The following is a 57,090-nucleotide window of genomic DNA, read 5'->3' as shown; positions in this document are numbered from 1 at the left end:
TACGGTACGTAGAAGCGAATTCGACCATGGCGGGACACGCAATATGGCTGCTGAGGCAGCGGAGGGTAATATTCTACTCTTCATGACGCAGGATGCTGAGCCGCTTGATGAGCATATGATCGAAAAGCTAGTTAGTCCGCTTTTAGCGAAGGATAAGGTTGTTTACGCTTATGCCAGGCAATGCGCAAGACCAGGCGCGGATGTGCTTGAGAAGCTGGCAAGACAATATAATTATCCGGAGCAGTCGCAAGTAAAATCGTTTGAGCATGTGAATCAAATGGGAATAAAGACGTTTTTCTGCTCCAACGTGTGCGCGGCGATTCGTAAAGATACGTTCGAGGCGATGGGGAAATTCCAAGCTCCTGTTATTTTCAATGAAGATTTATTTATGTCGGCTCGGTGTATCCTATCCGGCTTCAAGGTTGCTTATTGCGCGGAAGCGCTCGTCTATCACTCGCATCGCTATACGATCGTGCAGCAGTTGCGCCGCTATTTCGATAACGGAGTATCGATGAGCTGCAATTCATGGATGCTTCCGTACAGCGGCGTGGGCAAAGCTGGATCGGGTCTTGTGAAGCAGCAGCTTAAGGCCTTGCTTAACTCACGCCGATGGCTGCACATTCCACGGCTTATTATTGAATCTGGAGCTAAGCTGATCGGCTACAAGCTCGGTATTCATTTCAGGCGGTTGCCGTCCTTTATAAGAAGAAAGCTAAGCATGCATTCACGAATTCTGGATCGATATATCGAACAAAACGGAGTTTGAACGGAAAAGGGCTTTGCGGTTATTTATGACCGCAAGGCTCTTTTTTTAGAACAAGTCGTATACTGCCTATAGCTCACGCCCAAACTACATAAACAGAAATAAAAAGTATATGGAGGGTTAAGATGGCCGCTTGGCTCGCTTGGCTAGTTGCGGCATTGTTGCTGTATATCCTATTTTTGGCCGTTATTATGCTGATGGAGCATAGGAGGCCTGCGCAGATGACGGCTTGGCTGCTTATTGCTTTAGTATTCCCATACCTTGGTTTTCTAGCGTTCATCATGCTTGGTCAAGACTTTAGAAGTCGTAAAATGAGGAGAAGATTCAAGAGTTATCACGAGTATGCTTCACCTATACCGCAAACGCGATCCTCATCGCACAACAAGGTGCATCTCATAGAGGAAGTGCATAACGAGGAACTGGCCAACCAGAGAAACCTGTTCGAATTATTGTCAACGATGACTCCTTTTGCAATAAAAGCAGGCAATCAATCAGAAATATTAACGAATGGGGAAGCGACGTTTGAAGCAATATTGAATGCATTGAGCGAGGCTCGGCATCATATTCATATGGATTATTATACGATTCGCGATGATGGGATTGGAAGGCGATTTCTTCACATGCTTATCCGCAAAGCACGAGAGGGTGTAGAGGTAAGAATCGTGTATGACGGGATCGGCAGTCTGCATATAAGCGAAGATTTCTTGAAGGAGCTCCGTGCAGCTGGCGTTCAGACGAGCTGTTTCTTGCCGCCGAGGGTTGCTTTCTATGAGCGTCGGCTTAATTATCGGAATCATCGCAAAATCGTGGTCGTTGACGGTCTTGTTGGTTTCCTGGGCGGAATTAATATCGGTGATGAGTACTTGGGCAAAGATGAGCGTCTTGGCTTTTGGCGGGATACGCATCTTAAGCTGGAGGGCAACGCAGTACATGATTTGCAGCAGTTGTTTCTTAATGATTGGGCCTTTGCCTCCATGGAGCAGTTGGACGTGCAGCGCTATATGCCAGCACAGGATACGCACTCGGGCAAGGAGAATGTGCTTATCGTTCCAAGCGAGCCGGGTCGCAACGATCAGAAAATATTAGACGTTACTTTTGCTGCCATTAACGCGGCGAGGTCGCGTATTTGCATATCTACACCCTATTTCATCCCAGATCCAAGCCTTATCATGGCATTACGAACAGCCGCACAAAGCGGAGTAGACGTCACAATCATCATTCCGGGAATCGCAGATACGAAGATTGTGCTGCTAACGACGTTATCGTATATCCAAGATATGCTGGATGCCGGCGTAAAGGTTTATCGGTATCAGAAAGGCTTTATTCATGCCAAGGTGATGATTATCGATCAAATGCTCGCTTCAGTAGGTACGGCCAATATGGATATGCGAAGCTTTTATAGTAACTTCGAGCTTAATGCACTGCTGTTCGATACGTATGCGATAAAGCGGTTATCAATCGATTTCAACGAAGACCTGAAACAGAGCCGTCAGGTGCTTGCCCAGCAATTCACTAAACGTCCTTGGAAGCAGAAGGCGGCTGAATCGCTGCTCCATATGCTGTCGCCGCTCCTGTAACGGATGAATGGAATGCGGGCTAAACGGGCATATTTTGCGAGTAACACTTTATATCCTTCTAAGGAGGCGAGCCGAATGGGCGATACGGACAATGAGGCGCAGCAAGCGGCAGCCGAGCCGCAAAACGAGGGCAGAGACGATTATTTTATGGACATTGACCGTATGGTGAATGAGGGCCTGGGCGGCGGCAACGTAACGATTCAAGGCGGTCTAATTGATGAGACGACAATTGATACGATGGAACCGGAGCAGAGAGGGGATTAAGCTTGGACACAACACGCGCTAAGCAAATTTATGATTCCGACCAGACATTCTCCGTCATGCTGGACGGCGACTCCGTCTGGATTGAGAATGTCGACGAGGCTAACGGTATGGCTACCGTTCAAGTCGGTGGTAACCCTGTCAACACGAAGACGGTGTCTTGCGACCGGCTAGAGGAACAGGGGCACTAACTCGAAACGGGAAGTGCGGCATATGATTAAAAAGCCGAACCAATCACGCATCTTGCATGTTTGGTTCGGTTATTTGTTTTGCATAATTGAACACTGCATCAGCCCCCGTAAGACTCCCGAAACGCGGCACACAACACATCGCGATCTACTTCCCATAGGGCGGCAATGTCCGCGCTCACGTTCTCGTCCCACCAATCGGACTGAAGCTTGCGATTGCTCCGATGCTCAACAATCCAGATCAGGTTAAGTAGAACTTTTCTCGTATAAAGACGTTCGGCTTCCTCCATCTTTTCTTTGGAGACCCACAGCTTCATTCGTTTCACTGTGCGGTAGAGTTCATTGCTGCAGGCTCTGCGGATTTTGCGCGCTGTCGGCAAGCCGTTAGAATGCTTCTGGGCGTTAGGCTTCATATAAAAGAACCGACTCCTCTCTATATCCCATACATATGCGGACGAAGAAGAGAAGGTCACTGCCTATAGAGTGCGTATTGATTGCCTATTGCACCGTAATATAGCCTACCATAGGCCCGTCATGACGCATGTCGCTATGGGTCAAACATACAATAGGGTATGTACCAGGTTTGTCAGCCGTGAACGATACGACGGTCGTTTTGCCTTGTGTTACGGTCCCTCGGACTCCCAGGCCTTCTATTACAAAGGGATGGCTTTTGCCGCTGACGCCGGTAATATGCAGTTCAATGGGCTCGCCTTTGTTTACGATAATGGAGCCCGGATCCCAACGGTACACTTCGATTTCTTGGCCGTCTTGCGTTGTCGACTTGATTTCGGTCGTTACGAGCTGGAATACGCGAGCTTGCGTAGGCTGTCCGTTGACGGAACGAGACCCATTCCAGTTCAAGAAAACGGCGACTACGACAACGAGAGCTGTAAAAGCGATTAACAGTTGAATCTGTTTTTTGCGAACGATAAAAACTTTGGACATGAAACGCTCACCTCATCTATTCGTATCATTATAGGCTAGTCTATGCGAAGGCTTGTCAGACCATGACAAAAGTGGATGCTGCCATTGCCTTGTGTTAGAATAACCTCAGTGCTAGTGAAAGCGGACAAAAGTAGATTATTAAGATGGAAGGCGGATTGAGAACAAGAATGGAATGGATTAAGGATATTTTGCATGAGGTGCTGTTGTGGGTTGAAAGCTTAGGGTATTTCGGTATTCTAATCGGACTGCTAATTGAAGTTATTCCAAGTGAAATTGTTCTAGGCTTCGGAGGTTACTTAGTATGGAAGGGCGATATCTCTTTCTGGGGAGCCGTTATTTTCGGAACGATAGGTGCTGTCGGACAGAACTGGATTTTGTACGCAATCGGTAGGTACGGCGGTCGTCCTATCGTTGAGAAATACGGCAAGTACATTAAGATCAAGCCCAAGCATGTCGATACAGCGGAAAGCTGGTTCAAAAAATACGGAGCGGGCATCGTGTTCACCGCTCGTTTCGTGCCTGTCATGCGTCAAGTGATCTCGATCCCGGCGGGCATGGCAAGAATGAACTTTTGGCTGTTTACGCTGCTTACGACGCTTGCTTCGCTGCCATGGTCGATTTTATTCGTTTATTTGGGCAAAACGCTCGGCGACCAATGGGAAAATGTCGGTGAAGAGGCGGCGCCTTACGTACAGCCTGCGATCCTGATCGCCCTCGCGTTGCTGATCGTTTATGTGCTTATTAAGTTTGTACGTTCCCGTGGCAAATCGGTATAATAGATACGTATAACACTTTAGACGGAAGTCATTCAATAATGACAACGAAAGAGGGATTCAGATGAGTAAAAGCGTAGCAGACAAGCTGGGCAAAGGTATCACTCCACAGCAATTTATTGATGGCATGACCAAAAATAAAGAAGCGTTCATTGGTTGGTATGACAAGTTTGAGTGGACGGACGAATCGGATCGTGAGCTGTTCGAGTCGATGAACAATCGTGACGATCTGCGGGTGCTTATCCTGATGGCAGATTGGTGCGGCGACGTTGTACGCAACATTCCGGTTGTGTTCCAGGCGTTGTCCATTAGCGGCATTCCAACAGAAGTTCTTATTATGGAAGAGCATTTAGAAACAATGGATCAGTTCTTGACGATGGGCGGACGCTCCGTACCTGTCGTTATTATCGCTGATACCGGTGGTGCGGTGCTCGGCACATGGGGGCCAAGGCCAAAATATATTCAAGAACCGATGGTTGCGTTCAAGCAAGAGAACCCGGACCGCGATGCAGCGGATTATCAAGAAAAGCTGGCGGCAACAAGGCAAGAAATCGGACGTCGCTACGGAGAAGGTACGGAATATCAGTCCCTTATTATCAAAGAGCTCCGCGCGTTGCTGGAATCGTTCTAAGGCTTAAGAGTTAGGGGAGCAATTATGAAGATTGAGATGTTTACGTTAGGACCATTGCAGACGAACTGTTATTTGCTCACGACTGAGGAGCAAGAGACGGGCGAACGAGGCATCATTATTGACCCGGGAATGAATCCGAAGAAGCTGCTGGATCGGATTCAAGGTGTACATATTGAAGCAATTCTACTGACACATGCCCATTTCGACCATATGGGCGGGGTAGATGAAGTTCGCAAGGCGGCGAATTGCCCCGTCTATATTCATGATCTAGAAGCGGATTGGCTAACCGATCCACGCAAGAACGGCTCGATGCGCTGGCAGGATGTTACGCCGCCGTTGTCGACTGATCCTGCTGAATACGCACTGGCCGAAGGGCAGACGCTGAATCTGATCGGACAGACGTTCAAGGTTATGCATACGCCGGGACATTCTCCAGGCAGCGTAAGCTTCCTGAACGGTGAGCACTTATTCTCAGGCGATGTGCTGTTCAAGCTGAGTGTCGGTCGTACCGATCTCCCTGGAGGCCGTGAGCGGGATTTGTACGACACGATTAAGAACAAGTTGTATAAGCTAAGCTCGGATACTATTGTATATCCGGGGCATGGCGGTCGTACGAAGATCGGCTTCGAAATGGCAAATAACCCGCATACGAGTTAAATTTCAGCTGCGCAGTCCACGGACGGCGCAGCATTTTAAGCTTGCAGAGGATGGTGTAGAGGATTGGCGGATACAAGTGTACGTAGTGTAGAGGATAGCTCGGAAGAAACAACTGGAAAGTCTAAGTTAACAACAGAGCAGAAGGCGGCTGAGAGCGATCGCATTATCAAAGGCATTGCTGCTCAGCTTACGATTCCTTTATCGAAGGTAAAGTCGGCTGTCAGCCTGCTTGATGAAGGCAATACGATTCCGTTCATTGCCAGGTATCGGAAGGAAATGACCGGCGAGCTTGATGAAAACGATTTGCGTGCTATTGAAGAGAAGCTGCAATATATGCGTAATCTTGAAGAGCGCAAGCGTGAAGTTATCCGTTTAATTGATGAACAAGGAAAGCTGACGGATGTGCTCCGTGCGGACATCGAGAAATCGGTCAAGCTGCAGGAAGTGGAGGATCTGTACCGGCCTTATCGGCAGAAACGCAAGACGCGCGCGAGCGTGGCGAAAGAACGGGGGCTTGAACCTCTTGCCTTGTGGATATGGTCGCAGCCTCGTCATGGCGATCCGGCGGCTGAAGCAGTTAAGTATATTAACGTAGATAAAGGCGTAGCGACCGCACAGGACGCGCTGCAAGGCGCAATGGACATATTAGCCGAAAATATCGCTGACGACGCTGCAGTACGTGCCTGGGTCCGCAAATATACCTTCGATCAGGCAATCATCCGCACGGAAGCAAAGGATGCGTCCGCTGAAACCGTATATGAGATGTATTACAGCTACCAAGAGCCGATTCGCAAGCTGCCGCCGCATCGCGTGTTAGCTATCAACCGGGGCGAACGCGAAGAGGTGCTTCGCGTCAACTTCGATCTTGCCGCTGAGCGCATTCACGATTATATTCAGCGCAGGCTGCTTCGTGGCGGAACGGCTGCATCCGTACGGGACGTATTTATTGCCATTATTGAGGATACGTACAAACGGCTGCTTGCGCCATCCATTGAACGCGAGGTGCGAGGCGAGCTGACAGAGAAGGCGGAAGAGCATGCGATATCCATCTTCAGCGAAAATCTTCGCAACCTGCTGCTGCAGCCTCCCGTTCGCGGCAACGTCGTATTAGGCGTCGATCCCGCCTTCCGCACAGGCTGTAAGCTTGCGGTTATCGACGATACCGGCAAGCTGCTTGAAGTGGCGGTCTCTTATCCGACGCCTCCTAACAATAAGGTTGCCGAAGCCGAGCGTTTAATAAACGGCCTGATCGATCAATACAAGGTCGAGCTGATTGTTATCGGCAACGGTACGGCTTCCCGGGAGACAGAGCAGTTCATTGCGAATCTCATTAGCAAGCGTAAAGCAGCAGGTTCTGCCGGCGCTGAGCTAAAATATATTATCGTGAATGAAGCTGGCGCAAGCGTATACTCCGCATCGAAGCTTGCGGCCGAGGAGTTTCCGAAGCTAGACGTAGCGGAGCGCAGTGCCGTATCGATTGCGAGACGGCTGCAGGACCCGTTAGCCGAGCTTGTGAAGATTGAGCCCAAAGCTATTGGCGTTGGCCAGTACCAGCATGACGTAAGTCAGAAGCGTCTTGATGAGAGCTTGGGCGGCGTCGTGGAATCGGCCGTTAACCATGTCGGTGTCGACGTTAACACCGCTTCGGCATCCTTACTGTCTTATGTAGCCGGTATTAACGCAACGATTGCCCGCAATATCGTCAAATACCGCGAGGATAATGGCCGTTTCGCCAAACGTACGCAGCTGCAGAAGGTGCCGCGGCTAGGTGCGAAGTCATACGAGCAATGTATCGGCTTCCTTCGTATTCCCGAAGCGGGCAATCCGCTTGACCGGACAGCGATTCATCCTGAATCGTATGATGTCGTGGACAAGTTGTTCCGGGCATTAGGGCTGGAACTGAAACAGATTGGCACTGAAGCGCTTCAAACGAAGCTGGAGACCATCGACCTGCCAAGCTTGGCGAGCACGTTAGACGTGGGCGTGCCAACGCTCAGAGACATCGTGGACAGCCTGCTTCGCCCTGGCCGTGATCCGCGCGAGGAGCTGCCGCCTCCGATCTTCCATACCGATGTGCTTAACCTGGAGGATCTTACTGCCGGCATGGAGCTTCAAGGAACAGTGCGCAACGTAATTGACTTCGGCGCGTTTATCGATATTGGCATTAAAAACGACGGTCTTGTCCACATTTCCCAATTGAGCGATAAGTTTGTGAAGCATCCGATGGATGTCGTATCGGTTGGCGATAATGTGACGGTGTGGGTGCTTGGTGTCGACATTAAGAAGGGCCGTGTCAGCTTAACGATGCGCAAGCCATAAGACGATAATCGAATTCACCCATAAAGTGGGCTTGCCTGTTCATCGGCAAGCCCACTATAATTTATATATAGCGAATAAGCAGGGGGACGAGAAAATGAAGGAGAGCATCATGGATAAAGAACGATGTGCGAATGTAGCACCTCATAGATGGTTCGGTTTATCTCTGCAGGCGCTCGTCATTTTGGCTCAGAAGCCGAATATTTGTCCAAGTGCTGAGATTGCAAGCCGTTTGGACGCAGATGCTACGCTGTTGCGCCGTGTGCTTGTTAAGTTGGCGCGAGAGAACCTTATTGAGACAAGAGAAGGACGTGACGGCGGTTATCGTCTCAAGCGATCGCCTGAATCGATTACACTTGCTGACGTATATACGGCGCTCAAGGTAGGAGAGCCGCTATGCAGCAATATGCTGGATACGGCAAGCTCGCAAGAATTCGGCTTGGAGATGAAGGCAGCTTTCACTGAAATTGCAAGCGAAGTAGAACGCAAAACACTCGAGGCGCTTCAGCCCTATACAATTGCAGATCTAGCTCAACGTGCATTTACACTTCCAACTAATGCAAGCTAATTTCCTAAAGTAAGTTAATTGACAAATAAATTCGGTCAGCATATACTGTTCTTATAAAAGTTACAGTTAATGTGCATTCAACTATGCGAAGTACAGCACAGTTATTGCTGATACTAACTATGCGTAATTATGCGCAGTTAATGCTACTGATAACTGTGCATATTAAAACTCAGATAAAAAATGGAGGAAACCAGTATGACAACAACACAAATCGATTCCCAAGTTCAAGTATCAACGAAAGATGCAACTGAGCCATCCTTTGCTAACGTTTTGCACAGCCGCCGTTCCGTACGCAAATATGACAGCGGCCACGTTGTTTCTGAGCAAGAAATTCGCGAACTGCTGGAAACAGCAACGAAAGCACCATCTTCATCCAACATGCAGCCTTGGCGTTTCTTAGTCGTTACGGATCCGGAATTGAAGCAAAAGCTGGTACCGATTGCCTTCAACCAACAACAGGTTGCTGAAGCATCAGCTATCGTTATTGTACTCGGCGATTTGGAGATGTATAAGCTGTCTGAACAAATTTACGGAGCTGCCGTTGAAGCAGGCTACATGACTAAGGAAGTAGCCGACAACTTCGTTGCCAACTCGACCAATATGTACTCTTCATTGCCTGCTGACCGTTTGCAATCACTCGTTGCATTCGATACAGGACTTGTATCGATGCAGCTTATGCTCGCAGCTCGCGCGAAAGGTCTAGATACTGTACCAATGGGCGGCTTCAACCGCGATCAACTAAAAGAATTTTTCGGCATCTCTGAGCGTTACATCCCTACCCTGATGCTTCCAATCGGCAAAGCATCGGCTGAAGGCCATCCTTCTACGCGTCTTCCTGTTGACGAGATCACGTTCTTCAACAAACTGTAATTTCATTCATTATCCCCATACAAACAAACCGGCTTTCTCTGATCGCAGAGAAAGCCGGTTTTTATGTCCGAACAAGCTGTAAGCCCAAGTCTTATATACTTGTGCTGCTGTCTTGTTCCTTCGGACTTTGTTTGCTGCGATAGAAGTACCAGCAGTCGTTAAGCAGCTTGATCTGCCGGCGGTCCTTCTTCTGAAATGCGCGCATTAATTGATTGCAAAGCCATTGAGGCATATGCGTTCGTCCCCTCCCGAGCCCAACATGTTGTAATACTACAATATGGGGCAGGGCGGACGTCCGTGCAGGTCCACACTAATTGCCTTGCTCTTCCTCATACTCCTCATACCATTGCTCAAGCTGAGCTTGAAGCGCGCGAATTTCGGTTAACAACGAAATAAGCGGGTACGACTTTTCTTGCACTGCAGAGAAATCAGCCTCAAGCTCATTAATATAGGCTAGTCCGCCTACGATCGAGATCGAGTTGTCGTGGAGCTCCACCGCGTCGCATTCCGCGACTGCGTAAGGCAGACTAGGTACACGATCAGCCGTTAGCTTGTCGATTTCTTTATGAAGGCGCAGGTTAAGCGCGCTGAGCTGATAAGCATGGGATTCGGGCATTTCAACGAAGAGTATTGTTTCATTTTGTTTCATAAGGACGTAACGCATTGTTGCCATAAAATGTTCTGGACTCCCCTCGATTATAACATTCCTACTTGACAGTGTAGCGTATCGTACCTTTAAAATTCAAGTAGTAGGGGGAGAATAACGATGAATGATGAGACGCTGCAGCAATGGGTCGAGCAAATATCGATGGCATCCTTTGGACGAGCCTTTACACATCGCGCGACATTCAACAGCCGATTAAAGGCGACGGGCGGTCGTTACTTTACACGTACGCATAACATTGAGATAAGCCCGCATCAATTGTCTGTTTACGGAAGAGAAGAAACAGAGAAGATCATTAAGCACGAGCTTTGCCATTATCATTTGCATATTCTGAGGCGCGGCTATAAGCATCGGGATGCAGACTTTAAGCAATTGCTTGCCCATGTGGGAGGATCACGTTATTGTCAGTCGCTGCCGGAGCGCTCCGAACGTCAGGTTAGGCCGTATCGCTATAAGCTTGTTTGCTCCAAATGCGGGTTTGAATATATGCGCAAGAAGAAGCTTGATCCGGCCAAATATGCATGCGGCAAATGCCGTGGAAAATTAATTATGATAACGCTTGACAATAAAATTGAACCGTGATAAATTATTACTTGTCACTTTTACTTTTCCCTGATAGCTCAGTTGGTAGAGCACTCGACTGTTAATCGAGTTGTCACAGGTTCGAGTCCTGTTCGGGGAGCCAGATTTGGAGAGATACCCAAGTGGCTCAAGGGGACCCTCTGCTAAGGGGTTAGACTGCGTAAGTGGTGCGAGGGTTCGAATCCCTCTCTCTCCGCCACGATTTTTTTCAAGTGATGCAACGGGAAGACCGTTCAGCTGGTCTTTTTTTTTGCCTCATTCATGCTTAACAAGGCCCGTTGGTCAAGGGGTTAAGACACCTCCCTTTCACGGAGGTAACAGGGGTTCGAATCCCCTACGGGTCACCACTTTAGATTTATCGCTTGTGAAGCAGCTCTCTAGAGTTGATCAACATTCATGAGAGCCATTAGCTCAGTTGGTAGAGCACCTGACTTTTAATCAGGGTGTCGAAGGTTCGAGTCCTTCATGGCTCACCATTTGCTTCAACCCTCGAAGCGAATGCGAATGAAGGAAGCGACGAAGCAACAATTTCAAATGTGCGGTAGTGGTGGAACGGCAGACACGCTATCTTGAGGGGGTAGTGTCCCATGGACGTGCAGGTTCAAATCCTGTCTACCGCACCATACAAATAATCAATTATTAAACCCTTGCGGCGCAAGGGTTTTTTTGATGTTTTCTTTTTCTGACTCATTATGACTTTGAGGGCTATGGGGATATTGTTGACGAGAATAGCGGGTTAATGGACGATGTGACGTAGGGATTCTCATTGAAACAGAAGCAGCTGTTGAGTTTTTTGCGAAGATCGTTTCAAGCGGACCTTGTCGATGCGATTGTCAAATTGGAATAGTGAACTTTTAAATATTCAGATATAATGGTAAAAATATTATTTGCGGGAGTATTACTATGAACAGTAAACAGTTAGCCTGGAAAATAAGGAGACATGCTATAGAGATGACTCATCTATCAGGAGGCTCCCATATTGGGTCAGTGTTTTCCATAGCGGATATTATAGCGGTTTTATACAATGATATTATGACGATATTTCCTGAAAATCCAAGAAACGATCTGCGCGATAGGTTTATCCTTAGTAAAGGACATGCTGGCGCAGCCGTATATGCGGTATTAGCAGAGAAAGGTTTTTTTGATGTCCGTGAACTTGAGAGTCACTATTCGAACGGGAGTAAGCTTTCTGGACATGTATCACATAAGGACGTGCCTGGAGTGGAGCTATCCACAGGCTCTTTGGGTCATGGTATTTGCGTAGGGGCTGGCATGGCGTTAGCAGCAAAACGTGATAAGAAGAAGCACTCTGTTTTCGTTATTGTTGGTGATGGCGAGTGCAATGAAGGATCCGTATGGGAAGCTGCGCTTTTTGCGAATCACTATAGATTATCAAACTTAACTGTCATAATTGATCATAATAAAATGCAAAGCTTAGATTTTTGTGAGAATACAATCGAACTTATCGATTTAGCGGCTAAATGGAAAGCATTCGGTTGGAATGTTACTGAAATCGATGGTCATGATCATAATCAGTTAAAAAATGCATTAAGCAGACAGCACGATGAAAAACCAAACTGTGTCATAGCTAACACGATAAAAGGAAAAGGGGTTTCTTTTATGGAGAACGATATATTATGGCACTATAAAGCCCCGCTAGGGGAAGACTATTTGAATGCAATCAAGGAGTTGGAGCTGCAATACAATGAGAAATAAATTTGTAGAAACTATCGTGAAATTTGCCGAAACGGATTCGAATTTATTTTTAATAACCGGTGATGTAGGATTTGGAGTGTTAACCGATTTTAGGAATCAATTTCCCGATAGATTTATTAATGCAGGTATCAGCGAGCAAAATATGACTTCCGTAGCAGCGGGGATGGCTATGGAGGGAAAAACAGTATTTACGTATTCCATCGCCAACTTCCCGACTGCTAGGTGCTTTGAGCAAATAAGGAATGATGTAGCCTATCATAAAGCTAATGTGAAGATTGTTGCAGTAGGTGGAGGTTTTTCCTACGGAGCTCAAGGGATGAGTCATCATGCTACAGAAGATATGGCAATCATGAGGGCGTTGCCAGAAATGACTGTGTTTGCTCCTTGTGATTCGGTTGAGACAGAAGCTGTTACAAAGTACGCGGTGGGAATGGTTGGACCAGTGTATATCCGTCTTGGAAGAGGTGGTGAAAAGAATCTGCACGAAGGAGGTGTTGATGTAAGTATCGATGTACTGAAGGCAAATGTATTGAAGAATGGCCGAGACACAGCTATTTTTGTAGCAGGTGCAATTGCAAATGAAGCACTGGATGCGGCGGTCAAATTAGAATTGCAAGGTGTGAGCTGTGCTGTCTACTCCTTTCCATCCGTGAAACCTATTGATTCAGCGACAATCCTTGAAGTTGCTGCCAAGGTGGATTATATTTTCACGTTAGAGGAACATAATATCGTTGGAGGTTTTGGAAGTGCTGTCTCAGAGATGATTGCTGAGTCGGCTGTTAAGGCAGTTGTTGTCAGGATGGGGTTAAACGATGTATATACGAGTGCCGTTGGTTCGCAAGATTATTTGAGAGCGGTTTATGGAATCGATGCAAATAGCATTTTTTCGAGAGTTTATGAAAAAATTCGTAATTAGATTGATGAAAATTTGTAGGAGGTATTATGCCAAAGGTTTCAGTTGTTCTAACTTCATATAACCATGAAAAATATATAGGCAGGAGTATTGAAAGTGTATTAAAACAGACATATACCGACTATGAATTAATCATAGTTGATGATTGCTCAACCGATAATTCCTTACAAATTATAGAAAGCTACGATGATGAAAGAATCGTAACAATCAGAAATGAAAGAAACATAAGACATGAAGGCTTTTATAATGCAATTAAAAGAGCTAAAGGTAAATATCTTGCCGTACATCATTCTGATGATGTTTGGGAGAGAGAGAAGTTGGAAAAGCAAGTAGCATTTCTTGATGAAAATGAAAAGTGTGCAGCAGTGTTTACTTTGGTAACCATTATTGATGAGAATGAAGAACCCTATAAAGATACTAACCATTATTATTATAAGATCTTTGATCAGCGTAACAGAACAAGGTTTGAGTGGTTAAATCGTTTTTTTTATTATGGTAATTGTTTATGCCATCCTAGTGCCTTAATTAGAAAAGAATACTATGAGGAATGCGAACTATTCGATTACGGCTATGCACAAACCCCTGATTTTTTGAAATGGATTAAAGTATGTTTAAAGTATGATATTCATATACTGCAAGAAAAATTAGTTAAATTTAGAGTGTTTAATAATGAATCAAATACGAGTGGTTTTAGACCGGTTGTGATCATTAGGGGACAATTTGAGTATTTTAATATTTTAAAACGGTTTTTGACAATACAAACCCCGGCTGATTTTATTGAAATATTTCCTCAGGCTAGAGAGTATTACATTAACAATGAGATGGTTATCGAATATGCGCTTGCAATGGTTTGCCTAGAGCAACATACACAGGACATTCATAAATTATTCGGATTAAATTTGCTTCTAGAACTAGTGAATGATAAAGAAAAAGCGTTAAAAATTAAAGTGCTTTATAATTTCACATATATGGATTTAATAAAGGAATCCGGAAGGCATGATATCTTTAAATGCATATCCGAGGATCTTAAGTTAAATACGTACTTATATTTAAATTTTAGCAATGGCTATACCGAAGAATATAAAATAAGTGAATTTATAGTTTCTCAAACTATGTTCAGTGACTATTCGGTGTTGTTCGATATAAAAAGTTTTAAAGAGGAAAAATCGATTGATAAACAAGTTATTAATTTACGATTTGATCCGATAGAAGGACAAGCTTCCCGCTGCAAAATCTTGCATGTTGAAACGGACGGAAATTATCAAGGTATTAGTTATAAAAATGCGACATCCGAACATGATGGTTATGACTTATTTTTAACGACAGACCCAATTTATGAATTACTGGGGGATTTTAGAGAAGCTACTTATATTAAAATAGAGTTTAAGCTTGAGCGTATTAAGCAACACGAGATATTTGAACTATTTAACGCAAAAGGATTACAGCATCTTAATGAAATAGCGCAAAAGAACAGCGAAATAACACAAAAAAACACTGAGATAGAGCAAAAGAACACTGAGATAGAGCAAAAGAACACTGAGATAGAACAAAAGAACACTGAGATAAATAGGTTCTTGGAATCAAGATCATGGAAAATTACAAGATTGCTTAGAGATTGTAATCGTATTATTAAAAGGTTTAAGTAACCAGGTTCCGCAATGACTCATTACACTAGACTTAACTTGACTTGCACAGATTGCATCGGTAAACTTAGTAAAGTTTTGATTGCTGACAAACTATCTAGGTAGAACAATTAAAATTGGAGGGATATCCATGGAAGGCGTATACGTGATACCAACAAAGAAGATTGTAAATGATAGAGGGTTTCTACAAGAGGTACAAAGAAATGATGAAACTACGTATCCTGGATTTGGCCAAGTCTATATTACAGCTACTAATCCTGGTTTTATTAAAGCATGGTACCGACATCATATACAGACCGATCAAATCTCTTTAGTATCAGGAGAAATGCTAGTTGTTCTTTATGATTCTAGAGAAGGGTCTGCTACTCGTAATGAAATTAAGGAAATTATACTTAACGAAGAGAATCCTTTGCTCATACAAATTCCAACCGGGGTTTGGCATGGATTCAAAACGATTGGTGACAAACCAGCTCTCCTACTTCATTTAAATACTGTTCCTTACAACTTTGAGAATGTAGACGAGGATAGACTGCCTACTGATGACCCAACCATTCCTTATCTTTGGAGTTAACAATACTAGGATTGGTGAATGTAGAACCACATCAGTATGATGATGTGGTTTTTGCTATTCCTCGACAGAGGATTCGGAAGTAGCTCCAAATAGGCTTTGGGTATTTCAAGCAGTTTTAAGACCGCAAATCTACAAGGCTTAGACCGCAAACGCGCAAGCCTACGATGGAAAAACCGCAAAGACATAGTAACAAGTCCGCAATGTGATGATGGATGAATGTAGACGAGCACTTTTTTTGAAAAAAGTCTTGTATGTTGTCCGATTGTTTGCTTTGATCATTTTCTTGTCTCAAGGGAATGGATATTCCCGACGATTGCGCTTCGTTGAGCGACCTCATGGCGTTATTACCGGTTCAGTCCGGTATTATACAGCGAGAGTCTAAAGGCGAATAGGTTTTTCCGATCATCAAATGGCGGTGAAGCGCGGATTTGTGTTGACGTGGTTCACTTCCGTTTTCATATGAAAAAATGACATTCTTGCCGGGTGTCTATTCTATTTATGTGATACTATTTATGAAAAGACAAGAGAGTTGTAGAGAGGGGGGAGAACGATTGGATTGGGTAGCACACATCGAACGGTGGAGCCGAACGGCCGTTAGATTGCTTGATATCAGGGAGTATCGCGCGGACAATGGAACCGTACCTGATCGCTATACGGCACACGCCGGCTTTTTCCTAGTAACCATCCATGGAGAGGCGAATGTAAGCCTGTCAGGTACAGCACATCGAATCCGCTCCTTTCACATTCTGCATGGGGGACGGGAAGCGGAGCTGGGTTTTACGCCGCTAGGAAGCGACTTTGCTTGCTATTTGATTGCGTACAAAGCCGATTGCGAATCGTCGGAGGATCGGGAGAGCTTCGATATGCCGTATGCATTTGCTCCTCATGCGTTGCTGCCCTTGCAGGAAAAGTGTCAAGTCATGAATCGCCTGTGGCTGTATGCAACTCCGATGGACAAGCTGCAGGCGCAGTCTGTCTTTTTTTCTTTTGTGCACGAGGTCATGCGGCAGCTAAGCTCGGCGGCAACGGCAAACAGCAGACCGAACGTGGTAACCGAAGCGATCCGCTATATTCATGAGCATTACTGCGAGTCGATTACTGCCGAGGAATTGGCCGGGATATACGGCTGCAGCGCGAGCTACTTGTCCCGCTTGTTCAAAAACCAGTTAGGAGTCGGACCGATAGAGTACCTGATTCATGTTCGCGTTCGCAAAGCAAAGCAGCTTCTGCTGAAATCGGACGCGCGTATTCAGGAAATAGCCAGCAGCGTCGGTTATGGAGATGTTTATTATTTCAGTCGCTTATTTAAGAAGCATACGGGCTGCTCTCCGCTTCAATTTCGGGAGGACAATCGACTGACGGTTCACGATAATCCATTAAGGCTGTTAAAATCGTCTATTGTTTCCCGAAAGCCAGTTTCTCATAATGATAATGAGAGTTATTATCAATGGATTGAGGAAGGGGAAACATCGATGTTTAGATTTTCAAGACCGGGTTTCGGAGCAATGATGCTATTATGCACAGCCTTGCTCCTGAATGCATGCCAGACAAGCAACACAACGGGAGCAACGGGCTCCGTGTCGGATTCGGCAAATGCCGCCGCTACGGACAGCCCGGCTGCAGAAACGCGAATTTACGAGCATTTGAAAGGCCAAACGGAAATTCCGGTGAAGCCTCAGCGAGTAGTCAGCCTCTTTCATTTGGGCGAGCTAATGGCGCTCGGGGTAAAGCCGGTAGGCGCGACTACCCACATTCTGAAAAATCCGCTCATAAGCGATATTTCCGATATCGAAGACGTTGGTGTTCCGCCAGATGCGGAGAAAATTTTGTCGCTGGAGCCGGATCTTATCGTTACGACCGCGCCATTCGCGGAAGCGGTGGACGGCGGCTATGAAGCACTGAGCCAGATCGCTCCAACAATCGTCGTTGAGCAGTATAACGATCCGATCAAGGATGTCGAGATGTTTGGCGATATTCTCGGAAAGCAGGAAGAAGCAAGTCAATGGAATAAGGCATTCGCGACAAAAATAGCCGAATACAAGGAGAAGATCACTCCGTTTATCGGGGCCGATGAAACCTTCTCGATATTGAATGTTCGTGCCGATTCCGTATTAATTTATGGCGATACGAATATGGGCGGCAACATCATATACAAGTACTTGGGCTTGAAGCCTACGGAAAAGGTAAAGACCGAAGTCATTAACGGCGAAACATGGGAAATATCCGCCGAAGTGATTCCCGATTTCATTGGAGACCGATTATTATTGGCCGTGAATGAAGGTGCGGAGGAAAACTTGAAGGAATTGGAAAAGTTCATTCAACATTCGCCGGCAGGAAAAACGGGTAAAATCTACAATATCGATTTCAATCAATTTCTGTACAGCGATCCGATATCCGTAGAAAAGCAGCTGGATATTATCGCTAATATGCTTGTTGAAGGCAACAAATAAAAGAAATGATCGCAAAAGCCGCATTCCTCATTCCTCGGAGGATGCGGTTTCTGCTAGGAAACTCTTTTTGAAAAAAGGCTTGTATGTTGTCCGATTGTTTGCTATAATCATTTTTGTTGTCTCAAGGGAATGGATATTCCCGATACGATAGATGGCCCGTTGGTCAAGGGGTTAAGACACCTCCCTTTCACGGAGGTAACAGGGGTTCGAATCCCCTACGGGTCACCAGTTACGAGCCATTAGCTCAGTTGGTAGAGCACCTGACTTTTAATCAGGGTGTCGAAGGTTCGAGTCCTTCATGGCTCACCATTTGTTTCTTCCCTCGAAGCGAATGCAGTGAGAAGGCAACATAATATGTGCGGTAGTGGTGGAACGGCAGACACGCTATCTTGAGGGGGTAGTGTCCCATGGACGTGCAGGTTCAAATCCTGTCTACCGCACCATACTTATTCAAACCCAATCCTTGCTCAAGCAGCAAGGATTTTTAATTATTTCAAGGGCGTATCGTAACGCGTGTACGGAGGGGGACAAGCTTGGATAGCGCGACAACATCGTCGTTGTACATTCGAATACAGCCATGCGATACAAGATGGCCTATCGAGGAAGGATCGTTGGTACCGTGTATGCCATAGTGAGGCTTTGAGAGCCCCATCCAGAAAGCGCCGAATGGTCCGCCGGGATTGGGTTGCTTATTGATGATCGTAAACTCGCCGGTGGGCGTCTCAGTAACCATTCTACCGATACCGACTGGAAACGAGCGTACGACGATATCGTCATCCAGCAAATGAAGCATTCGGTCAGACAGGTCAACAATAATCCGATATGCGGGCATAGGTTACACCCTCCTTTGCTTCATCGTATGAAGGCATATGTGAGGAGGCTTAGACGCTCGAAGGCGATACAAGCCTATTTTTGCGGGGCATATGCGGCGAGACAAACTGAAAGGGACGAAGCATGGATGCTTCGTCCCTTTTTATTATCAATGCTTGGTAGCTTCTGTATCGTTGGAGAGCTTCAAAACTTCGAACACTTTGAACAGTAGGCTAAGTACGATCGCTACGACTGTGGCAAGCGCCATGCCTGACAGCGAGAAGTCGCCGAAAGTAACCTTCACGCCGCTCAGGCCTGTAACGAGAACGACGGTTGTTAGGAACATATTCGTAGGTCTTCCATAGTCGATCTTCGATTCGACGAGCATACGCAATCCGGAAGCTGCGATAACGCCGAAGAGCAGCAGCGATATACCGCCCATAACGGGAACGGGGATGCCGGAGATGAGCGCCGAGAATTTGCCGGAGAACGATAAAATGATCGCTAGCACGGCAGCTCCGCCAATTACGAAGGTGGAGTAAACTTTCGTAATGGCAAGTACGCCGATGTTCTCTCCGTATGTTGTATTCGGCGTTGAGCCTACGAAGCCGGAAATGATCGTTGAGATACCGTTGCCGAGCAAGGAGCGGTGCAGACCAGGCTCTTTGGACAGGTCCTTCTCCACGATATTGCTTGTTACGACCAAATGCCCGATATGCTCGGCAATGACGACGAGCGAGGCAGGCAGTATCGTCAAAATAGCAGCCCATTGGAAAACAGGCGCCGTGAATGTCGGCGACTGAACCCAGCCGCTATCGCCAACGAGCGTAAAGTCGGTGAGCCCCATTGCAAAAGCAAGGACATAACCGACTACGATGCCGATCAAGATCGGTATGATGCGCAGGAAGCCGCGGAACAGCACGGACCCGAGTACGGTTACCGCGAGCGTGATCGTGGACAGAATAACAATACTGCCGTCAGGCGACCAGCTTGACGCTTCCTCTGGCGTAAGTCCGTCCGGCATAATCCAACCTGCCATCTTGGCAGCTACCGGTATTAATTCCAAGCCGATAACCGCAACGATAGCTCCCATAGCTGCTGGCGGAAATACAACGTTTATCCAGCTTGTCCCGGCTGCTTGAACGATAAGGGCAACAATCGTGAACACGACACCGGCTGCGATGAAACCGCCGAGAGCTGCCGCGTAGCTGCCGCCTCCAGCCGCTTGGTCGCCGATTACAGCGCCGGCGGGAGCGATAAAGGCGAAGCTTGAGCCGAGATAAGCAGGGATTTTACCTTTGCAAATCCATAAATACAACAAGGTGCCGATTCCGTTCATCAATAGACAAATTGCCGGATCGACGCCTAGCAGATTCGGTACGAGCACAGTCGAGCCGAACATAGCGAACAAATGCTGAAGGCTAAGCATAATGCTTGTGCCGAGAGCTGGTCTTTCATTAACACCAATTACGTTTTTCATAATCGAAAAATCCTCTCAATTGTAGTGCAAGCAGAGCTCGCTAATGGAACATTCCGTAGGCTAATAAGATCGGTAATAAAAATGGCCCTTGATGATTCTACATAGGTTAGTATTGTTTTGGCAAGCGTTTTCTAATAATATTCGACAATATTCTCGTTTTATCGAGTCGCTTTGCTTTTCGGAAAAAGTAGTAAGGGATGAAGAATTGACGTCGACGATGCCAGTTGTGAAACGTTATACTGGCATATATAAGCTAAAGTAAGCGGCGAATACGATAAGGAGAGCGTTGCTGATGTCTAGTGAAAATAGAACGAACCAGCTGTCCGCGCTCAAAGAAATTGCGGAGCTGCTGAATACAACTAATGATATGAAGCAGATGCTGAGCGAGGTGCTTGGGAAGCTTCTGCAGGTGACGGGATTTAGCACGGGCTGGATCTTCATGATGGATGAGTCGATGGAGAGCGAATGCCAAGCCGCTTATGGACTGCCGCCGGCGCTGGAGGCGAACGGGCAGGAGGCTATGTGCGGAGAGGATTGCTGGTGCATCGAGCGTTATAGGCGCAACAAGCTGCATCATGCGGTCAATACAATTGAATGCAAGCGGATTACATACGCAATTGCCGAAGGGTTCGAGGAGGGAACGCTCGGCATTTCGCATCATGCCACGGTGCCGCTGAAGGCGGGCAAAGACAAGTTCGGACTTCTTAACGTGGCACATCCCGGCAAGGAGTGTTTTACGGAGGACGAGCTGGCGCTTCTGCAGGCCATTGCTTTTCAGATCGGAACGGCAATAAAACGAATCAAGCTTTATCAATCGCAGGAGCAAAATGCACAACATTATTCGAAGCTAAGCGATGTCATTCAACGAATTCATGCAATAGGCGTTATTAATGAGCTTCCGATCAAAGCGGTGCAAGAAATCGGCAATGCGTTCAACTGGCCGCATGTGTCGTTATTCATATTCGAGAACGGAGAGTTGTCCCTGCGAGCGTTCTATACCGAAGGGAAGGCTCACGAGGAGTGGAAATCGCTCAGTATCGATGACAACGGGCCAATCAGCACGGCCTTCCGCAATAACAAGCTGTTCATTGTGTCGAAAGCGGAGCATACGGCTTGTCCTTCATTGGAGCGTGTCGGCATTCCGCTCTATTCCTCGGCGGCGGCCATTCCGCTGCGCGTGCGAAGCCGCTCGATCGGCATACTGTTCATCAGCAGCCCGATCCGCGAACATTTTGATGAATATCATGAGGACTTTATGTACTCGCTGGGGGATCACTATACATTATGCGTCGAGAACTTGCGTGTCTACGAGCAGAGGCGCGAACTGGCGCGCATGGAGGAGAGAAACCGCGTGGCAAGGGATTTGCACGATTCGGTCATGCAGAAGGTATTCTCCTTATCGTTCATAGCCAAGGGAGCGGAGACGCTGCTGCAGGACAGAGAAGGAAATGTTCGCGCATCGTTGAAAGAAATACAGCAGTTGTCGCAGGAGACGCTGAAGGAGATGCGGTCGCTTATTTGGCAGCTGCATCCGGCCGGTCTTGAGAACGGCTTGCTTAGCGCCCTAAAACAGCATGGACAGAGCATGGGACTCACCGTATATGAGCAGGTTAACGGCCTAAAGCAGCTGCCGAGGGCAGTCGAAGAAGCGTTATGGCGCATCGGGCAAGAGGCGCTCAATAATGTCCGCAAGCATTCGGGGACGGTGATCGCCTACGTTAAGCTTGTGCTTGCTGAAGGAGAGGTTACACTTGAAGTAATGGACAAGGGAAATGGCTTTTCCCTCGACAATAGAAAAGGCGGTCTAACGCTTGGCATGCTGTCGATGCGAGAGCGTGCGGAGCAGCTCGGGGGGCAATTCAACGTAAGGAGCAATCTGGGAGGACCAACCGTTATCGCGGTTAAGATGCCGCTTGATCAATACGAATCATAGCAATTATGAGCAAGGAATGAGGAGTTACCGTGAAGATCAAACTATTGTTAGTCGACGATCACCAAATCGTATTGAAAGGCATTTCCTTCTTCTTGACGATGCAGCCTGATTTCGAAATTGTAGGGGAAGCGGGAAACGGGCAGGAGGCGGTGGAAAGGGCGGATAAGCTGCAGCCAGACGTTATATTAATGGATTTGAATATGCCCGTCATGGATGGCATCGAAGCATGCGGCCGTATAACTGCGCAATACCCTCATATCAAGGTGCTTGTTCTTACGAGCTATTCGGATCAAAGCCATGTCGTGCCCGCGCTCCAGGCGGGAGCGTCAGGCTACATTCTGAAGGATGTCGAGCCGGAGCAGCTCGCTGAGGCAATCCGCAGCGCGCATAAGGGCAATATTCAGCTTCATCCCGATATTGCGGGAGCACTGCTGACGCAGTTTAAACCACAGGGACAAGGGCATGACGAAGCGGAAGGCATATTTATGGGAGACGGGCAAGTTACGGATTTCCAGCCAGCAGAGCGCCACGAATCGCTCACGCCGCGCGAGAAGGAAGTGCTCCAGCTTATTGCACAAGGTCTTAGCAACAAAGATATTGCCCAATCGCTCGTCGTCGCCGAGAAGACGGTCAAGACGCATGTCAGCAATATTTTGGGCAAGCTGCAGCTCTCGGACCGGACACAGGCCGCATTATATGCGGTCCAGCATCATATGAACGGCGGCACGAAGTCGTAGAGACTCATAAGGTCTTAAGACGATAGTCGTAAGACTAGTCCTAATCGATGAAGACGAAGAAGGGCATGATTTTCAGTCTAATTGCCGATGCGTTGCTCCAACAAACTATATAAAATAAAGTAAGTACTACAAAGTACTAAACTAATAAAATATATAGATATTATTGGAGGTTACAAAATGAGCACTATACTGTTCGTTAAAGCAAATGACCGTTCGATCGAGCAAGCTGTCAGCGTGAAATTATACCATGCATTCTTGGATGCTTATAAAGCAAGCCACCCAGAGGATACAATTATCGAGCTTGACCTGTTCCAAGAAGAACTGCCTTACATGAACGCCGACATGATCAACGGCAACTTCAAGGCTCCGCGCGGAATTGATATGACCCCTGCTGAGAAAGAAGCTTTTGATGTAGCTGCCAAATATATCGATCAATTCCTTGCCGCGGACAAAGTCGTATTCGGATTCCCGCTTTGGAATCTTACAATTCCAGCGGTATTGCACACGTACATTGACTACATCTACCAAGCGGGCAAAACGTTCAAATATACGGAGCAAGGTCCAGTCGGCCTTATTCCTGACAAGAAAGTCGCTCTTATTAACGCAAGAGGCGGCATCTACTCCGAAGGTCCTGCAGCAGCTGCAGAAATGTCGTTGAACTACGTTCGCAACATTATGAGCTTCTTCGGTGTAACTGACTTCTCGACAATCATCGTTGAAGGCCATAACCAACTCCCTGGCCAAGCGGCTGAAATTATTGAACAAGGCATCAACAAAGCTAAAGAAGAAGCACTTGTATTCTAATTCGGATATGAAGCGGGTCCTGCGTCCAAGCGACGCAGGACCTGTTTTTTTTGGCGTGTTTTTTGGTCTGTTTTGAAAGGTGCAGCTAGTATATAATGATCATGGAAAATACATATTCGTTTAAGGGGAATGATTGCGGATGGGGAAAAGCAAAGTCGTGTTGTTTCAAGGCGACTCCATTACGGATGGCGCCAGAGGGAGAAATGACGATCCAAATCATATTCTAGGACATAGCTATGCCTACATTGCCGCAGCAGAGCTGGGCAGAGTGTTCGCCGAAGCGCAGCCGGTGTTCTATAACAGAGGCATTAGCGGCAACCGGGTTTCTGATTTATACGCGCGTTGGAATGAGGATGCTTTCAGCTTGAAGCCGGACGTCATCAGCATCATGATCGGCGTGAACGATGCATGGCGTATCGTAAACGAAGAGCCAACGGGCGTTACCGACCGGTTCGAGCGGGCTTATCGCCACTTGCTTGAAGAAACGAAGGAAGTGCTGCCGAATGTGCAGCTTGTATTGTGCGAGCCGTTTATATTGAAAACAGGCGCTACGGAAGAGCGTTGGGACGTGTGGACGGAGCAGTTAGACCGATATCAGGCCATTGTTCGCAGTCTGGCGAATGATTTCGGCGCAATCTTCGTACCGCTTCAACAGACGTTTAACGATGCATGTGAACGTGCGGAAGCAAAGTATTGGATATGGGATGGCGTGCATCCGACTACGGCAGGGCATGATCTGATTGCCCGGGAATGGCTGAAAGCTGTTAAGGATGGCGGCATTACTTTTGATTAGAAAAATGAGACTTTTTGGCATCTAAATCCGTATTACCCCTCATAAGCTTCATCAATGAGGGGAGAGATGTCATTCTGAGCAACTTGGATGGTTATACAAATGTGGAGAGCAATAGTCGTAAGCCAGAGCCATTAAAGCCAGGAACGGTGAAAAAAGCGATTCTTATCGCGGCTGCCGTAATCGTCGTCATTTATCTTGGTTTTTCGTCATTTTATACGGTGCAAGAGCAGGAGCGGGCCGCCATCCTGACGTTTGGCAAGTATACGAGCGAGGAATCGGCGGGGCTCCATTTCAAATGGCCTTATCCGATTCAGGAAGTCATTACGGTAAAGGCCGAGCTGACGCAGCGCATCCATATCGGTTATCGTCAGAATGGAGATACGGTTACACCGGTTGAAGAAGAGGCGCTTATGATCACCGGAGACGAAAATATCGTTTCCGCGGACGCGGTCGTGCAGTGGAAAATTAGCAATATTCATGATTATCTTTACAACATTGACGATCCGGAAAATTTTCTTCGCAACGCGGCCAGCTCATCGATTCGCTCGGTTATCGGTTCGGAGAAGCTGGATTACGCGATTACGGACGGGAAAACCGTCATCCAGGATAAAGTGCGGGAGAAGCTGCTGGAGCTGCAGTCGAAGTACAAAACCGGCATTCAGATCATCGATATTAAGTTCCAGGACATCGAGCCGCCGAGCGGACAGGTCGAGGAAGCGTTCCGCGAAGTAACGAACGCGCGCGAGGAGAAGAACACAAAGATTAATAACGCCGCGAAGTACGAGAATGATCGTATTCCTAAGGCCCGCGGCGAAGCGCAGGCGCTTATCGAGAACGCGGAAGGCCAGAAGAAGTCGCGGATCCTGAACGCGGAAGGCGACGTCGCCAAGTTCAATGCGATTTACGGCGAATACAAGAACAATCCGGACGTCACGCAAAGCCGCTTGATTCTGGAGACGCTTGAGAAAATATTGCCGAATGCCCAAATTTTCATTACGAATTCGGACAGCGATACGGTCAACTATTTGCCGCTTAATGAGTTGCTCAAAGGCGGCAGCACCGCCAAACAGCCTGAAACAACGAACCCTGCGACATTGCCGCAGCAAACTCCCCAAGGAGGTGACGCGCAATGAAGCGTAATCAATGGATCATGATCATTTCAGCGGTCGTGCTGCTCATATTGGTGTCCGGATCGATGTTTATCGTCAAGGAAGGCGAATACAAAGTCGTTCTGAAGTTCGGGGAAGCCGTCAGAGCCGTGAGCAGTCCGGGACTGAAGTTCAAGCTTCCTTTCATCGAAAACGTATCTTCGTTGCCCAAGTATCAGATGACCTATGAAAGCAATCCAACTTCGATTCTGACGAAGGACAAAAAACCGATTATCGTCGACAACTACACGGTGTGGCGTATCACGAATGCCGAGCAATTCCTTCGTACCGTCCAGTCGGTCAGCGGGGGCGTTCAGCGTATAGATGAAGCCGTGTATAACTCCGTCCGCCGCAAGCTGTCGGAGGTCAACTACGACAACATCATTAGCGAAAAAACGGAGCGCGGCAACATTAACGATGAGATTACGAAGGATGTTACGGCTGCCCTAACGAGAGACAACTACGGCATCGAAGTGATAGATGTCCGCATTAAGCGCACCGATCTGCCGGAAGGCAACAAGCAGAGCGTATACAACCGCATGATTTCCGACCGGCAATCGATTGCGGCCCGTTACTTATCCGAAGGCGACGAGGAATCGCGCAAAATCACGTCCAAAGCGGATCGTACCGCGACCGAGCTTCTGGCACAAGCGGAGTCAGACGCGAAGAAGATCATTGCCGAAGGCGAGAAGGAAGCGGCGAAGATTTATAATGAGGCTTACGGAAAGGACGCGCAGTTCTACAGCCTGTATCGCACATTGGAGAGCTACGTGACAACCTTGCAGAACGAGCCGGTCATTATGCTGCCGATCGATTCGCCGTACGCGAAGATTTTACTAGGAGAGTAATTAGTAATTAGAATCTTGAGGCCAAGCGAAGGGAGATCCTTTGTTTGGCTTTTTTTGTTGTTTGCCAGTAGCAGCTATTTATTTATTTCAGGCGATCGTATATGATTTGAGCAATAATAAGACAAGACGACTGAACAATTTAAGATGAGGCACAAGGAGGTACGTCTGGCATGAATGTGCTGCTAGTCGATGATGAAGCGATAGATTTGGAATGGCTGCGGCGCAGAGTCGCCGGCAGCTCGCTTCCGCTGAGCGTAGTCGGAACAGCTAATAGCGGCTTCGCCGCACTAAAGATTATGGAGTCGGAGCAAATCGATATTATATTGTCGGATATCAGGATGCCGATCATGTCGGGAATCGACTTTGCGCGCAAGGCGAAGGAGATCAATCCGCAGGTACAGCTCGTTTTTATTAGCGGTCATGAGGATTTCAGCTATGCGAAGGAGGCTCTGCATCTGAATGCGTCAGGCTATTTGTTAAAGCCGGTGGACGATGGGGAGCTCTATGACATGCTGGAATCGTTATGCAGCAAGGTCGAACAGGAGCGGGAGCGCCATCGCAGTGTTGAAGAGGCGCTGTCTCTTGTTAATCAGGAGCTGCTGCTTCGTTGGTTCAACGACGACGTTAATGACGAGCCGCAGGAGCATATTAAGCCGTTCGTGGAGCAACTGCTTCGAATGGGAACCTCTGTCGCTATTATCGAGCGAGATGATGTGGAGTGGAAGCTGCCTGATGAAGAGCGTAGGTCGCAGCTTGCCCAGCTTGCCCAATTCGTGCTGCAATTTGTGCGCGATCATCATATCGGGACACTCATTGTAGCGCATAATTCTCGGATTGTTCTGTTATCGGGCATGCATGAGGATCGTTTAGGGACAGTGCTTCAGGACCTCATTCAAGCGGTTCGGGTCGAATTCCCAATCACCATCACGATTGGCATTGGCATGCACGCAACGGATTTCGGACAGCTTCGCGAATCGCACAGACAGGCAGAGGCGGCGCTGAGCGCGAAATGGCTGCTGGGCAAAAACAGACTCATTAAGGATGTCTCGCAGTCGTCCAGCCGCCGCGCGCTCGCTCCAAATGTGGAGGAGAGCGTCAACCAGATGCTTCAAGCGATTTTGGAATACGATTTGGTGCTCGTAGACGATTGCTTGCTGCGGCTATTCAATGAGAATATCACCATCGCGCACAAAAATGATATATACGATCTCATTATCCGTATTACGTCCAAGCTGCATGCCGACTTGCTCCAACGGAACGAGAATTTGTACGATCTCCTTAAGTGGGATTCTCATCAGCCGGCCGTGCTGTTCCAATTCGAGACGATGGATGATATTTTATCTTGGCTGCGGAGAAGATTTTTTGAGCTTTCGGAGCTGTTGTATGTCAAAGGGCAGAAGCAGAAACGCAAGCTATTCGAAGAAATTGCGCAGTATGTAGACGATCACCTTGAGCATCGTATTACGCTGAAGGAGGTCGCGGCTCACTTCGACTTCACGCCGAACTACCTCGGTCATCTGTTCAAAGAGGAGACGGGAACGCTGTTCAGCGACTTTCTCAACGAGCGCAGGATGAACAAAGTGTGCACGCTGCTCGCCGATCCGACGCTCAAGGTATACGAAATAGCCGAGCGGGTTGGATACAAAAACATTATCTACTTCAATCGCCAATTCAAACAATCGACAGGCATGACGCCTGGCGAGTACCGGAAGAAAAACAAAATATAGAGTTAAATCGCGTCGGAACAGGCTATGACCCTGTTCCGGCTTTTTTTATTGCAAAAAAGCTTGCAGAAAAGTGGGAAATCGTAGAAATGGTATTAGTTTTAGTTGCTTTACTCGATGTCCAAGCGGCTTGCCGGAGAACTACAATTAGAGCATTAACGATAAGGGGGATAACAATGAAAGCGATGTGGCGCAAACGAATCAATCTAGTCATTTTATTTATGCTAACGCTTACAACGGTTGCAGGAATGGGACCAGGTATACGTGTATCTGCGCTTGAGGGCCCGAATAAAGTGCAGAACGGGGGCTTCGAGAGCGGTGATTTGACGAATTGGGCAGTATCCGGCTCACATTCGACGAGCAAAGCTAGCAATGACAATGCGGGGAAAAAGCATTCCGGCAGCTACGGTTACGAATATTGGAATGAAGCAGCTTACACATTTAGTCTAAAACAAACCATTACCGGCATAGATAACGGCATGTATGAGCTGCGAGCATGGGTATCGGGCGGTGCAGACGCAGGCGCGAATCCGGCTTTGTCGCTATATGCCGACGACTTCGGAGGAAGCAAGCTGAGCACGCCTGCCGCCAATAGCGGCTACGGCAATTGGAATCAATACAAAGTAAGCAACATTGTGGTTGCGAATGGGCGGGTCGAGATTGGCATCGCGGTGGATGCGCCAGCGGGGGCATGGGGGTATTTCGATGATTTCGAGCTCGTAAGGACGGATGTCGAGGGCGAGCCTTTGGACCCCGGGGACTTCATCAAAGGCGTAGACATCTCGACGCTTCAGGCGCTTGAGGATAACAACATCAAGTTCTACGAGGAAGGGATCGAGACAGACCTGCTAGATATATTGAAAAACCATGGCGTCAACTATGTGCGTTTGCGGTTATGGAATAATCCGATTGAAGCAGACGGCTATAACGACAAGGCGCACTTGATCGAGATGGCGCAACGGGTCAAGGAAGCCGGTCTTAAGCTGCTGGTCGACTTCCATTACTCGGACTTCTGGGCCGATCCGGGCAAGCAAGTAAAGCCGGAAGCATGGAGCAACTTAAGCTTCGAGGATTTACAAACTGCCGTATATGATTATACGGAAGAAGTGTTGAATGACTTGGCTGAGGTTGATGCTTACCCCGATATGGTGCAGGTGGGCAATGAGATTAATAGCGGCATGCTGCTGCCGGATGGAGCTATTGGCCGATACGATCAATTAGCTCAGCTTTTGAAGGCGGGCATACAGGGAGTTCGCGATACGACACCGGACGGCCATGAGACGAAAATTATGCTGCATTTGGCTGAGGGAGGGAATAATTCTGCATTCCGTTATTTCTTCGATAAAGCGGAGGAAAATGAGCTTGATTACGATATTATCGGGATGTCGTATTATCCTTATTGGCACGGAACTTTCCAGCAGTTGAAGACGAATATGAACGATATGGCTGCCACTTACGGCAAACAAATCGTCGTTGCGGAAACCGCTTATCCGTATACGCTGGACAATGCCGATGACCTCGGTAACATCGCAACCGAAGCACAGACTGACATAGCAGGTTTCGAAGCATCGGTCGCGAATCAAAAGCTCGTCACGGAGATGGTGCTTAATACAGTAGCGAATGTCGATGGCGGCATGGGTCTTGGCGCGTTCTACTGGGAGCCGGCTTGGCTTGCTGGAGTAGGCTGGACATCGGGTGAAGGAAATGGTTGGGAGAATCAAGCGATGTTCGACTTTGAAGGCAATGCGCTCGATTCCTTGGATGCTTTCCTTTACACGCCTGGCAGCATGGGAGACGCTGAGCCAGTGCTTGTATATCCGTCCACGGGGTTGACGACGCCGAAGGGTGCTCCTGTTGATCTGCCTGCCACGGTGAAGGTTCTCTATAACGAAGGAACGATTCAAGAGAAGGCCGTTGTTTGGGATGAGACAGACGATTCCAAGTGGAATACACCAGGGAAATTCACGATTAACGGTACTGTAGATGCCCTTGAACAACGGGCAAGCATCGAGATCACGGTGCTCCAATTTGCAAACAACGTCAAAAATGGCGGCTTTGAGAACGGAGACCTAAGCCACTGGACGATAGATGTTACGCAAGGCGCGGGTAAAATCGAAGAAAATGCGGGTAATTCGCATTCCGGCAGCCATGTTTTTAACTACTGGTACGGAACAGATTATGCTTATAAGCTAAAGCAAACGATCACTTCGCTGCCGAAAGGCACTTATACATTGAAGGCATGGGTGTCCGGAGGAGCAGGCGAGACGAAGTTTAAACTATTCGCCCAGAAGAATGAATCGCAAGCGCCCCTTACCGTTGATATTGTCAACGAAGGCTATAACAACTGGAAACAGTACGAAATCGAAGGGATCGTCGTTAACAACGGGAAGCTTACAATCGGTTTTGACGTTGAGGCTCCAGCAGAAACATGGGGATTCATTGATGACGTCGAGCTGATGATGACGGAGAAGGCCCCTTCTAACATAGGCGAGGCGACTCCTGACGAAGTTGTCGATACGGCTAAGAATACGATTAATCTTACCCGCGAACAGCTGCAGCAGGATGAGCAAGGTAATCTTTCGCTACAGATTCCTGCGAATGTTACCTCTGTGGAGATTCCATCGAGTCTGTATGAGCTTCTAGAGAAAGGAACGCTCAAGCTTAGCAATGGAACGACTGCGTTAGAGATTCCGGCAGCAGTATTGACGGAGCTGCGCAATAAGCTTGGCGAGCTAGCAGCCGGTACGGGAAGCACCATTACCATTTCGCTTCAACCGATAAACAGCAGCAAGCTAAATGCGATGTTGTCGCAGAACGGTTCGGCGCTTGCGAATACAGATGTGAAGCTGCAAGGCAGCGCCTTCGATTTCAAACTGTCGATTCGCAGCGAAGCAGGGAATGAGGCAGTGCTGACCATGTTCAGCCAACCCCTTGTTTTGCGGATCGCAGCTGCTTCTCCTGCTCCTTACAGCGGCATCTATTATGTTAGTGAAGATGGCAAACTAACGTATGTAGGCGGGGAATGGGCAAATGGCGAGTGGACAACGGAGATTGAACATTTTAGCGCATACGGGGTGCTTGAAGTCATTAAACGATTCAATGATGTGCCAGCCGCACATTGGGCATATGGTCCGATTACGGAGCTTGCTTCCAAGGACATCGTTAAAGGCGTATCGGCAACAGCATTCGAGCCGGGGCGAGCGATTAGCCGGGCTGAATTTACGGCAATGCTAGTGAGCGCATTAAACCTAAGTGAGAGCACAATGTCGCATAGCTTCGAGGATGTTTCGTCATCGGCATGGTATGTGTCTGCTGTGAACACTGCATATAATGCGGGTATTATTAAAGGCCGCACCGCGGCATCCTTTGATCCAGATGCACTGATTTCGCGTGAAGAGATGGCCGTGATGCTGGTGAAGGCTTATGGGCTTCAACTAGGCAAGAACACAGCTGCAGAAGCCGTACTGCCATTCTCAGATTTGAATCAAATAAGCGGCTGGGCATTAGAGGCGGTGAAGTCGGCTTATGGGCTGGAATTGCTCAAGGGCAGAACAGATTCGGGCTTCGATCCTCAGGCTTCATTAACTCGCGCGGAGTCGGCTGCGGTTGTATATCGATTGCTTGGCAAATAACGATAGGCAATGGTAATTAGTATTTTTGGCGCCTATATGCGTTCGCACAAGTGTACGGGGAATTTGTCTCATATGGTAACATGAGGTGAATTTCTATGTATAAGAAGAAATACACAAGTCGCAATATTCGCGGCAAGCTTAAAGTGAGCAAGCTGTTAAGGGCGAATCCGAAGCTAAGGTCGATGATCCCTCATACGGAATCGTTTCATCTAAGCAATCTGAGATCGATGGCGGGTCATTTCGGGAAAGTGTACATTAAGCCGAATACAGGATCGCAAGGAATAGGCATCTTCAAGCTGACGAAGAAGGGCAATGGACTGACGCTGAAGGAAATCGCGGGGCGCAAGCAGCTCAGCCATCATTACCGTACAGTCAAAGCAGCCTACCGGCGGATCAAATCGAAGTCGACGGGCAAACTGATTATTCAAAAAGCGATTAATCTCGATAAGGTTAACGGCAAGTCATATGATATTCGCGCGATGGTGCAGCGCAAGCCTGGCGGTTCATGGACGTTCAGCGGCTTTCTCGTAAAGGTAGGCTCGAGGGGCAAAATCGTAACGAATTATTATCAAGGCGGTGTTATTTATTCCCTGCAGAAGCTGGGTCGCAAGCAAGGCCTGTCGGCCTCTCGAACGGCCAAGCGGAAGCGGGAGCTATCCTCCAAGGCGCTCAAAATTGCGAAGAGCTTAAGCAAGTATCGCACGGGTATGCATGAGATGGGCATTGATTTTGCATACGATAAGAAACAGCGCCTATGGGTACTGGAGGTCAACACCAACCATCCGCAATTTCACCCGCTGAAGAAAATCGATCCGAAGGCGTATGCGAAGATGAAGCGGTTTGCAAGAAGCTACGGGCGCAAGGATGATTGAAAAAAAGGAATGTTCGATGAGCATAAGCTCATGCCGAACATTCCTTTTTGGCTTTGGATACGCATAATGAAAGCGTCAATATAACGGGGTCAAGCATCTAACAATCGGATGCGCGATCTTCGGTGCATTCAATCTCTTTGGGGGCTTCAATCCACTGATTAGCCCAGCTTGCTATATCGACGAACAGAGGCGTGAGCGCTCGTCCCTTCTCGGTTAGCGAATATTCGATGCGGACCGGTATTTCCGGATAGACGTCGCGCTTTACAAGACCTTCCTGCTCAAGCTCCTTCAATCGGTCCGAAAGCACCTTGCCGCTTAAGTTCGGTAAGGAATGATCGATATGAGTAAAACGCTGGGGGCCGGGCAGCATCTGATAAATAATGAAAGCGACCCAACGCTTGCTTAACAATTCAATCGCCTTCTCAAACTGAGAGCACATCGGTCCATGCTCCATACGAATCACCTCTTCTCTTCTACATTATAGTCTTTCCAAGCAGGAGAAACAATGTGAGTGAAGGTAGTTTGGGCACTTGACGAAACCTTATGAATAATATAAACTACATTACATAAAGTAAGTAAGTTAATTCAAGTAACGAGAGGTGTGCTATTATGAATATTGCATTATGGGTTGCTCAGATTTTGCTTGGTCTGATGTTTCTGATGGCTGGTGTTATGAAGACGTTTAATCCTAGCAAGGTGAGGGAAACGATGTCTTGGGCGAAAAATGGTTCCGCGGGATACATTCTATTCATCGGTTTATCCGAACTTCTCGGCGGTCTCGGCTTGCTGCTTCCCGGCGCGCTGGACATTGCTCCAATACTTACAAGCATTGCCGCAATCGGCCTAGCGGTCATTATGGTTCTTGCTATCGCCTTCCACGTGAAGCATAAGGAAAATCAAGCGATTGGCATGAACGTCGTACTGTTGCTTCTGGCTGTATTCATCGCTGTTGGCCGACTTGGAATCGAGCCGTTCTAATTATGAATGAAAAAAACCGTCTAGCAGGATTATACTCCTTCCTGCTAGACGGTTTTTTCGGTTTATTGCTCCAATGTCTTCTGCTTGCGCGGTGAGAAGGTGTAGCTGATGCTGATGACAAAATCGACGGCTAGTATGATTGACCATATTCGTATCGTGCCAAGCAACGCCTCCGTTCGTGAGGCATCGCCCACGAATAAGATCATGCCGTACAAGATGGCGCAGCCTATAGCCCATGCCAGTAAATGATGAAACCAAGCTGACCTCTCGTACTTCGCGTGCTCCTTGCCATATTTCGGTTTACCTTCAGGAGGTGGACCGCCCGCGAAACGAAACGCGAATCGGCTGTCTGCCCAGCGGATCATCCGATGTCCGAAGGCGATCGATACGCCGATGTAGATGGCTGCTACGGCGTGCATCATTGTAGCTGCTGCGCCATCTCTCAGATCGGATACAGCTGCGATAATAAGCGCTAGATCGATTAATGGCGTACAAACAAGCAGGATGGCTCCGACCGTAGGCAGCTTGAAGATGTATCTGAACAGCAGTCCTGCAAGCACAAACACCCAAAAACCGATCTCGCAGCCAATAATAAATGCGGTTATCATGTAATAGTGGACTCCTTTTGATAAAATAGGATCGAGCAATAATTAATGATACGGCAATGGAAGGGATTGGGTTTCAGGTGAAGCATATCCTCGTTGTAGGAAGCATGAATATGGATGTCGTCAACCAAGTCGAGCATTTTCCCCAGCCAGGAGAGACGATCGCAAGCATAGGCAATGATTTTATACCTGGTGGCAAAGGCGCGAATCAAGCTGTTGCTGTTGCGCGTGCGGGAGGGAATTGCACAATGGTCGGCGCGGTCGGTGAAGATCCGTATGCGGATTCGCTTATTGACTCGCTGCAAAGCAAAGGTGTCGACACAAGGCTGGTTCAGCGCAAGACTGGCGTCTCAGGTATGGCTTTTATTACAGTCAATCATGAAGGCGAGAATCATATCGTGCTGTCTAAGGGGGCGAACGGTAAGTTAACCGTAGCCGACGTTGCGGCGGTGATCGAGGAATGGTCGGGAATCGATATCGTGCTATTGCAAAATGAAATTCCATGGGAGACGACCGAGTCGGTCATCCGAAGCGCAAGCGCTGGCGGTACACGCGTCTTCTTCAATCCGGCGCCCGCGATGCGCATATCGGACGAGCTGCTTGCGAGCTTGGACACGCTTATCGTTAATGAAACGGAAGCCCAGGTTATCTCTGGCATTGCTGTTACAGATACAACTTCAGCGCAGGAAGCAGCGGAATGGTTCATTGGCAAAGGAGTCGCTAATATAATCGTTACGCTCGGCGAGAAGGGATGCCTTTACTGTAATGGTCAGTCGCCGGCTATTGCCGTACCGGCATTCCGGGTAAAGGCTGTTGATACAACTGCTGCAGGTGATACATTCATCGGGGCGTACGCTTCGGCTAGCGCAGAAGGCAAGGAAACGCGGCAAGCTTTGTTGTTCGCGACGGCGGCATCGGCGCTTGCGGTGACGAAGGAAGGCGCTCAATCCTCCATTCCATCTAGAGAAGAAATAGAACAGTTTCTTAGCTAATAAGGCGATTGAGAAAGGTGAATGAGAAAAGGCGAACCGGAGAAGTCTTATGGACTTTAACCGATTCGCCTTTTTCTTCTATTAATAGGGTTGTTGAATTAGCGCGGCCGCGCCGATAAGACCTGCATCCTGCTCCAGTTGAGCGGCTACGATGGCCGTCTCTCTTCCGGAAGGGTTGAGCGCATGCTTCGCTACATACGACCGAACGGCATCGAATAATGGGGCGCCAACCTGGGATACGCCGCCGCCGATAACGATTTTATTCGGATCAAGTACGTTGATTAGCGATACGCAGCCCATTCCGATGTAATTGAACACGCGATTCACAAGCTCAGACATCTGTGCGTCGCCTTCTGCGGCAAGCTCGAATGCTTCCTTCGAGGACACAGGGCGACCTAGGAGCTCAGTCGCTTGGCGTGTAATTGCTGTGCCGGAGGCGATCCATTCCCAGCAGCCGGGCAGACCGCACGTGCATGTGCCAGCCGCAGGGTCGACGATCATATGGCCGACATCGCCCGCATTGCCGGTCGATCCGGTAAGCAGCTTGCCGTGCAAATAGATGCCGGCGCCAATGCCTGTGCTGATCGTAATGAAGATAAAGTGATCGGAATCCTGCGCAGCGCCTAGCCATTTCTCTGCTAGCGCCGCTGCGGTAGCGTCATTCTCCATCTTAATAGGCAGCGGGAGATGCGACTTCAGTTCGTTAACGACAGGGAAGCCCCACCAGCTCTTCAAGTTAGGCGGGCAAGTGAGCATACCGTTCTTCGTATCGAGCGGGCCTGGCGCTCCAACACCGATGCCGATTACGCTGTCTAGCGCTATGTTGTGCTGCTCGCTAAGCAGCTTTACTTCATCTGCTATTCGTGCGATCATGATGCTTGGGTCGACAGTCAAGTCGGTCTTGAGAGAGCTCTTGGCAAGCACTTGTCCTTGCTCATCAACGAAGCCGAGTGCGATCTTCGTTCCCCCAATATCTATTCCGATTGCGATGCTCATTATATTACCTCCGTATATGCTGTATGCGAATTCATTGAAAGTCTATCATAATCCAGCAGGATTAGGAAGATTACGAAGATGAATTGACTGCGGTACGGTGAAATTGAACGTGAATTTATTGCCGATAACTTCATCTGTACATTTGGCTAACGGTGCAGTAATATCTAATCAAATGATGTGCTAGAGAAGAGAGAGGATCCGTTGCGGCGCAGGGGATCCTCTCTCTATGCTCGCGACTCTGTCAAACGACTAACTAGAGAAGAAGGAATTATCCACATGGAACCCTCAGGTAACAGCAACCGTCGTATCGTTCGCTTAGGCTTGCCAATGAGCGCTAGAGTATGGCGCAATGCCCGGATTGATTTTGGGGCGACGAGTTTGTTCAGTTTATTCAATGTTGTTATTAACCAATTTTACGTCGCCTTTGCGATTCAGCAAGGGGCAAGTCATTTGCAAGTCGGTTTGCTGACCGCAGCGCCTGCGATTGGGCTGCTGTTCTCGCCATTGTGGGCAACATGGATCGAGAAGGCGAACAATCCGAAACCGTTCATTATTATACCGAATGCCATTGGCAGATTGTTGTTATTGCTCCCGGCCTTGTTCGCTAATCCTTCGGTTTATGTGATCGTCGCCATTGTGTTCCAGTTATTGATGGGCATCCAAGCTCCGGCTTATGCTTCGCTTTTATCTCGAATGTACCCGTCCGATCTGCGCGGCAGGTTGATGGGGTATGTCCGAGTCGTGATGGGCATCATCATGATTCCGCTCGCTTACCTTGTTGGAAGCTGGTCGGATGCGTTCGGTCCTTCGGGTCCGCTTATAGCGGCATCGATTGCCGGGTTTCTGTCGATCGGAGTGTTCAATACGCTAAAGCTTCCTAAGAATGGAGCGGGAGAAAGCAACAAGCTGAAGCAGCAGATTGAATCCGGGAAGAAAGCAAGCAGGTTTCCTCTTCGGGAACAATGGGAGCTCGTGAAGGAGAACCGCAAGCTAGCCGTCTTCCTTGGTGCGACAACGTTGTCTGGCTTCGGCAATATGCTTGCAGGGCCGCTATACCAAATCATTCAAGTCGATGTACTGGAGATGTCTAATATTCAGATCGGTTATGCCCGCGTCGCATATTTCACGGCGCTGCTCCTGACTTTCTGGATAGCAGGTTGGATGATCGACCGCTTCGATATCAAATATACACTGATGGTCGGTATCGGAGCGTATGCTGTCGTGCCGATGCTGTATGGTGTCTGGGAAGCTTACCCCGCTGTCCTTATCGGCAATTTCATTCAAGGCATCGGTGAAGCGATATGGGATATTGGCATTCTTTCCTTCGTGCTTAAGCTCGCGCCGGGCAAGGAAGCGAAAGTATTCGGGATTCATCTCATGCTGTTCGGATTCCGAGGGACGATTGGTCCGCTCTTGAGTACAACGCTTTCGAGCAGCTTATCCATGTCGTCTTTGCTAATCGCCGCATCATGCTGCGGATGGGTCGGTACGATGCTGTTCTTATGGGGCAACCGCGAGCGGAGCGGAAGCCTGCCGCTGCGTTAAGAAGATAAGTAAAGTAGAGTTACAGCTTGTTCATCTTTGGTTCATATTGCTATGCTACAATGCCGTCACAGGAACAGGCAGAAGGAGTGAATAGTAGGATGAACAAGAGTTGGAAATGGGCAGTGGGAGCACTAGCGTTAGCGGTCGTTCTTACAGGCTGCGGAGCGAAGGAAGAAGCTGCTGCGGAGCAGCCGGATCAGGTTCAGACACAAGGCGGAGCGCAGCAAGGCGGTGCTGGCGGCGGAGGGCAGATGGGAATGGGCATGCAAGCTGATCTTATGGGCAAAGTGAAATCCATCGAAGGTCAGACGATAACCGTGTACAAATCGAATATGACTTTCGGCGGTGGCCGCGGTCAAGGAGACGGCACTGGTCAGCCTCCTGAAGGCGAGGATATGCCTGAGCCGCCTGCAGATGGCGAAGCTCCCCAGGATGATGGCGGTCGAATGAATATGGACAATATGTTCAGCGAAGAGACTATGGCGATTCAAGTAACGGATGCCACGAAGATCGTATCGGTAACATTCGAGAACAACGAGATGGTCGAGAAGGCGGTAGCGCTTGCTGATCTGAAGGCAGACGACATCTTGTCCATTAACCTGAAGGACGACACGATGGAAGCGGAATCGATCACGCTTAGAACCGGCGCCGGCGGCTTCGGAGGCGGCGGAGGAAGACAGCGTCCAAACGATCAACAGCAGCAAACCGAAGCCGCAAAGTAATTTTTACAGCTAATAGCCTACGTAGACATTAATATCTTGCGCATAATTGCCGAAATGTTTGCCGAACATGCTGAGTCCGCCATTGTGGCCGGCTGTTTCCGGCGCGCTGATACGGAATCGGAAGTCTTCGCCGAATTCCATCGGGATATCGTTAATCGTTATAGAAGACATACATATGCCGTCGATGAAGCTGCCTTTCTCATCGACGGTTATTTGTTTGAGCAAGCCATGCTGTGTCCCCAAATCCCACCACTCCGGCGTATGAACACCTCTTACTGCTCCGAAGTCGCCTGGGCAGGTCCATACGCCAAGACATATATCGTTCAAGTAAAAATACAAGTCTGAAGGCCAGTGTTCATTATAATTCGGAGCCTCCGAACAGATTTCCATGGAGATGGACATGTTTTTAGCGGTCTGCTTGCCGACCAAATAATTAGGTATCCGATATTCAATGAAACCGCTGGCGAACCATAGATGACTTGCCTGCACATGCTCAGGGTCGGAGAAGTAGCGAGGATCGTCGATGAGTCCGATAATTTTGGAGTCTGACGCTAAGCCGCAGGTTGGCTTAACCTCATATTGCGAATATTGTCCGATCGGTATGTTGACGACATATCTATTCTGATTAGAAGTCTCTTTGCGAGCTTTGAATTGAAGCGTTGCCGACTCCAGCGCGAGGAAGCATACTTTCTGCCGGCCTCTCGTGCTTGGTATGCTCTCCGTTCTCACGATAGAGGCTTCCTCCAGCTTCTGAATATGCTTCGTTACGATCGCCGATGAGATACTAAGCGCTTCCGCTATATCTTTAATATTCATCGGCCGCTCGTTAAGCAATTCAATTATTTTCACCCTCGTCTCGGAGGCAAAGCATTCAAGAAAAGCCAGGTTTCGGCTGTTAACCTCGATTATCATCGATATATCCTCTATTCCGATTATTTTCCATAATCATATAACTTCAAAGTTAATTAATCAACTTCGAGGTTGATTGAACGCCAAGAAAGACAGACACCGGGCTTGGCGCCCGAATGTCTGCCTTCAAGATTACAGATTAATTCTGCTTCATTAATATAAGGAAATCGTTAGCGTATCCCGTTCAGACAACGAATGAAGAGTCGCTTCGCTGCCGACGATTTCAACGCTGATTAAGGATTTAATACAGGTCTTAAGGGCGTTCTTGCCGGTTGTGAGCTTGCGGTTCAATACGGTTGACAGTTTCTCAATTGCTTGTTTATTCGTATCGGTTAAATATACGGGGATCGTTTTGTTTTGGAATAAAAGCATCGTTTTCATTGCGTGGACCTCCATCCTGATCTGCAATTTTTCATAAGTGTAACGCATAATTATTAAATAATTCTTAAAAAAGAATGAGCATAAGGTTACAATATTGTAACTTCTACGGTTTGGAACCGCTTAACATGTCTAAATCCGCTGAGAATCGTTAAGAATCGCTTCCTGTGCGCTCTTTGCGGAATTGCGAAGGTGTACACTTCATCGTTTTGCGAAATACTTTAACGAAGTAGCTAATATGCTCGAAGCCGACATCGAACGCTATCGCCGCTATTTTGCGTTCAGGCTCCAGCAGCAGCTCCGTTGCTTGCCGAATGCGATAGGCATTCAAATATTCAATCGGTGTCTGTCTCGTCATCGTCTTGAAGAAGCGGCAAAATTGGCCTTCGCTCATTGGGATCTGATCAGCGAGCTCGGCAATTCGAATCGGACGATGAAAATTATGCTGCATATACAGGATGACAGTCTTCAAACGGTCAATCTTCGTAGAATCGGCATTGCTCGTTTCGCTGCGATTAACGAAGCGCTTCCCGGAGCATATTTCATGAAGCATGAGATAAAGCCTTCCTTTAATCGCGATTTCGAACCCGTTCTGCCCATTTTCGTACGCCTCCATCATGCCACGCAGATGAGAGAGCAACGAGCGCTCCCATTCGGTCGCCGATGTAATATGTCTAGGGAAAGTACGTTTCTTCTCCAGCAGAGGTGTCACATATTTCTCTTGAACAGCGTCGAAGCTGCCGCTCGCAAGCATATGGGTGTCGAATACGATCGCACAATAGTTGCAGGTTGAGTCATTCAGTGAATGGCCCGCATGAATGTCTCCGCCGTCAATGAACACCGCTTCGCCCGCGCGGACTGGAAAATAGTCGGTATCAACCTGGAACAGCACCTCGCCCTCCAGCACAAAGAAAAATTCAGCCTCCGCATGCCAATGGCAGTCAAGAATCGGAGCGCCTGGTTCATCCCGCTCGATCCAATAGGCGGCCAAAGGGAACATATTGTTGCCGTGAAGTCGGTCTTCCTTCAAGGAATGACGTGTTGTTTGATCCATTCCGGTCTCCTTTGTGCCTCTGGCTGCATGAATGACACGTATTTCATCAAAATAGTGCTATAGATGAGCATTATTCTGTTAGTTCGTTCTTAATATTATCAGTATAATGCAACTATACAAGAATGCAACACTATACCAATAGATGAATGAAGAAAGGTTGGTTCGATCATGAAATTTACTGACGGCAACTGGCTGATTCGAGAAGGCTATGACGTGCTTGGAGCAGTCCAAGTGCATGACTTTGAACAACAGGACGGCAAGCTGATCGCATACGCATCGCCGCGTCCGATCTTAACACGCTCCAATATGCTTGATACGATGCTGCTAACCGTTCAGTTTCATTCTCCGCTTCCGGGCGTCATCGGCGTTAAGCTCATTCACCACGCGGGTGTCGTAGATCGCGGACCGGCATTCGAGCTATCGAAGTCTGACGGCAGTCATGCGGTTATTGAGGAAAACGAGAACGAGGCCGTATTGACGAGCGGAAGCCTAAGCGTTCGCATTCGCAAAGGTCCAGAATGGGCAGTCGATTTCTACCGCGGCTCGGAACGTATTACGGGCAGCACGCAAAAGTCGATGGCTTACATTACGGAGAAAAACAATGGCGCGTTCATGCGCGAAGAGCTTGACCTTGGCGTAGGCGAATGGGTATACGGACTAGGCGAACGCTTCACGCCGTTCGTTCGCAACGGCCAAGTCGTCGATCTATGGAACAAGGACGGCGGTACAAGCTCCGAGCAATCGTACAAAAACATTCCTTTCTATATAACGAACAAAGGTTATGGCGTATTCGTCAACCATCCGGAGCTTGTTTCGTTCGAGGTTGCTTCGGAGAAAGTAAAGAAGGTTCAATTCAGCGTGGCGGGCGAGTCGCTTGAGTATTTCGTCATCGACGGTCCTAGCATGAAGGATGTTCTCGGCAAGTACACCGATCTGACGGGCAAGCCTGCGCTGCCGCCGGCATGGACGTTCGGCCTATGGCTGACGACGTCGTTCACGACGAACTATGACGAAGCGACGGTTAACTCATTCGTTGACGGCATGGCGGAGCGCGATCTTCCGCTTCACGTATTCCACTTCGACTGCTTCTGGATGCGCGAGTTCCATTGGACGGATTTCAAATGGGATGAGCGTCAATTCCCGGATCCAGTCGGCATGCTTGCGCGCCTGAAGGAAAAAGGTCTTAAAATTTGCGTTTGGATCAATCCTTACATTGCGCAGCGCTCCCGTCTGTTCGAAGAAGGCAAGCAAAACGGCTATCTAGTTAAGAAGCCAAACGGCGACGTATGGCAATGGGATCTATGGCAGCCAGGCATGGCGCTTGTCGACTTCACGAATCCGGCTGCTTGCGAATGGTATGCAGGTTACCTTCGCGATTTAGTCGATATGGGCGTCGACAGCTTCAAGACGGACTTCGGCGAGCGTATCCCGACTGATGTCGTGTACCATGACGGTTCTGATCCAATCAAAATGCACAACTTCTACACGTACCAGTACAATAAAGTCGTGTTCGACGTTCTTGAAGAGAAGCTTGGCAAAAACGAAGCAGCGTTGTTCGCGCGTTCCGCAACGGCTGGCGGACAGAAGTTCCCGGTTCACTGGGGCGGCGACTGCTACGCGGATTACGAGTCGATGGCGGAAAGTCTCCGCGGCGGATTGTCGTTAGGCTTGTCCGGCTTCGGCTTCTGGAGTCATGACATCGGCGGCTTCGAGAGCACGGCTCCGGCGCATGTATTCAAGCGCTGGTTGGCATTCGGCTTGCTGTCAAGCCATAGCCGTCTGCACGGAAGCAAATCGTACCGGGTGCCTTGGGCATATGATACGGAAGCGGTTGACGTTACTCGTCACTTCACGAAGCTGAAGAGCCGTATCATGCCGTATTTGTTCAACACAGCGGTGCAAGCGACTGAGCAAGGCGTTCCATCGATGCGCGCAATGGTGCTCGAATTCCCTGAAGATCCAACAAGCGAACAGCTTGATCGCCAGTACATGCTGGGTGATTCGCTGCTCGTTGCGCCGATCTTCAATGAAGCCGGCAAAGTGACCTATTACTTGCCAGAGGGCAAGTGGACGCATTTCCTGACCGGAGATATTGTTCAAGGCGGCAAATGGTTCAAAGAAACGTACGACTTCTTCAGCCTGCCGCTGTTTGTACGTCCGAACTCGTTCCTTGCGCTTGGCGCGAACGATCTTCGTCCGGACTACGATTATGCTGACGGCGTTGAGCTTCAATTGCATAACCTGGAGGATGGCCGTACAGCGGAGACGATTGTACGTGACCTGAAAGGGGTATCCGAGCTTACGATCTCTGCTGTAAGAAGCGGCAGCTCCATTTCCTTCAAGGTGAAGTCGAGCGGCAAGCCGTTCTCGGTATCGCTCAAAGGCATCGGCGCAATTGCCTCCGTTGAAGGCGCAGCGGCTGAAGTCGACGGCGCAATCGCACGCTTCGCTGCTGGAGCGGCAGAAGCATCGTTCGTCATCACGATCCAATAATCGTATAATCGCCGTCTAATCGCGGTATGAACCCCCTAGCGATGGCCGTTACAGCGGCTGCTGCTAGGGGGACCTTTCATTTTTGAACATGCATTTACCAAAATCGCATATAAAAATGCTAATAAGTTAGCTGTTTTTATAATGGTGTACTATATATAATGGAAAACGTAAAGCAATGAGCTTATCCATGAACACAATATGATTATATAAAGGAGTGCTACTCGCATGACACGACTCAGTATTGGTTTGCAACTGTATACGCTGCGCGATGTATTAGCTGAAGATTTTGAAGGCACGCTTCGCAAGGTAGCCGCACTTGGTTACGAGGGTGTGGAATTCGCAGGTTACGGCGGCATGGAGGCAGAAGCGCTGCGCGACTTGCTGCAAGAGCTTAACCTGAAAGCGATCGGCTCGCATATCGGCCTGCACCTGCTTGAAGGAAATCTTGATGGCGAAATTGCTTATTTGAAAACAATTGGCGCGAAGTATGCAATCTGCCCTTGGTTGCCGGTTGATGCACGCGACACGGAAGCATGGCGTACTCATCTTGTGAATTTTGAGCAATACGGTAAACGTTTCCAAGCAGAAGGCATTGATTTCGCTTACCATAACCATGATTTCGAATTCGAAGTGGAGATTGACGGCCAAATCGTATTCGACGCTTTGTACGAGCGTATCGATCCGAAATATTTGAAAGTAGAGATGGATATCGGCTGGGTACAATATTCCGGCGTAGATCCGCTTGCTTATATTGCTAAATACGCAGGACGTCTGCCGCTTCTTCATCTGAAGGATTACCGCGGCGGCGAGAAAGGCCAGCAAATCGATACGGTTGAGCTTGGCCGCGGCGATTTGCCGCTTCTGCCGATTATTGATGCAGCTGAGAAAGCTAACGTGGAATGGTTGATCGTAGAGCAAGATACTTGCGCGAATCCGCCGCTTGAATCCGTTGGCGAAAGCATGGAATGGTTGAAAAGCAATTATCTAAGCGTAAACGGCTAACGCCGTCCTTGGCGGCATAAGCTTTCGTTTCGCGATGAAATATAGGCGTAAGGATAAGAGTGAAACTTATACTTTCCTATATTTTGAACAAATAAGCGATATTTCGCTAACTTAACTTATAAGATAGGCAGGGGAAACTAAATGTCCAAAGTTCGTGTAGCAGTCATTGGTTGTGGTTCCATCTCGAAATACCGTCATATCCCGGAATATGCGTCTCATGCGAACGTGGAGCTTGTTGCTTTCGTTGATTCGATCATCGAACGTGCTCAGCACTATGCAGATCAATTCGGCGCCAAAGCTTTCGCTGATTATGAGCAAATGCTTGCTGAAGTGAAGCCTGACGCGGTAAGCGTAAATACGCCGAACGCGCTCCACGCTCCTATGTCCATTACTGCAGCTAACGCCGGCGTTCACGTTCTTGTCGAGAAGCCAATGGCTGTAACAGACGAAGAGGCTGCTGCAATGATCGAAGCGGCTAAGAAAAACAACGTACATCTGATGGTTGGCCAAAACCAACGCTTTATGCCTCCGCATGTAAAGGCGAAGCAAATCCTTGAATCCGGTATCCTCGGCAAAGTGCTTACGTTCCGTACGTCCTTCGGACACCCAGGTCCGGACAACTGGTCGATCGACGGCGCGAGCAGCTGGTTCTTCCGCAAGCCTGAAGCAATCATGGGCGCAATGGGCGACCTTGGCGTGCATAAGTCCGACCTTATCCGTTGGATGCTGAACGACGAAGTTTCCGAGATCGCAGCTTTCGTTGGCACGCAGCACAAAGATACAGATGTAGACGACAACGCGGCTTGTTTGATTCGTATGAAGAGCGGCACGATGGGTACGCTTGTTGCAAGCTGGACGTACTACAAAGGCGAAGACAACAGCACGATTCTATGGTGCGAGAACGGCGTTATGAAGATCGGAACGCATCCAGACGATCAAGTTATCGTTGAGCTGCGCAACGGTACGGTAGAGAAGCACAAAGTAGGCGCTATCTCGACGAACGACAAGCAAGAATCGAGCGGCGTAATCGATGCGTTCATCGAGAGCATTGTGAACAACACGACTCCTGCGGTAACTGGCGAAGACGGACGCGCGTCGCTTAAAGTGATTTTGTGCGCATTCGAATCGCAAGCAACAGGCAAGTTCGTTAGCGTTAACTAATCACCGTTGAACAGCAATACCACCATCAAGCGGCTTCGGCCCTTGATGGTGGTATTTTTTGTAATCACTATATTGCATTGTAGAATACTACATGGTATTGTATAGTTACTGAAGATGATCGAATACGACGTATGCCTGCGATTAGCTATTCAACATTAATGAATACCTAGCTATATTCAGTACGTGCATTACGCAACAATAGGAGGACACGGAATGAACATTCAGTTTAAGAAAGGCGTTCTCGAAATATGTGTTCTTGTCCTAACGACAAGAGGTGATCGCTACGGCTATGAGCTTGCCGTCATGATTTCGGAGAAGTTCGAGCTCGCTGTGGGCAGTGTCTACCCCCTTCTTAACCGGCTTACGCAAGAGGGATTCTTCTCTACTTATTTGAAGGAATCAACCGAAGGACCGCCGCGCAAATATTATCATTTGACGCCCGAAGGATGGAGTCATATGCGAATGCTGATCTCAGAATGGAATTCGTTCACGAAAGCAGTCAATGAAATAGTAGAGGATGGATTGAGGCCATGATGACAAAACAGTCTTATATGAACGAGCTGAATAGGCTGCTTAGAAATGTGTCTGAAGAGCAGCGTAAGGAATGGCTCTACGATTATTATTTGCACTTCGAGCAGGCTGCGCAGAACGGTCAGAGCGAGGAAGAAGCCGCTCTTGAGCTGGGTGACCCAAGACATATCGCCGGAGAGCTGCTGCTCGGTTATCGCGTAGAGCAAGCCGAGACGAGCAAAACCTATAGAGGATTGTCGCGCGCCGTGTTCGCAACCGTTAGTCTCGGACTGTTCAATTTGATCTTTATCATCGGGCCCTATGTGGCGCTAGTAGCCGTATTGCTGTCCCTGTGGGCAGTAGCAGTAGCAATTGCCGCAACAGGTGTGGCAACCATTGTAGACAGTTTCTGGGTGGGGACATTCACGAAACCGCAGGCACTATCGCTTGCGTTAATATGCATCTCTTTATCCATCTTGCTTGGGATCGGGCTAAAGAAACTAACGAGTCTTTTCTATATAATGACATTGAAATATTTGAAGTTCAACACGCGTGTCGTTAGGGGGAATACGAAATGAAGAAACTGGCGACGTTTGCCGTCATTATGCTGATCGCTGGTATTATCGGCGTCTTTATGACCTTTAAAGTGCAGGATCTGAAGACGTTCGGAACGGAAGCGGTTCTTATGGAGAAATCGATTGATTCGAAAGATATCCAGAACATTAAAGTGGATTCAGACAGTCTGAATATCGAGTTAAAGCGGAGCGCAACAAACGATATCAAAGTCAGTATCGATGGGCGGGCAAGCAAAAAATATGTGGACCGGTTCGAACTGACAGCGGAAGCAGAAGGCGATACTGCCAAGATTCATGCAGACTATAAGGATGTATTTTTTGTAGGCTTCAATTATGTTGACGTTGACCTCGTTATCGAGCTGCCTGATCGGCTATGGGATAGCATTGAATTGGATTCGAAGCATAGCAATATCGATATCGAGCATTTAACGGTCAAGGAAGCTGTTATTACGTTGGGAAGCGGAAATATCGATACAGATGAGCTGCAAGCCGGCAATGTGAAGCTGACGGCAAGTCACGGCAATATGGATCTGGAGAACGTAATCGGCGACAATGTGGAGCTGCAGAGCAGCAGCGGCAATATTAAGCTCGAAACTTACAGCGTCGGTCAATTAAAGGTTCATTCCGATCATGGCAATATTACGATCGAGGATGGGGTTGGCGCTGTCCAAGGTAGCACGAAGAGCAGCAACATTCGCTTTAACTCGGACGAATTGAATGATAACGTCTCATTAAAAACAGACCATGGCAATATCCGTCTAGAAGTCGAGAGACAGCCGGAATCGGCGGAGATTGTCGTGAAGCATAAGCATGGCAATCGGGACATCGATTGGAAGGGCATAGAAGCTTCAATGGATACCGAGCATGCTTATAGCGGTAAGCTTGGAAGCGGCGCAATCAAGATCGAAGCGGAGTCGGAAACGGGCAATATCAAGCTTGGAATCGATTAAGTATAGGCAGTTGAAAGCATACAAGCGGTTAGGTCCGTATGTATGCTTTTTTGTTGTTCCTAAAGGCTTTTTTCGTATGAAAAAGGGCTGAAATCGCATATTAGCATATTCTCATAAAGCAGTGACAGTGCGGATTTGACCGTTATTTTGTCCGAATTGGCAGTTTTTGTGTCATGAAACACCAAAAACCCCATGTTAAGATAAGTGGCGTCGGGGATGACCGAACGCATACAAAACAAGCACTGACTCATTGGAATGACAGTCGCAAGACGTTTTGTATAAATAATAATTTTTTTAGGAGGAAAATTTCATGAAGATGCAACCAATACGTGTAGGTGTCGCCAGCATTATCGCAGCAACGATGATCGGTGCGGGTGTTTCGGCTCAAACGGCAGGTGCCGCACCTGTAGTGAAGACGAACTCCAATGTTCAAACTTTCGCGCTGAATCAAGACGCGATTAACCAAATCGCGAATAAATACGGAATTGACCTTAGCAACATCGATTTGGGTAAGATCCTGTTTAACGGATGCACCATTACATTGCCTTCGACAGGCGGCAATACAGGAACGGGTAATGTGACTAACCCAACTCCTGCTCCAACAACGAAGCCGGTGGTAACGCCAGCTCCTACAACGAAGCCAACAACAAAGCCTGTTGCGACGCCAGCTCCTACTGCGAAGCCAACAACAAAGCCGACAACGACACCAGCACCTACGACAGCGCCTAGCACTGGTCTTAGCGCTTTCCAATCGCAAGTCGTTGATCTAGTGAACCAAGAGCGCGCTAAAGCAGGCCTTTCCGCGCTTAAGGTTGATACGTTGCTGACGAAGGTAGCTACGGAGAAAGCTCGCGATATGGACGTGAACAACTACTTTAGCCATACTTCGCCGACTTACGGTTCGCCATTCGATATGATGCGCCAATTCGGAGTCACTTATTCTTATGCGGGCGAGAATATCGCATCGGGTCAACGTACTCCGCAAGAGGTTATGACAGCATGGATGAATAGCTCAGGCCACCGTGCCAACATCTTGAACGGAAGCTTTACCAAAATCGGCGTTGGTTACGTGAACGGCGAATGGGTTCAAATGTTCATCGGCTAAGAAATGAAGCAGTTGGAATGCCCGATATTGACGACAGGGGCGCATTCGCCCCTGTCGTTTCCTTTTTCCAAGGAAATGAAAGCACATACTAACGAGAACGACAACAATACTTAGCGCATCGATTTGCGTAAGGAGGATATCGACTTGAACAAAACTATGATCGCCGCAGCAGTCGTTGGATTATCGGTACTATTTGCATCGAGCTCTGTTAACGCTGCCTCTAGGACTCATATCGCAGGTGAGAGCACGACCTTCTGGAAGCTATCGCAGAAATACGACGTTTCCATTGATTCGATCATGAAAGCTAATCCCAACGTGAAACCGGACAATATATATAAAGGCCTTAGGCTGACTATTCCAGCCACGGGCAACACTGCAGCGAACAAGGTTACAACTTTGGCCGCGAATGAGGCGTCCGATACAACAGCTTCTAAGATAACGGCGTTAAGCGGCAAATCGTATGCTTATTCCAAGTCGCTTCTAGTGAAAGCGACAGCCTATACGGCGGCTGCTTCCGAGAACGGCGGCTGGGCTGGGCTCGATTACTTCGGCAACAGCCTGAAGGTAGGTACGATTGCTGTAGACCCGAAGATGATTCCGCTAGGAACGAAACTCTACGTAACCGGCTATGATTACAATGGATTGCCGCAAGGCGGAATGATCGCAACGGCAACCGATATCGGCGGCTCGATCAAAGGCAATCGAATCGATATTTTTGTGCCTGACAGTCAGAGCAAAGCGATGAAATTCGGCATTCAGCAAGTGAAAATTTATATTTTGGAATAATGAAATTAAGGCAGACCCTTCATGCGTCATGGGGTCTGCCTTCTTTCATTGTATAGGCCGATCGGCCGACTTGCCGAGCAGTTCTGGCAAGGTGACCAGTTCGTAGCCTTTGTTCCGCAATAGGAGGATGAGCTGCGGCAATGCTTTGACCGTTCCCGAGAGGTCTTGCCCATCACCGCCGCCTGCATGCTGGAGAATAATGGAGCCTGGCTGCAGCGTCTTCTTGATGTTGCGAAGCACGGCTGAGCTTGGACTGTTCTTCCAATCAACGGAATCGACATCCCAATTAACGATCGTATAACCCGCTTGCTTGCTCCATCTCACTTGCTGAGGCAACAGCTCCCCGTACGGAGGGCGTACATAACGGGGGGAATAACCTATGATGTTCTTGAGGATTGCGTCAGTGCTCCATATTTGCTTACGATAGCCGCTAAGCGATAGTTTAGACATAACAGCGTGATCATAAGAATGATTGCCAATCGTGTGGCCTTCACGTTGAATGCGCTGAACAAGCTGCGGATGCTTCTGCGCACGGTTGCCAACAATGAAAAACGTTGCGCATACGTCATATTGGGCCAAAATATCAAGAATGGCCGGCGTAAATCTCGGATCAGGCGCATCATCAAATGTAAGAGCAACCTTCCTCATATTGCGAGGTCCGTTAAGTACGTAACTGCCGGGAAATTGTTTTTGGAGCTTCATCCATGACATATCGTCTTTACGCTGTTGTTTCGCAGCCTGTTTCGGTTTAAGGGAAGCATGCACAAGAGATGTTCTAGACGATGAAGCTTCAATTCCGGCATGCAGCATTAGGCAAATAAGGAGTAGTACGGCCGATTTCATTGCCATAGAGAGTCGTTGTGTGCGCATTCAGCTTCAATCTCCGATCGATTATTGTGGAACAGGCAATGCGGCTAGTGTTCCCGACCGTCATCTTTTCATGCGCATTGTCAATCCGAGGAAGAGACGATATAATGAAAACGATTATCAAGTGCATTCATAGTGCAGTCGTCAATTGGCGCTTCTTATAGGAGAGTGGTGGATTTGAAAATGGATGAGGCGATAGTTGCTTTATTGGATGATGAGTTTAACTTGGCTGTTCACGACAAAGAGAGCATCATATTTAGTTGCGCGGCAACTGATTTGTTGAATGAGAATATAATGAAGCAAGTTCTTCATACATATATGCCTTTAGTGAAAGGCACCGATATTTCGGTAGCCGAGGTTTATATGGCAGGCTGGTTCAGAGGTCCGATGCTTGGTATGCTGTATATGCTGTCGGCGTGGAACAAAACGCTCGATCTATCGCTTGAAAATATTGTGTTCCAAGTACATGAAGCAACTTATCAGGATCGCAAATATGTTAACTGCGCATTGAAGCTTAATCATACAGATTGGGTCAACGCACCAGATGATGAGGGAGAGCTCGAGTCTTGGAAAGCGAAGAAACTTGGCGATTACTTCGCTCATACGGTGAGACCGATTTACGAGTCGATTGAACGGTCTGGGACGCTTAAGAGCGCGATGTTATGGGGGCAATTGCCTACCTCCCTTGCCTACGGCTATGATCGATTGATGGCGTCCGTCCAATGCGATTCTGTTAAGCAAAAGGCTGAGACCAATTATAAGCTGGTCAAGGAGCTTGATCCGGCGTTGTTCGGAAGAAACAAAAATCCGTTAGCCGTTAAGTTTCACATGACAGAATCGCTTCAGGATCCGAACAAGCAAGTGCGTATGAAGTCCTCATGCTGTTTGTATTACCTGGTCGACAGCGGCTATTATTGCTTTACATGCCCGCGTTTGAAGGAAAGCGAGCGAGAGAGTCGGCGCGAAGCGTATCGTATGGAGAATCAAGCGCAATCATAGAATTGAAGAAAAAGCCCCTCTGAGATCCCGGCACTGTATATACCGGTCTCTTGAGGGGCTTTTCCTAAACAATGCCTGTTTTTATTTTACTTTGAATACTTGAATCGTCCGTTGAAGCTGGGTAGCCATCGTTAACATACGCTCTGTTTCTGTAACGACGGTTTGTACCGAAGTAATTTGCTCGTTCATCGAAGCGGATACTTGTTCAGTTCCGGCAGCTGATTGCTGGGTGATTGCCGAAATGTTCTGAATGGCTCCGGCGATTTTGCGAGCGCTCTCAAGCATCGAATCGCTTTCTTGCGCGAATGCGTAGATTTGCTCAGTAATGTATTGAACGCTTTGAACGATATCCGCAAATACAAGCTCCGATTCGCGAATACGCTCCGTCTGCATATGTACAACCTCTTCGTTAACCTTCATATTGCTGATCGTATGTTTAATGCCTTCATCAATGCTCTTCACGAGGGTGAATACTTGCTTCGTAGATGACGTTGATTCTTCTGCTAACTTGCGCACTTCCTGTGCGACAATAGCGAAACCTCTGCCATGCTCTCCCGCTCTAGCTGCTTCGATGGAAGCGTTAAGCGACAGCAGGTTAGTCTGCTCAGCCAGATCGGAGATCGTCTTCGTAATAGCCGATATACCTTGAGCTTTGCGGGCAAGCTCTTCGATTGTCATCGACACTTTAGCCGTAGCCTCAACATTGCGGCGCATCCCTTCGGACTGTACTTCAAGCGCTTGGCGGCCTTTCTCTACAAGCTGGAGCGTGTGTTCGGACCGATTGTTCATTTCTTTTGTAGCGCTCGCGTATGATGTAACGCGCAATTCGATTTCGTGAATGGAATCGCTCATATCCGCGACATCCTCGGATATTTCATTTGCCCCTGTTGCAAGCTCGTTGGCAGAGGCAGCGACTTGCTCCATCGCGATCTTAATGTTGCTGTTCTTATCGAAGATGCTTCGGCTTGTTTCGGATACATGACGGGTAATATTGGATGTCTCGGTCAATATGTCCTTCAGCTTGTCGATCATGCTGTTAAAAGCATGTCCAAGCTCGCCCAATGCAACGGAAGAGGTCATATCGATTTTTTGCGTAAAATCGCCTTTGGAAATTCGGAATGCGGTGTTGGACATCTCATCGAAGGAATGGTTGATCGCCTTCTCGATAAATGAAATGAGAGGGAACGCGACTATGGCTACAACAATGGTAGCGATGATACCTCCAATTAACGATCCGCCGGAAAATTGCAATATAAGCAGCATTGCAATAGCAAAGATCAATAAATTGAAGTAAACCGTAATCAAAAGTTTATTTCGTACGGATAACGAATAGTACCATTGACTCATAATGTAAGCGCTCCTTTTAATAGATTATCCATATTATAGCACCGCTATCGAATAAGGTCTATAATTGTCGATTGCAAAATGAATCCTTTTTACCCATTGTAATAAGCGCAAAATGTTGTTCGGAAAATACTAAACTATTTTTCGGTGAATGAAAAATTAGAAAATGATACCATTTAAAGAGAATTAGACAAGAGTAATCAATAATTACTTATGATCGAAGTCAGGATATTTGAACTACATTTAAAATGTCTTTAATGGGAAAATATACTTTTTGTTTCGGATATGAAAGGAATTTTTATCTTTGGATCAGTCATCAATAGTCGAATCGGATCATAAATAGTAATATTTTATCAAATTATATCTTGTAATAGGGACAACTCGCATATATAATATGCCTTGAGAACTATACATATAAAATTTTACAATAATTAATAAGGAGGAATGTTTGTATGGAATTGGATTCTATGCCACTCGCCCGTCAAATCGATTTTGTATTTCGTAAGCTAGAGGGGGAGCTCACGAACGCCGCAGCAGGAACGGTAATGATTCATATTCGTAATAATGCAGTTGGCAAGTTCGGTCTCAGGCATCACCCAATCGAGAGCAGGAACGGAAAGTTCGAAAGCCAAGGGCAAGGACTCACGTTATTACAGGTGCAAGAGTTTCGTAAGATGGCGATTGAGGCGCTTAAGTTTCGCAGAGATTGGACGCATGGCGAGATCATGTATGACTTTTCTGTTCGGCCTAGCGCCGGTTCCTGGTCTGCAAGTATCCTCTACGAATCCAACTATAATATGGCCAATTGGAATACCCGCTTCGTTCCTAAGCAGCATGATCTGCGAGAATGGCAATAATGACGAATTCGGCTGTCTGCTCACATGCAGGCGGCCCCTTATTTTTTAAACGAAATTTAACTTCACTTTCGGGGAAGCCTTGGACTATGATAAATACAATCATGCTCGGAATCGAGGTTAAATCCGTTAATGAAACAGGTGCTTTATATAGAAGACGACAAGGAAATCGGAGCTTGGGTCAAGGAGGATTTGGAACGGCGCGGCTATTCGGTAGATTGGCTGATTACAGGCGACACTGCCGTGAGTCGTGTTGGAGATGCAGATATTGTTGTCCTGGACGTCATGCTGCCCGGCCTTGACGGCTTCACGATTGGGCAACGGCTGAAGAAGGAAGCTCCGCAGGTACCGATTCTTATGTTATCCGCACGAACGGCGGTAGATGATAAGCTGCAAGGTCTTCGCTTCGCGGATGATTATTTGACGAAGCCGTTCCATCCCGATGAGCTTGCGGCAAGATTGGATGTACTGCTGCGCAGATACGGTCAACCGATCGAGCTTGAGCTGGCGATCGGTCATTTGGTTATTAAGCCGGAACTGCAGGCCGTGTACGATGGACGAACCGGGGATGAAATCCCGCTGACTCCGAAGCAGCTCCAAATTTTATTTTATTTTCTCGATAACTTGAACCGAATTGTTACGAAGGAACAAATTTATGAGGCAGTATGGGGAGATCCATATATCGATGGCGACAAGACGATTATGGTTCACATCCGGTATCTTCGTGAGAAAATCGAGCTTGATCCAAGCAATCCGCTTATTATAGAGACGATTCGCGGGATCGGCTATCGGGTGAAGCGATGAATAGGCAAAGAAACGCTTCGCGGATTGTGGGTTTGAAGCGTTCGCTGCTTTCGCGTTACATGATAATTGTTTTGTGCGCGGTGATGCTGCTTCCCATATCGCTGCCCATCGTATCGATAATCGTTTTCCTGCAAGGCGGAGGCAAGATAGCGGATACGAAGGAATCGAAGCTGTACCGTGACGGAAGCCAATTGGAATCGATGTGGCATGACGAAGCGGCACGACTGAGTGGACAATCACCTGAGAGTGTTGATGCAGTACTTAATCTTAAGAAAGCGGAGTATCCGAAAGCGACATTATTTTGGGTGGATGGCAGCGGGCGCACGAAGCTCCAGCTACCAGCGAACGAGCAATTACAATTGCCTGTGCAGTGGAGCTCTTCGTACACCGTACAATTCATGAAAGATAGCGTAGGCGGAGATGATTTCACGATCGTTGCTTTTATCGGGGATACACGCTTGGAAGGATTTATGGTATTCAAAGTGCCTAGGGTGCTCATGCAATCTGGCGCGGGCAGTGCTTCCAAATCGATATTACCGATGTACCTTATCGTTATATCGATCATACTGGCGGTTTTTTTATTTATTTCAGTACTTTTTTTCAACGGCATTCGCAAGAGACTCGTTCGACTGCAAGCGGCGATGGCGCTTCCTGCGAACAACGGCATCCCGGCTCCTGTCGCCACGAACAAACCGGATGAAATCGGCCATTTGGAAGTAGCCTTTAATGAAATGGTGAGCAAGCTCGAGGCAAGCAGAGAGCGTGAGGCGAATGAGGAGGGACTTAGGCGCGAGCTGATCGCAAGGCTTTCTCATGATCTAAGGACGCCGCTTACTGCGATAAGAGCGCATGCATTCGGCCTGAAGCAGGAGACACTGTCCGAGGGAGGAAGGCGATCGCTGCAATTAATTGATCGGAAGATCGAATATGTAAGCCAATTGATCGAGAATCTGCTTTCTTTCACACTGCTGGAATCGGGCAAATATCCGTACCGGCCGGAGCGGATTGATATTGTCCGGATGGCGAGAGCGTCGATTGCAGGCTGGTATCCCGCGTTCGAGCAGCAAGGCTTCGATATCGATATTAACCTGCCGGATGTTCCTGTGTATTGGCATATCGATCCCGAATGGATGGAGCGAGTGCTGGATAACTACTTTCAGAACGTGCTGCGTCATGCGCAGTCGGGGTGTTATGTTGCGCTTCGAATAAGCGAGGAGCAAGGCGGATGTTTGACAATATCGGATCATGGTCCTGGGATGGATGGGACGTCTGAGGAGAGAGGCGCCGGCATCGGTCTCGCGATCGCTTCCTTGATGCTGGAGGAGATGGGACTGTACACTGAGATCGCAAGCAGCAGCGAGGGAACGATAATTCATATTGCTGGTTCTGTATCGAACCGTCAGGAGGACTCTCCTTGACGGTTTTTCTTGTTTTTTTAAACGAAACTTAACCTTGCCGCTCCTGTTGTCTTAACCTAACGCCTTTAAGATGATTACAGAGGTGATAAGCAATGATAACGAATAAAGAAATGATATTGGAAACACGTGGGCTTACGAAAAAATTAGGCGGAAAGCCTGTCGTGAAGGACGTTAATCTGAGAATTGAACGCGGTGACATATACGGTTTTCTCGGCCCGAACGGTGCAGGGAAAACAACGACGATCCGCATGTTGCTTGGACTGGCGAAGCCGACTAGAGGCCAGGTCCGCATTTTCGGCAAAGACATAAGCAAGGATCGTCTGGAAATTCTGCGCAAAGTCGGATCGCTCGTTGAGTATCCGTCTTATTACGGGCATCTGAATGCGATTGAGAACTTGGAGGCGGTTAGACGACTTCTAAATGCGCCTAAGTCGCGGATTGACGAGGTGTTGTCGATCGTCCGACTGACTAAGGATGCGAAGCGCCCTGTCAAAGGGTACTCGTTGGGAATGAAGCAGCGGCTTGGTATTGCGACGGCGTTGCTAGGAAGTCCTGAGCTGCTAGTGCTCGATGAGCCGACGAACGGTCTTGATCCAGCAGGCATCTTGGAAATTCGCGAGTTGATTAAGAGCTTGCCGAAGTCGCATGGCGTTACGATTCTAATTTCCAGTCACTTGTTGTCTGAAATTGAGCAGATGGCGACAAGAGTAGGCATTATTGCAAAGGGCAGCTTAATCTACGAGGATCGGATTGAGAAGCTGCGCGAGCGCGCGCAAGGACATATCCGCCTTGGTGTAAATGATCCGGAAGCCGCATGGGGGCTGCTAAGCGCAAGCGGGATTAGTGCTTCGCTTGACGAGGGCAAGCTTACGGTCGCGGAGACGGATAATGCGGCCATAGCCGCAATCGTAGCAAGACTCGTTGGCGGGCGTCACCAAGTATTCCGCGTGGAAGAAGAGAAAGTATCGCTGGAGAGCATTTTCCTCGATATGACAGGAGTGGAGGGGAGCTTATGATGCTGCGCATTATGTCTGTCGAATTACTCAAGCTGAAGAGGAAGCTCGTCTGGCTGCTTGTCTTATTAGGGCCGTTCGGTGTAATTGCGCTGCAAGCGGTCAACTTCGGACTTCGCTACGATTATTTGACCCAAATATATGCCGACGATCTATGGGGC

General features: G+C 48.0%; 57 protein-coding genes and 8 tRNA genes (2 of these 65 running past the window's edge). 51 read left to right on the top strand and 14 right to left on the bottom strand.

What is annotated here, in order from left to right; all coding sequences use genetic code 11:
- From V8F51_RS01120 to V8F51_RS01105, 4 genes are all read left to right on the top strand, one after another.
- Positions 1-766 carry the 3' portion of a glycosyltransferase family 2 protein gene (locus V8F51_RS01120; protein ID WP_337098186.1) on the top strand. 191 nt of this gene lie to the left of the window's left edge, so only the last 766 of its 957 coding nucleotides appear in the window; its start codon lies beyond the left edge, outside the window; its stop codon occupies positions 764-766.
- A gap of 122 nt (positions 767-888) precedes the next feature.
- On the top strand, positions 889-2,340 hold the full coding sequence (cls, locus tag V8F51_RS01115; protein ID WP_337098185.1) for a cardiolipin synthase: 1,452 nt from the start codon (positions 889-891) through the stop codon (positions 2,338-2,340).
- Positions 2,341-2,415: 75 nt separating this feature from the next.
- Complete coding sequence (locus V8F51_RS01110; protein ID WP_337098184.1) at positions 2,416-2,604, top strand: hypothetical protein; 189 nt, start codon at positions 2,416-2,418, stop codon at positions 2,602-2,604.
- Positions 2,605-2,606: 2 nt separating this feature from the next.
- A complete protein-coding gene (locus V8F51_RS01105) occupies positions 2,607-2,792 on the top strand; it encodes an H-type small acid-soluble spore protein (RefSeq protein WP_337098183.1) in 186 nt (61 codons plus the stop codon).
- 98 nt (positions 2,793-2,890) lie between these two features.
- Here V8F51_RS01105 and V8F51_RS01100 read toward each other — a convergent pair whose 3' ends face one another.
- The gene (locus V8F51_RS01100) at positions 2,891-3,202 is read right to left on the bottom strand and encodes a dehydrogenase (protein WP_337098182.1); all 312 of its coding nucleotides are present in this window, start codon (positions 3,200-3,202) and stop codon (positions 2,891-2,893) included.
- Positions 3,203-3,287: 85 nt separating this feature from the next.
- Complete coding sequence (locus V8F51_RS01095) at positions 3,288-3,734, bottom strand: cupredoxin domain-containing protein (RefSeq protein ID WP_337098181.1); 447 nt, start codon at positions 3,732-3,734, stop codon at positions 3,288-3,290.
- 167 nt (positions 3,735-3,901) lie between these two features.
- On the opposite strand from V8F51_RS01095, the gene V8F51_RS01090 reads away from it, so the two are divergent.
- From V8F51_RS01090 to V8F51_RS01065, 6 genes are all read left to right on the top strand, one after another.
- On the top strand, positions 3,902-4,510 hold the full coding sequence (locus V8F51_RS01090; protein ID WP_337098431.1) for a DedA family protein: 609 nt from the start codon (positions 3,902-3,904) through the stop codon (positions 4,508-4,510).
- A gap of 61 nt (positions 4,511-4,571) precedes the next feature.
- Entirely contained in the window at positions 4,572-5,138 is a 567-nt protein-coding gene (locus V8F51_RS01085) for a thioredoxin family protein (protein WP_337098180.1), read from the top strand.
- A 24-nt stretch (positions 5,139-5,162) separates the two neighbouring features.
- Complete coding sequence (locus tag V8F51_RS01080) at positions 5,163-5,795, top strand: MBL fold metallo-hydrolase (RefSeq protein ID WP_337098179.1); 633 nt, start codon at positions 5,163-5,165, stop codon at positions 5,793-5,795.
- A 63-nt stretch (positions 5,796-5,858) separates the two neighbouring features.
- The gene (locus tag V8F51_RS01075) at positions 5,859-8,114 is read left to right on the top strand and encodes a Tex family protein (protein ID WP_337098178.1); all 2,256 of its coding nucleotides are present in this window, start codon (positions 5,859-5,861) and stop codon (positions 8,112-8,114) included.
- Between the two features lie 94 nt (positions 8,115-8,208).
- Positions 8,209-8,679 (top strand): Rrf2 family transcriptional regulator, encoded by a 471-nt coding sequence (locus V8F51_RS01070; RefSeq protein WP_337098177.1) that lies wholly within the window; start codon positions 8,209-8,211, stop codon positions 8,677-8,679.
- 195 nt (positions 8,680-8,874) lie between these two features.
- On the top strand, positions 8,875-9,549 hold the full coding sequence (locus tag V8F51_RS01065; RefSeq protein WP_337098176.1) for a nitroreductase family protein: 675 nt from the start codon (positions 8,875-8,877) through the stop codon (positions 9,547-9,549).
- Between the two features lie 91 nt (positions 9,550-9,640).
- Here V8F51_RS01065 and cmpA read toward each other — a convergent pair whose 3' ends face one another.
- The gene (gene cmpA / locus V8F51_RS01060) at positions 9,641-9,781 is read right to left on the bottom strand and encodes a cortex morphogenetic protein CmpA (RefSeq protein ID WP_337098175.1); all 141 of its coding nucleotides are present in this window, start codon (positions 9,779-9,781) and stop codon (positions 9,641-9,643) included.
- 78 nt (positions 9,782-9,859) lie between these two features.
- Positions 9,860-10,222: a hydrolase/acyltransferase gene (locus V8F51_RS01055; RefSeq protein WP_337098174.1), complete on the bottom strand. Its 363-nt coding sequence runs from the start codon at positions 10,220-10,222 to the stop codon at positions 9,860-9,862.
- 93 nt (positions 10,223-10,315) lie between these two features.
- Between V8F51_RS01055 and V8F51_RS01050 the strand changes: the two genes are divergently transcribed.
- The 14 genes from V8F51_RS01050 to V8F51_RS00985 all read left to right on the top strand — a co-directional run bounded on the left by V8F51_RS01050 (position 10,316) and on the right by V8F51_RS00985 (position 18,531).
- Entirely contained in the window at positions 10,316-10,795 is a 480-nt protein-coding gene (locus V8F51_RS01050) for a SprT family protein (protein ID WP_337098173.1), read from the top strand.
- A 27-nt stretch (positions 10,796-10,822) separates the two neighbouring features.
- A tRNA-Asn gene (locus tag V8F51_RS01045) sits at positions 10,823-10,898 on the top strand.
- Positions 10,899-10,903: 5 nt separating this feature from the next.
- A tRNA-Ser gene (locus tag V8F51_RS01040) sits at positions 10,904-10,994 on the top strand.
- 73 nt (positions 10,995-11,067) lie between these two features.
- Positions 11,068-11,142, top strand: a tRNA-Glu gene (locus tag V8F51_RS01035).
- Between the two features lie 53 nt (positions 11,143-11,195).
- A tRNA-Lys gene (locus V8F51_RS01030) sits at positions 11,196-11,271 on the top strand.
- A gap of 62 nt (positions 11,272-11,333) precedes the next feature.
- A tRNA-Leu gene (locus tag V8F51_RS01025) sits at positions 11,334-11,418 on the top strand.
- Positions 11,419-11,698: 280 nt separating this feature from the next.
- Positions 11,699-12,511 carry a transketolase gene (locus tag V8F51_RS01020; RefSeq protein WP_337098172.1) on the top strand — a complete coding sequence of 271 codons (813 nt, stop codon included), beginning with the start codon at positions 11,699-11,701 and terminating at the stop codon, positions 12,509-12,511.
- A complete protein-coding gene (locus V8F51_RS01015) occupies positions 12,501-13,427 on the top strand; it encodes a transketolase family protein (protein WP_337098171.1) in 927 nt (308 codons plus the stop codon). The genes V8F51_RS01020 and V8F51_RS01015 overlap by 11 nt, the downstream gene beginning before the upstream one ends.
- Positions 13,428-13,453: 26 nt before the next feature.
- Positions 13,454-15,070, top strand: a complete 1,617-nt coding sequence (locus V8F51_RS01010) for a glycosyltransferase family 2 protein (RefSeq protein WP_337098170.1) — start codon at positions 13,454-13,456, stop codon at positions 15,068-15,070.
- A gap of 127 nt (positions 15,071-15,197) precedes the next feature.
- A complete protein-coding gene (locus V8F51_RS01005) occupies positions 15,198-15,638 on the top strand; it encodes a dTDP-4-dehydrorhamnose 3,5-epimerase family protein (RefSeq protein ID WP_337098169.1) in 441 nt (146 codons plus the stop codon).
- 551 nt (positions 15,639-16,189) lie between these two features.
- Positions 16,190-18,088, top strand: a complete 1,899-nt coding sequence (locus tag V8F51_RS01000) for an AraC family transcriptional regulator (protein ID WP_337098168.1) — start codon at positions 16,190-16,192, stop codon at positions 18,086-18,088.
- Between the two features lie 153 nt (positions 18,089-18,241).
- Positions 18,242-18,316 (top strand) — tRNA-Glu (locus V8F51_RS00995).
- Between the two features lie 5 nt (positions 18,317-18,321).
- Positions 18,322-18,397, top strand: a tRNA-Lys gene (locus V8F51_RS00990).
- 49 nt (positions 18,398-18,446) lie between these two features.
- A tRNA-Leu gene (locus V8F51_RS00985) sits at positions 18,447-18,531 on the top strand.
- A 50-nt stretch (positions 18,532-18,581) separates the two neighbouring features.
- Here the strand turns inward: V8F51_RS00985 and V8F51_RS00980 are convergent.
- Together V8F51_RS00980 and uraA are read right to left on the bottom strand one after the other, a co-directional pair.
- On the bottom strand, positions 18,582-18,920 hold the full coding sequence (locus V8F51_RS00980; RefSeq protein WP_337098167.1) for a L,D-transpeptidase: 339 nt from the start codon (positions 18,918-18,920) through the stop codon (positions 18,582-18,584).
- A 147-nt stretch (positions 18,921-19,067) separates the two neighbouring features.
- Positions 19,068-20,378, bottom strand: a complete 1,311-nt coding sequence (gene uraA / locus V8F51_RS00975; protein WP_337098166.1) for a uracil permease — start codon at positions 20,376-20,378, stop codon at positions 19,068-19,070.
- Between the two features lie 292 nt (positions 20,379-20,670).
- On the opposite strand from uraA, the gene V8F51_RS00970 reads away from it, so the two are divergent.
- The 9 genes from V8F51_RS00970 to V8F51_RS00930 all read left to right on the top strand — a co-directional run bounded on the left by V8F51_RS00970 (position 20,671) and on the right by V8F51_RS00930 (position 32,869).
- Complete coding sequence (locus tag V8F51_RS00970) at positions 20,671-22,311, top strand: GAF domain-containing sensor histidine kinase (protein ID WP_337098165.1); 1,641 nt, start codon at positions 20,671-20,673, stop codon at positions 22,309-22,311.
- Between the two features lie 29 nt (positions 22,312-22,340).
- Positions 22,341-23,048: a response regulator transcription factor gene (locus tag V8F51_RS00965; protein ID WP_337098164.1), complete on the top strand. Its 708-nt coding sequence runs from the start codon at positions 22,341-22,343 to the stop codon at positions 23,046-23,048.
- 177 nt (positions 23,049-23,225) lie between these two features.
- Positions 23,226-23,852: an FMN-dependent NADH-azoreductase gene (locus tag V8F51_RS00960; protein ID WP_337098163.1), complete on the top strand. Its 627-nt coding sequence runs from the start codon at positions 23,226-23,228 to the stop codon at positions 23,850-23,852.
- A gap of 139 nt (positions 23,853-23,991) precedes the next feature.
- Positions 23,992-24,645: an SGNH/GDSL hydrolase family protein gene (locus V8F51_RS00955; protein ID WP_337098162.1), complete on the top strand. Its 654-nt coding sequence runs from the start codon at positions 23,992-23,994 to the stop codon at positions 24,643-24,645.
- A 101-nt stretch (positions 24,646-24,746) separates the two neighbouring features.
- Entirely contained in the window at positions 24,747-25,778 is a 1,032-nt protein-coding gene (gene hflK / locus V8F51_RS00950) for an FtsH protease activity modulator HflK (protein ID WP_337098161.1), read from the top strand.
- Positions 25,775-26,641, top strand: coding sequence for a protease modulator HflC (hflC, locus tag V8F51_RS00945; RefSeq protein ID WP_337098160.1), 867 nt, complete (start codon positions 25,775-25,777; stop codon positions 26,639-26,641). The genes hflK and hflC overlap by 4 nt, the downstream gene beginning before the upstream one ends.
- Before the next feature lie 170 nt (positions 26,642-26,811).
- A complete protein-coding gene (locus V8F51_RS00940) occupies positions 26,812-28,368 on the top strand; it encodes a response regulator (protein WP_337098159.1) in 1,557 nt (518 codons plus the stop codon).
- Positions 28,369-28,541: 173 nt separating this feature from the next.
- The gene (locus tag V8F51_RS00935) at positions 28,542-31,997 is read left to right on the top strand and encodes a glycosyl hydrolase 53 family protein (RefSeq protein WP_337098158.1); all 3,456 of its coding nucleotides are present in this window, start codon (positions 28,542-28,544) and stop codon (positions 31,995-31,997) included.
- 95 nt (positions 31,998-32,092) lie between these two features.
- Positions 32,093-32,869, top strand: coding sequence for a YheC/YheD family protein (locus V8F51_RS00930; protein WP_337098157.1), 777 nt, complete (start codon positions 32,093-32,095; stop codon positions 32,867-32,869).
- 97 nt (positions 32,870-32,966) lie between these two features.
- Here the strand turns inward: V8F51_RS00930 and V8F51_RS00925 are convergent, their stop codons facing one another.
- Positions 32,967-33,323, bottom strand: coding sequence for a winged helix-turn-helix transcriptional regulator (locus tag V8F51_RS00925; protein WP_337098156.1), 357 nt, complete (start codon positions 33,321-33,323; stop codon positions 32,967-32,969).
- Between the two features lie 155 nt (positions 33,324-33,478).
- Between V8F51_RS00925 and V8F51_RS00920 the strand changes: the two genes are divergently transcribed.
- Entirely contained in the window at positions 33,479-33,847 is a 369-nt protein-coding gene (locus V8F51_RS00920) for a DoxX family protein (protein ID WP_337098155.1), read from the top strand.
- A gap of 62 nt (positions 33,848-33,909) precedes the next feature.
- Here V8F51_RS00920 and V8F51_RS00915 read toward each other — a convergent pair whose 3' ends face one another.
- Complete coding sequence (locus tag V8F51_RS00915) at positions 33,910-34,455, bottom strand: hypothetical protein (RefSeq protein WP_337098154.1); 546 nt, start codon at positions 34,453-34,455, stop codon at positions 33,910-33,912.
- Positions 34,456-34,511: 56 nt separating this feature from the next.
- Here V8F51_RS00915 and rbsK point away from each other — a divergent pair, with 56 nt between their 5' ends.
- Positions 34,512-35,444 (top strand): ribokinase, encoded by a 933-nt coding sequence (gene rbsK, locus V8F51_RS00910; protein WP_337098153.1) that lies wholly within the window; start codon positions 34,512-34,514, stop codon positions 35,442-35,444.
- Positions 35,445-35,525: 81 nt separating this feature from the next.
- Here rbsK and V8F51_RS00905 read toward each other — a convergent pair whose 3' ends face one another.
- On the bottom strand, positions 35,526-36,440 hold the full coding sequence (locus tag V8F51_RS00905) for an ROK family protein (protein WP_337098152.1): 915 nt from the start codon (positions 36,438-36,440) through the stop codon (positions 35,526-35,528).
- Between the two features lie 276 nt (positions 36,441-36,716).
- On the opposite strand from V8F51_RS00905, the gene V8F51_RS00900 reads away from it, so the two are divergent.
- Both V8F51_RS00900 and V8F51_RS00895 read left to right on the top strand, forming a co-directional pair.
- A complete protein-coding gene (locus V8F51_RS00900) occupies positions 36,717-37,985 on the top strand; it encodes an MFS transporter (RefSeq protein ID WP_337098151.1) in 1,269 nt (422 codons plus the stop codon).
- A 98-nt stretch (positions 37,986-38,083) separates the two neighbouring features.
- Positions 38,084-38,707, top strand: coding sequence for a hypothetical protein (locus tag V8F51_RS00895; protein WP_337098150.1), 624 nt, complete (start codon positions 38,084-38,086; stop codon positions 38,705-38,707).
- A 9-nt stretch (positions 38,708-38,716) separates the two neighbouring features.
- On the opposite strand, the gene V8F51_RS00890 is transcribed toward V8F51_RS00895, so the two are convergent.
- The 3 genes from V8F51_RS00890 to V8F51_RS00880 all read right to left on the bottom strand — a co-directional run bounded on the left by V8F51_RS00890 (position 38,717) and on the right by V8F51_RS00880 (position 41,048).
- Positions 38,717-39,619 (bottom strand): ArsR/SmtB family transcription factor, encoded by a 903-nt coding sequence (locus tag V8F51_RS00890; RefSeq protein WP_337098149.1) that lies wholly within the window; start codon positions 39,617-39,619, stop codon positions 38,717-38,719.
- 150 nt (positions 39,620-39,769) lie between these two features.
- Entirely contained in the window at positions 39,770-39,997 is a 228-nt protein-coding gene (locus tag V8F51_RS00885; RefSeq protein WP_337098148.1) for a 3-dehydroquinate dehydratase, read from the bottom strand.
- 148 nt (positions 39,998-40,145) lie between these two features.
- A complete protein-coding gene (locus V8F51_RS00880) occupies positions 40,146-41,048 on the bottom strand; it encodes an AraC family transcriptional regulator (protein ID WP_337098147.1) in 903 nt (300 codons plus the stop codon).
- A gap of 168 nt (positions 41,049-41,216) precedes the next feature.
- On the opposite strand from V8F51_RS00880, the gene yicI reads away from it, so the two are divergent.
- The 8 genes from yicI to V8F51_RS00840 all read left to right on the top strand — a co-directional run bounded on the left by yicI (position 41,217) and on the right by V8F51_RS00840 (position 49,630).
- Positions 41,217-43,541, top strand: coding sequence for an alpha-xylosidase (gene yicI, locus V8F51_RS00875; protein WP_337098146.1), 2,325 nt, complete (start codon positions 41,217-41,219; stop codon positions 43,539-43,541).
- 225 nt (positions 43,542-43,766) lie between these two features.
- The gene (locus tag V8F51_RS00870) at positions 43,767-44,543 is read left to right on the top strand and encodes a sugar phosphate isomerase/epimerase family protein (RefSeq protein WP_337098145.1); all 777 of its coding nucleotides are present in this window, start codon (positions 43,767-43,769) and stop codon (positions 44,541-44,543) included.
- 141 nt (positions 44,544-44,684) lie between these two features.
- A complete protein-coding gene (locus tag V8F51_RS00865) occupies positions 44,685-45,704 on the top strand; it encodes a Gfo/Idh/MocA family protein (RefSeq protein WP_337098144.1) in 1,020 nt (339 codons plus the stop codon).
- A gap of 213 nt (positions 45,705-45,917) precedes the next feature.
- The gene (locus V8F51_RS00860) at positions 45,918-46,238 is read left to right on the top strand and encodes a PadR family transcriptional regulator (RefSeq protein ID WP_337098143.1); all 321 of its coding nucleotides are present in this window, start codon (positions 45,918-45,920) and stop codon (positions 46,236-46,238) included.
- Complete coding sequence (locus tag V8F51_RS00855; RefSeq protein ID WP_337098142.1) at positions 46,235-46,792, top strand: HAAS signaling domain-containing protein; 558 nt, start codon at positions 46,235-46,237, stop codon at positions 46,790-46,792. The genes V8F51_RS00860 and V8F51_RS00855 overlap by 4 nt, the downstream gene beginning before the upstream one ends.
- Positions 46,789-47,739, top strand: coding sequence for a DUF4097 family beta strand repeat-containing protein (locus V8F51_RS00850; protein ID WP_337098141.1), 951 nt, complete (start codon positions 46,789-46,791; stop codon positions 47,737-47,739). Before V8F51_RS00855 ends, V8F51_RS00850 begins: the two co-directional genes overlap by 4 nt.
- A 310-nt stretch (positions 47,740-48,049) precedes the next feature.
- Entirely contained in the window at positions 48,050-48,844 is a 795-nt protein-coding gene (locus tag V8F51_RS00845; protein WP_337098140.1) for a CAP domain-containing protein, read from the top strand.
- 144 nt (positions 48,845-48,988) lie between these two features.
- A complete protein-coding gene (locus V8F51_RS00840; RefSeq protein ID WP_337098139.1) occupies positions 48,989-49,630 on the top strand; it encodes a 3D domain-containing protein in 642 nt (213 codons plus the stop codon).
- 45 nt (positions 49,631-49,675) lie between these two features.
- Here V8F51_RS00840 and V8F51_RS00835 read toward each other — a convergent pair whose 3' ends face one another.
- On the bottom strand, positions 49,676-50,332 hold the full coding sequence (locus tag V8F51_RS00835) for a polysaccharide deacetylase family protein (RefSeq protein ID WP_337098138.1): 657 nt from the start codon (positions 50,330-50,332) through the stop codon (positions 49,676-49,678).
- A 348-nt stretch (positions 50,333-50,680) separates the two neighbouring features.
- Between V8F51_RS00835 and V8F51_RS00830 the strand changes: the two genes are divergently transcribed.
- Positions 50,681-51,496, top strand: coding sequence for a hypothetical protein (locus tag V8F51_RS00830; protein WP_337098430.1), 816 nt, complete (start codon positions 50,681-50,683; stop codon positions 51,494-51,496).
- A gap of 81 nt (positions 51,497-51,577) precedes the next feature.
- On the opposite strand, the gene V8F51_RS00825 is transcribed toward V8F51_RS00830, so the two are convergent.
- Positions 51,578-52,843: a methyl-accepting chemotaxis protein gene (locus tag V8F51_RS00825; protein ID WP_337098137.1), complete on the bottom strand. Its 1,266-nt coding sequence runs from the start codon at positions 52,841-52,843 to the stop codon at positions 51,578-51,580.
- Between the two features lie 449 nt (positions 52,844-53,292).
- On the opposite strand from V8F51_RS00825, the gene V8F51_RS00820 reads away from it, so the two are divergent.
- The 5 genes from V8F51_RS00820 to V8F51_RS00800 form a co-directional block, all read left to right on the top strand.
- The gene (locus V8F51_RS00820; protein WP_337098136.1) at positions 53,293-53,697 is read left to right on the top strand and encodes an O-methyltransferase; all 405 of its coding nucleotides are present in this window, start codon (positions 53,293-53,295) and stop codon (positions 53,695-53,697) included.
- A 129-nt stretch (positions 53,698-53,826) separates the two neighbouring features.
- The gene (locus V8F51_RS00815) at positions 53,827-54,498 is read left to right on the top strand and encodes a response regulator transcription factor (protein ID WP_337098135.1); all 672 of its coding nucleotides are present in this window, start codon (positions 53,827-53,829) and stop codon (positions 54,496-54,498) included.
- A gap of 59 nt (positions 54,499-54,557) precedes the next feature.
- Positions 54,558-55,916 (top strand): HAMP domain-containing sensor histidine kinase, encoded by a 1,359-nt coding sequence (locus V8F51_RS00810; protein WP_337098134.1) that lies wholly within the window; start codon positions 54,558-54,560, stop codon positions 55,914-55,916.
- A 110-nt stretch (positions 55,917-56,026) separates the two neighbouring features.
- Complete coding sequence (locus tag V8F51_RS00805; RefSeq protein ID WP_337098133.1) at positions 56,027-56,932, top strand: ABC transporter ATP-binding protein; 906 nt, start codon at positions 56,027-56,029, stop codon at positions 56,930-56,932.
- Positions 56,929-57,090, top strand: the beginning of a protein-coding gene (locus V8F51_RS00800) for an ABC transporter permease (protein WP_337098132.1). Its footprint extends 555 nt past the window's final position; only the first 162 of its 717 coding nucleotides appear in the window; it begins with the start codon at positions 56,929-56,931; its stop codon lies beyond the right edge, outside the window. The genes V8F51_RS00805 and V8F51_RS00800 overlap by 4 nt, the downstream gene beginning before the upstream one ends.

Source organism: Paenibacillus sp. YIM B09110, assembly GCF_037167145.1.
GTDB lineage: Bacteria > Bacillota > Bacilli > Paenibacillales > Paenibacillaceae > Pristimantibacillus.
This window is presented reverse-complemented; position numbering and strand designations above follow the sequence as displayed.

Excerpts from the sequence above, each read along its gene's own strand:
- V8F51_RS00890 (WP_337098149.1), bottom strand. The coding sequence starts at position 39,619 with ATGATAATCGAGGTTAACAGCCGAAACCTGGCTTTTCTTGAATGCTTT.
- V8F51_RS01110 (WP_337098184.1), top strand. The coding sequence starts at position 2,416 with ATGGGCGATACGGACAATGAGGCGCAGCAAGCGGCAGCCGAGCCGCAA.
- V8F51_RS00820 (WP_337098136.1), top strand. The coding sequence starts at position 53,293 with ATGGAATTGGATTCTATGCCACTCGCCCGTCAAATCGATTTTGTATTT.
- V8F51_RS01070 (WP_337098177.1), top strand. The coding sequence starts at position 8,209 with ATGAAGGAGAGCATCATGGATAAAGAACGATGTGCGAATGTAGCACCT.
- V8F51_RS00915 (WP_337098154.1), bottom strand. The coding sequence starts at position 34,455 with ATGATAACCGCATTTATTATTGGCTGCGAGATCGGTTTTTGGGTGTTT.
- uraA (WP_337098166.1), bottom strand. The coding sequence starts at position 20,378 with ATGAAAAACGTAATTGGTGTTAATGAAAGACCAGCTCTCGGCACAAGC.
- V8F51_RS01015 (WP_337098171.1), top strand. The coding sequence starts at position 12,501 with ATGAGAAATAAATTTGTAGAAACTATCGTGAAATTTGCCGAAACGGAT.
- V8F51_RS00810 (WP_337098134.1), top strand. The coding sequence starts at position 54,558 with ATGATAATTGTTTTGTGCGCGGTGATGCTGCTTCCCATATCGCTGCCC.
- V8F51_RS00980 (WP_337098167.1), bottom strand. The coding sequence starts at position 18,920 with ATGCCCGCATATCGGATTATTGTTGACCTGTCTGACCGAATGCTTCAT.
- V8F51_RS00845 (WP_337098140.1), top strand. The coding sequence starts at position 48,050 with ATGAAGATGCAACCAATACGTGTAGGTGTCGCCAGCATTATCGCAGCA.
- V8F51_RS01085 (WP_337098180.1), top strand. The coding sequence starts at position 4,572 with ATGAGTAAAAGCGTAGCAGACAAGCTGGGCAAAGGTATCACTCCACAG.
- V8F51_RS01095 (WP_337098181.1), bottom strand. The coding sequence starts at position 3,734 with ATGTCCAAAGTTTTTATCGTTCGCAAAAAACAGATTCAACTGTTAATC.
- V8F51_RS00940 (WP_337098159.1), top strand. The coding sequence starts at position 26,812 with ATGAATGTGCTGCTAGTCGATGATGAAGCGATAGATTTGGAATGGCTG.
- V8F51_RS01020 (WP_337098172.1), top strand. The coding sequence starts at position 11,699 with ATGAACAGTAAACAGTTAGCCTGGAAAATAAGGAGACATGCTATAGAG.
- V8F51_RS00885 (WP_337098148.1), bottom strand. The coding sequence starts at position 39,997 with ATGAAAACGATGCTTTTATTCCAAAACAAAACGATCCCCGTATATTTA.
- V8F51_RS00835 (WP_337098138.1), bottom strand. The coding sequence starts at position 50,332 with ATGAAGCTCCAAAAACAATTTCCCGGCAGTTACGTACTTAACGGACCT.
- V8F51_RS00865 (WP_337098144.1), top strand. The coding sequence starts at position 44,685 with ATGTCCAAAGTTCGTGTAGCAGTCATTGGTTGTGGTTCCATCTCGAAA.
- V8F51_RS00895 (WP_337098150.1), top strand. The coding sequence starts at position 38,084 with ATGAACAAGAGTTGGAAATGGGCAGTGGGAGCACTAGCGTTAGCGGTC.
- V8F51_RS00935 (WP_337098158.1), top strand. The coding sequence starts at position 28,542 with ATGAAAGCGATGTGGCGCAAACGAATCAATCTAGTCATTTTATTTATG.
- V8F51_RS00970 (WP_337098165.1), top strand. The coding sequence starts at position 20,671 with ATGTCTAGTGAAAATAGAACGAACCAGCTGTCCGCGCTCAAAGAAATT.
- V8F51_RS00905 (WP_337098152.1), bottom strand. The coding sequence starts at position 36,440 with ATGAGCATCGCAATCGGAATAGATATTGGGGGAACGAAGATCGCACTC.
- V8F51_RS01050 (WP_337098173.1), top strand. The coding sequence starts at position 10,316 with ATGAATGATGAGACGCTGCAGCAATGGGTCGAGCAAATATCGATGGCA.
- V8F51_RS00815 (WP_337098135.1), top strand. The coding sequence starts at position 53,827 with ATGAAACAGGTGCTTTATATAGAAGACGACAAGGAAATCGGAGCTTGG.
- V8F51_RS00955 (WP_337098162.1), top strand. The coding sequence starts at position 23,992 with ATGGGGAAAAGCAAAGTCGTGTTGTTTCAAGGCGACTCCATTACGGAT.
- cls (WP_337098185.1), top strand. The coding sequence starts at position 889 with ATGGCCGCTTGGCTCGCTTGGCTAGTTGCGGCATTGTTGCTGTATATC.
- V8F51_RS01080 (WP_337098179.1), top strand. The coding sequence starts at position 5,163 with ATGAAGATTGAGATGTTTACGTTAGGACCATTGCAGACGAACTGTTAT.
- V8F51_RS01065 (WP_337098176.1), top strand. The coding sequence starts at position 8,875 with ATGACAACAACACAAATCGATTCCCAAGTTCAAGTATCAACGAAAGAT.
- V8F51_RS00830 (WP_337098430.1), top strand. The coding sequence starts at position 50,681 with ATGGATGAGGCGATAGTTGCTTTATTGGATGATGAGTTTAACTTGGCT.
- hflC (WP_337098160.1), top strand. The coding sequence starts at position 25,775 with ATGAAGCGTAATCAATGGATCATGATCATTTCAGCGGTCGTGCTGCTC.
- V8F51_RS01005 (WP_337098169.1), top strand. The coding sequence starts at position 15,198 with ATGGAAGGCGTATACGTGATACCAACAAAGAAGATTGTAAATGATAGA.
- V8F51_RS00920 (WP_337098155.1), top strand. The coding sequence starts at position 33,479 with ATGAATATTGCATTATGGGTTGCTCAGATTTTGCTTGGTCTGATGTTT.
- V8F51_RS00930 (WP_337098157.1), top strand. The coding sequence starts at position 32,093 with ATGTATAAGAAGAAATACACAAGTCGCAATATTCGCGGCAAGCTTAAA.
- V8F51_RS00860 (WP_337098143.1), top strand. The coding sequence starts at position 45,918 with ATGAACATTCAGTTTAAGAAAGGCGTTCTCGAAATATGTGTTCTTGTC.
- V8F51_RS00900 (WP_337098151.1), top strand. The coding sequence starts at position 36,717 with ATGGAACCCTCAGGTAACAGCAACCGTCGTATCGTTCGCTTAGGCTTG.
- V8F51_RS01010 (WP_337098170.1), top strand. The coding sequence starts at position 13,454 with ATGCCAAAGGTTTCAGTTGTTCTAACTTCATATAACCATGAAAAATAT.
- V8F51_RS00850 (WP_337098141.1), top strand. The coding sequence starts at position 46,789 with ATGAAGAAACTGGCGACGTTTGCCGTCATTATGCTGATCGCTGGTATT.
- yicI (WP_337098146.1), top strand. The coding sequence starts at position 41,217 with ATGAAATTTACTGACGGCAACTGGCTGATTCGAGAAGGCTATGACGTG.
- V8F51_RS01100 (WP_337098182.1), bottom strand. The coding sequence starts at position 3,202 with ATGAAGCCTAACGCCCAGAAGCATTCTAACGGCTTGCCGACAGCGCGC.
- V8F51_RS00925 (WP_337098156.1), bottom strand. The coding sequence starts at position 33,323 with ATGGAGCATGGACCGATGTGCTCTCAGTTTGAGAAGGCGATTGAATTG.
- cmpA (WP_337098175.1), bottom strand. The coding sequence starts at position 9,781 with ATGCCTCAATGGCTTTGCAATCAATTAATGCGCGCATTTCAGAAGAAG.
- V8F51_RS01055 (WP_337098174.1), bottom strand. The coding sequence starts at position 10,222 with ATGGCAACAATGCGTTACGTCCTTATGAAACAAAATGAAACAATACTC.
- V8F51_RS00960 (WP_337098163.1), top strand. The coding sequence starts at position 23,226 with ATGAGCACTATACTGTTCGTTAAAGCAAATGACCGTTCGATCGAGCAA.
- V8F51_RS00870 (WP_337098145.1), top strand. The coding sequence starts at position 43,767 with ATGACACGACTCAGTATTGGTTTGCAACTGTATACGCTGCGCGATGTA.
- V8F51_RS00805 (WP_337098133.1), top strand. The coding sequence starts at position 56,027 with ATGATATTGGAAACACGTGGGCTTACGAAAAAATTAGGCGGAAAGCCT.
- V8F51_RS01090 (WP_337098431.1), top strand. The coding sequence starts at position 3,902 with ATGGAATGGATTAAGGATATTTTGCATGAGGTGCTGTTGTGGGTTGAA.
- V8F51_RS00855 (WP_337098142.1), top strand. The coding sequence starts at position 46,235 with ATGATGACAAAACAGTCTTATATGAACGAGCTGAATAGGCTGCTTAGA.
- V8F51_RS00880 (WP_337098147.1), bottom strand. The coding sequence starts at position 41,048 with ATGGATCAAACAACACGTCATTCCTTGAAGGAAGACCGACTTCACGGC.
- rbsK (WP_337098153.1), top strand. The coding sequence starts at position 34,512 with ATGGAAGGGATTGGGTTTCAGGTGAAGCATATCCTCGTTGTAGGAAGC.
- V8F51_RS00825 (WP_337098137.1), bottom strand. The coding sequence starts at position 52,843 with ATGAGTCAATGGTACTATTCGTTATCCGTACGAAATAAACTTTTGATT.